Raw genomic sequence first — 57,671 nt, 5'->3', positions numbered from 1 at the left:
CCCCGCTTTCTCGCAACAAGATTTACCATTTCGCCGAAAAAACACCGGCTATTCCGATTGTAACGGCCTCGACCTAGGCTCCATTGGTGCAAAAACAAGAGCTGACAACCTGGATTAAAGAGCAGGCGATCGCTTGCGGTTTCTCGTCGGTCGGCGTCGCCCCGGCAGTCACCGCTCTCGGTACGAGCAAGCTCGACGCCTGGCTCGAGTCCGGTTTTGCCGGCACCATGAGCTACCTGGAGGATCGCCGCGCAGCGTACCATCATCCCTGCTCGGTGCTAGAGGGGGTGAGAAGCCTTGTGATGCTCACGCTCGACTATCGCACCGAGCCTCCGGCCGAGGTTCCCGCAGGTCACGGGCGAGTCAGCCGCTACGCGTGGGGGCCTGTAGATTACCACGACATCATCCACGCTCGGCTCAAGCAACTCATGGCGACGATCCGCCAGCAGTATCCCGACGCGCAGTTACGCGGCGTGGTCGATACCGCTCCACTGCTCGAGCGAGAGTACGCCCAGTTGGCTGGTCTCGGCTGGATTGGCAAGCACACGCTGCTGCTGAATCGTCCGCAAGGTAGCTGGTTCTTCCTGGCTGCGGTGCTTACCGATCTGGAGGTCGAAGTCAGCGAACAACCCGCAACCGACCACTGCGGAACCTGTACCGCCTGCTTAGACGTTTGCCCGACCGACGCGTTTCCCGAACCGCACGTGCTGGATGCCTCACGCTGTATCAGCTATCTAACGATTGAGCTTCGCGATCCGATTCCTCTCGACCTGCGTCCCGGTGTGGGAGAATGGATGTTGGGATGCGACCTTTGTCAGGACGTTTGCCCATGGAATCGCAAAGCTCCGGTGTCGTCGGAAACCACCTTCGCCCCCTCGCCCGAGCTAAACCCACTCGAGCTAACTGTGTTGTTTGACTTGGATGAGCAGGCGTTTCGCGACCGGTTTCGCAAGACACCACTCTGGCGCCCGAAACGGCGCGGCATTCTTCGCAACGCTGCCATTGTGCTCGGCAACCGGCCCACGCCGGCAGCGATGCCCGCTTTGCTGAAGGGACTCCACGACGTCGAGCCCCTGGTCCGCGGGGCCTCGGCCTGGGCGTTGGGCCACTATACGTCGGCCGCCGTGCAGCCGTTGTCGGAGCGGTTGAACATGGAAGACGATGCCGACGTGATTGCCGAAATACGGCATTCCCTCTCTCAACTCGACAATTCACCGAGGCCGGTTGACCCGCCCGACTCGGATGCGAAAAATTGAGCCCCATGAAGCAACCGTTACCCACTTTACGTATTGGTCCCATCGAGCTCGATTTCCCGGTCGTGCAGGCGGCTTTGTCTGGCTATAGCGACTCGCCGATGCGGGTGCTCGCCCGCCGTTTTGGGGCTCCCTACACCCTTTGTGAGGTGATGCTCGACCAGTTCCTGGTCGCTCTCAAAGAGCGAAAACGCACGAGCCATTTCCTGCATATCGCCGACGAGGAGCACCCCGTTGCGGGACAGTTGATGGGGGCTGAGCCCGAGCAGTTCGGCCCCGCCGCACTACGTCTGGTAGCGGCCGGATTCGACGTGATCGATATCAACTTCGGCTGCCCGGTGAAAAAAGTGCTGGGGCGGTGCCGGGGTGGTTTTCACCTGAGCCAGCCCGAGATTGCCCTCGAAATCGTCTCCCGCGTCCGCGAAGCGGTCCCCGATCACATTCCAGTGACCGTGAAGATGCGTCGCGGCATCGACGACACCGCCGAGAGTCGCGATCAATTCTACACCATCTTCGATGGAGCCTACGAGCGCGGGGTGGCCGCCATCACGGTGCACGGCCGCACGGTCATGCAGCGTTACATTGGCCCATCGCGGTGGGATTTCCTTCGCGAGCTCAAGCAGCATGCCGGCGAGCGAGTTGTACTCGGAAGCGGTGATCTGTTCACCGCCCAGTCGTGCCTCGACATGCTCGCCTACACTGGAGTGGACGGAGTCACGGTCGCCCGAGGGGCAATTGGCAATCCGTGGATCTTCTCCCAAGCCCGCGCCTTGGCAGCCGGACAACCGCTTCCCGCACCCCCAACCGTGTTCGAACAACGCGATGTGATTGCAGAGCATTATCGGTTAGCAGAACTCTCGTATGGCGAAGACCGTTGTTTGCCCACCATGCGAAAGTTTGCCATCAAGTACTCGGTGCTGCACCCGAGCCCACTGGAAGTCCGCAAGGCCTTCTGCGAAGTCAAACAACCAGGTGCCTGGCGGCAGGTGCTTGAGCAATGGTACGCAACCGATGCTCCAGGGCTGTATCCCGAAGTAGACGAGCCAGCCCCTGTGATGGACGAGGCTTCACTCGCTGCAGCGAGCCTGGCTGTTCGCTAACTCGAGTCTTAGAATCGGAACCAGTCGCGTACTCGATCCGACAACTTGGGAGTCGATGTCGATTCGGATACTGGTTTCGTCGGTGCGGCCGGCGCAACGGTCTCGGCAGGAACCAGCTTGGTTTCTGGCAGGTACTCAATCACAAATTGCGACCAGTACGAGTTCAGCAGGTTCAGGCAGTCGCGATACTGGTGAGCGTCGAGCGCCTGACGCGTACGCCGCACATGCTGCACGAGCGCCAGGACTTGCTGATCCGACTCAGGGTAGATTCTCAACGGATAAACGAGGTCGTGCACTTCGACCTTGTCGATCAGCACTTCTCCCTTGCCGATTAACTCGAACCGAATGCGTAGTTTGGCCGACGAGTCGAACGGCAAATCCTCCACCCCAAACTGGTAGGCGTTCCACGACTGCGATTTCTGGTCCTCGAACAAGCGTGCTGCAGACAACCGAATGCACGATGGTGGAGCACGCGAATCGACTTGCTCCACGAATAAACGCAATTCTGCGTCCTCCGATAGATCCACCACTTTCAAATGAGCGGTCAAAGCGGCTTGCCCTGTCGCGGGAGTCTTGAAGGGGGGAGTGCTTATGTTGGTGGAGGGCCCGTCGGACTTCAATTGCGCGGCGCGCTCGCCATCTAATCCCCCCATCACGGTCGGGGCCGACAGCCAATTCAATGCCTGACTCTGTTCATCTACCTTTTCAAACGAGGGGTTCAGCACCTCGGCGTAGAGCGGCCTTTGCGAGGGATTCAGATCGCGACGCTCCAGCAATTCGCATTGCTTGGCAAGTTGCTTGGCCACACTTGGATCGAGCTGCACCACCACACCGGTGGCGGCCACCTCGTTCTTGGCAAATCGATGAACCTGCACTTCGTAGGGAGACAGTTTCACCGGCCAGGCGCTAAGACCCTCGGCGTACGACACCACAGGCATCGCCTTCTCGCCGGACTTAATCTGCGCGGCCGTGGTCCGTGCCGAGACATTCAACGTAATCTTGGCCTGAACCGACCAGGGGGAATCGTTGGCCACGGTCATGATCAACTCTTCGCCGAGTCGATAGGCTTGCACCGACACGGGTTGCTCGATAATCGACTTGCCGACCGGTTCCGCCCCACGCGGAATGTTGGCCAGTAACCGCAATAACAATCGTTGTTGGTCATCAGCAAGATTTGCAGGGCCGGCAGTTCCACCGACCATAAGAGGACCGGTGCTACCGCGATACGTGTTGGAAGTGAGTCCCGCGCCAACTTGCTTGGGATTCGCAACCGGGGCCAATCGACCAGCGGCCGATGCGGCAGCGAATGCCGAGTTCTCGATCGCAGGTATCTTTCGCCCAAGTTGCCACATCGCTAGCGCATCGCCTGCGCTATTGGCGGTCCGTTGACTAAGTTCCATCGGACGTGCGGCATCGGCCAAAGGACTACCGGTGACGTCGAACTGCGGCAAGACGACCTCAGCCCCGATGGCCGATTCGAGCTGCGCCAGGTCAACTCCCCGCTCCAGATACAATTCGTCCAGCGGGCGAGGGGCAAACTGCGGGCGGAGCGAAAACTCATTGGTATCGAACATCTCCGCAGTCAACAACCAAAGAGACGCCTCGGGATTATTCGAGTACAGATTCGTAGCGATCGATCCCAGCAGGGACGTGGTCGCGAGCGCTCGTTCGCGGTGCCAGACACGTCGCGCAGACGCATCGTCGAGCATCTGATGTGGATTCTGGATCCAATTGTTGAGTACTTCGGAGTTCACTTTCATGCGAGCAGCGACATTCGCCAGACGCGTAGGAGTTACTCCATATTCGCTTGGCGGGAATGCTAGATAGCTGTCGGCCGATAGTTCGAGCGATACCCCAGCAAACGCGGCGTGGCCTGAGCAGGAAACGATCAGGCGATCGACGATGCCTTGCACCTCCTCGGCGACTTTAGGATGGGCAGTGTAGTAGTGCGGAGTGCTACCACGTTGGTGCTGGGTGATGGTAGTTCGAGGACGCCCTGCGAGATCGGTCCACACCGGGTAATTCTCAATAGTCCACTTCTGTTTTTGTGGAGTACGCATCATCCGATTCACATCGACCAAAGACGAATTGAACCGAATGCTCGGTACCATCCGCAGCCCGCGTCGCGAACAGATACGCAGCATTAGATCCAGGGGATCGATCGGCGGCAGATCGGTCGCTCCGGTGTTGAGCCGGCTAAAGTTCATGACCGGGGTCGTGGGATAGTCGCCCGCGTCGAAAGCCGCTCCGCCATCGCGCCAGACATTTACCACCGCCATGTTGTAGCCCGATAGCTCGAGCGACGCGGCCAAACGTTCGGCGAGCAGATAGAAGGTTTGCCAGTCGTCGACCGCAGGCCGGCCATCGGCGGCGGGCGTTCTGGCACTCGTGTGTTCGAGCAATTCGTTCCAGTCGAAGTAGGCGGCAATTGGGCGTTCGTTGTACGCAATCGCCAGATCGCCATCCCGCGAGCCATGCACCGATCGCAGACGAATGCGGCCGAAGCGGGCTTTGTTTTCGTTCGAGAGATTCTGCACCACCGCTACGGGCGACTTGGTTCGCGGATAGAACAAGCAGCGATGACTGACAAAAGTCTCGGTGCCTGGCAGTGTGGATGCATCGACCACGATTGCGGTCGCAGGCCCCAGCGGCACCAATTTGCCATCCGCATCGGGCTCGTAGATGCGAATCGCCAGCTCTTGGGCAAAATCGCCTGGCAAATCGACCTCCACGACGTGCGGAAGACCAATCTCCGCAGCGGGCAGCGGATAAGCTTGCCAAGTGGGATGCGTTGCGCGGCTGGCAGAAAGCTCAACCAGCTGTCGATCGTGCATCGTGGCGGTCCCCGAGGTTTCGCTCCCCATCGGCGCGACCGTCCATTTCGCCAGTCGGTCGAGTCGAGTCCAGTCGGGCAGGCGGTCGTACCACTTGGGATTCGCTGGATCGATCTCCAGCGTCGTTTTCCACTCCGCATCGCGGTAGTGAATCGGCGCGTTCGGCTCGAGCACCACCACCTGGAACGTGCGTTCGGCTAGTTTCTCGGCGGTCGAGGATTCCCAGAACTTCGCCCGATTACCTGGAGGAGTACTGATGGTCAGGCGAACCGTATAAACGCCCTCTTTCTCCGGCAGCGGAATCGAAATCGGCAGGCGGAGCTCTCCTTGCGTGGGGAGCGTTTTCCGCGAGTTAATACTCCACTCTTGATGCCCCCCGCGGCCCGAGAACACGGCCACGGCCAAGTCGATCGCGCTGCCCGCTTCCAATCCAGGCACGACGGGGGTCATATCAAACTCAAGATTCTCGCCGGGTGTGAAGATCAGGTCGTCGCGGTCCAGATCGATTCGCAGCGCATCGTCCGATACCCGGTGCACGAGTAAAGTCGCCGCGGATTGATCGTCGGCGGCAGGCAACGCGGAGCGATGAGCGGTGGTCATCAACTCGCTGAGGGGAATCTCGACTGTGGTCGACTCGGAGTCGCCGGCTGCCCGAAACTCGAGTCGTATCGCACCGGTCATCGCCGAGTGAACGGTAATGTCACAGCCATCGAACGTGCGAGCTCGGGGCTGGGCGACCAACACGGTACCAGCATCGATCCACAGACTTCCTGGCGTGTCGGCTTCGCGCCCTAGCAGCGACATGTCCGTAAGCGTGCCGCCGTTTACCGACATGCGTGCAGCCCATTGAATTGGCTTGGAACCACCCCAAGCAATTCGCAGACGCAACGTGGAATCTTCGGCCCTAGCAGGCGCAACAACCACCAGTGCGTAGCCCAAGATGGCTAGCACTAACCACGGCCACCTTCCTGGCGACCACTGTTTAGTGGAAAGGTTGTTGGTCACCGGACATCCTTGTCCGCCGAAGGGTAATCTGAAGTCATCGCCAGCCGTCGTCGGCTGACATGCACTAACTAATTGGCAGAATTGTAGTTGCGCTCGCCGAGCAACGCTATAGTGATTGCTTTACTTATCGGCTGTTTCAGTGAGCAGCGATGCTAGCACTGCCGACTCGTCGGTGCAAATTGTCGTGACATTGTTTGCCTGCCATTGATCGTCGGGATGCACGTAGAGTTCCCCCGAAATTTCCCCTTCGGCAGGCCAGCCAGCCACGTAGGACCACTCGTTCGTTTCGACAAAACGGGAATCGTTCGTGCAACCGCTCGCTTGTTCCCGCGACAAAGTAGGCAAACTGCCCGATTTGGACAACTCCAGCAATAACGCATAGAGATCGCTCGATTGCAGCAACGCCGATTCGCGACGCATCGCGGCGACCTGAGAGCCACGTATGATCAAAGGCACCTGAAACAGTTCGCGGTGTGCAGCCGCGGCGTCGATGCCGAGCCAACCGTGCTCGCCGAGGGCGTAGCCCCGCGTACCTGCTAGCACGAACTCCACCGGTGTTTCGGGCCAGAGTTCGGCCACCAGCGAGTCGACCGCTCCCACCGCCGCGTCGAGCGCCATGACTTGGCCGGCGTATCGCACTGCGGTATGCAGCACCAAATCGGCAGCTTCGTCGGAATCGGCAACCGCCTGCTCTGGCACTTCGACCGAGGACTCGAGCGGAGGATCTTCCTCGCCCAGCAAGCTTTCAGCCAGCTCTCGCGGGGCATCCCACGGGGAGAGTAACCCGCGAAGATGAATCCAGAGCAGCCGCGGCTGTTCGTACTCGGCCGACCACTCGCCGAGTTGATCGGCGGCCGCGACCAAGGTGGAAGCCAGCCCGCAGTCCATCACGTCGTCGGCTTCTTCCGCAGGAGCAGGGTTCAGCACGATGGCTTCGTCGAAATGATCAAGGTCCTCCCGCTCGGCCAGTTCTGGCTCATCGGTCACCAGATGGCACAGGTAACCTTCGCTCCGCAGTTGTTCGATCAAATGCATAGACTCGGTAGTCGCAGGCGACAAGCGATGCTGCCCGGTCCAGATCGAGTCGTACACGTCGCCTAGTTGGTTCGACTCGGCCAGTACACGGTCGAAAAGCGTGGCCTCGCTGGCCAGTGCGTCGAGCGAAGGGGTGGAGTACCACGTATTCCCATACGCACCTAAAGCCCGCGCTCGCAGGCCGTCGACCATCAACACGATGATTACACGATTCGTCATTCAGACGAGTATAGAGAGCCAAACGTAGCGGGCAAAGATGGTGCCAGGGCTAGGCGGCCCGCCATTCCCGCCAAACTAGTTGCGGAAAGACGATGGCATCGCGAAGGTATCGGGTTGCCAACCGACGGGGCTCGCTAGCCAGGCGGTGCACCCACTCGAGACCGGTGCGCCGCATCCAGACTGGCGACCGCTGCTTCTCGCCGGCCAGGAAATCGATCGTCGCCCCCGCACAAAGTGCCACCTTGGCGTTGAGCTGCTGGTAATGCTTGGCGACCCACAGCTCTTGTTTCGGAGCCCCCAGACCAACCACCAGCAGATCCACCGGCTGGGCGGAGACCGCATCGAGGGCCGCTTGATTGGCTGCCGAGTTGTGTTCGAATCCAAGGGGAGGGCAATGGGTGCCGACTACCTGCACGTTGTTGTATTTCTGATGGATAGCTTCCGCGGCGCGTTCCGCCACTCCGGGTCCTGCCCCCAATAAAAACACTCGCAAGGGCTGCGAACCAGCAGCCGCAGCGGCTAACACGCTCGGTACCAAGTCGCTCCCGGCCACGCGTTCGGGCAGCGGCCGCCCCAGCAGGCGAGATGCAGCAACAATCGGCGCCCCGTCGGCCAAGACCATCGCGGCCGACTTGTAAGCGTTCTGCAGACCTTCGTGATGGCTGAGCAGCACCGCATGGTCGACATTCGGGGTCACTACGTAGCGACAATTTATCGAGGTCGGAGACTCGCACCAGTCCATCACTTGCGCAGTCGCTTGCTGCAGATCAACTCGGTCGATCTGCATGCCGAAGAGCTGTACAACGGGCTTCTGAGCGACTGGTACGGGGCAGCTAACAGCGGTCATGGTGCGTGAAATCCCGTTTTCGAGTGCGAAGTCGTAGTGAAGGAGCTAAAGCCAACGCGGTTCGGCATGGTTGCCGGCTGCGCTACCGGGCTATGCTGTTCGGCCACGGCCAAGGCAAGGCCTGCAATCAGGAACAAGAACGTCTGGTCCTGGAAAATGTGGGTCAGATCGTGAAACAGTGCCGACGGCAAATAAACACAAAGCACCGCCAACAACAGTCGTCCCATCTGTCGCATTGCTGGAGAGTTCGATTCGTCGAACGTCATGCGGTAACCAATCCAGATCCACCCAACTAGCATTGCCAAGTAAGCGGCCAAGCCAGCCAATCCGGTTTCGACCACCAGGCCGAGAAACGTGTTGTGATGGTGCAGATTGCGAATCGATTCGAGTTCGAACGACTGGTGTCGGTCCGACAGGTACGGCAGCTTCTTGTCGAAGAACCGTCCAAAGCCGACGCCTGCCAGAGGTTCATCGCACCACATCTTCCAGGAAACATACGCGAACGAGGTGCGCTGCTCGACGGAGTGTTCGGACACCGAGCCCGAGTCTTCGCGGTTCAGGTACAACACGAACGACCAGGCGACCATCAGCAGCAACGCTCCGCAAACGGACGAACCGATCGCAACCGGCCAGCGATACTCACGAGGAGTATGGGCGATGAGCATCACGAACGCACTGAGGGCGAAGCCCATCCACACACTGCGGGTGTAGGTGAATAGGATGCCGAGCACCATCAGGCCCATGCATCCCAACAGCACTAATTGAAGCGATCGCCGAACGCGGGGGCGGAGGGTCCAGGTGGCCCAGAAGCACAAGCAAAGGTAGTTCCCCAGACTCACTGAGTTCAAGGCAGGACCACGGGCGCGGCCAAAGTGCGTGCCGAGTTCCGGATCGGTAATGTACTTCGGAAACACCGCCCACCACTGCTGCGTGATTTCGGCACAGGCGGTCACCGCCAGGTAGGTACCCAGTGCTGCAAACGCTGCGAGCACGTAGGTGGTAGTACGAGTCGAGGGAGGGGCGATTCGCACCGCCAGGTAGAGCAGCGTGGGAGTCCAGAAACTAAACAGCAAGCGAAAGAATGGCGATACCGGCAGATCGGCGTCGCTGCCGACGTTCGCCAAGACGCAACTTACAGTCAGCCAGCCCAACAAAGTAAAGATCGCCCAGTCGACGGTCAGCGGAGTCCAATGCACCAGCTTTCGCTGCCAGGCGAACATCGCCAGGGCGGCCACTAACACACCCAATAGCAGTCGGTCGACTGTTAGCGGCAGCGGTCCTAGGTGCAGGTGCCAGAACTCATAGCCCAGCACGTAGCCAATAGCTACCGTCGCTACAGCCACTCCCACCGGCGTAAACCGGCGAAAGGCAATGGCTCCCCACAACAGGGCAACCAACACGGCGAACACGATGATAAGAGCCATTGGATAAGTCGAACCAGAGAAGAAGCACTTTAGCGAGCATGACCTCGATTCCTAAACTGTAGCTCACGGATCGACTCGGCAGGGTCGAATCGATCGTATCGCTCTTAGTGGGCACCTGCGGTTTCGCGAGCTTCGTAGCCAGTGGCAATTGCTTCGCTTAAGGTGAAACGATGCGAGCGGGGCGAGGCAAAGCCAAACTCGGTGCGACCTGCAACTGTTGCGGGAGTCGCCTCCAGCTCGGCTACGTCCATTGGGCGGGGACCATGTTTGACGAACACAATGCCAAGACCCAACATCAAACCCAGTAGACCACCAACACCAACCACGGTCGCCCGACCTGGTCCAACCGGCTTGATACCCGATTCCACGTGGTCGATTCGCGACAGCAGACTAGCCGACTGGGCCCCAGCCAGATGGCTCTGGGCTTCAGCCAGACGGGTTTGAGCAGCATCGACCAACTGAGTTTGATTATCCACAGCCGCTACCAGTTGGGCATAGACCGCACGATGGCGAGCAAGCCCCCGCTGACGATCCTGATTCTCCACAAGCTGCTGCTTGAGGGCAGCCTGACGTTGTTGGCTGACTTCGAGTTCGATTTGCAAGCCTTGGATGGCAGTTGCCAGTTCGCGGTGCAGTTGCTCGCGAACATGCGATTCGGCCTCTTGAGCGGCAAGCACATAAGGATGGGCGGGAGCCAAGGTACCCAACAACCGGGCGGTATTCAGCTGAGCGTCGATCACCCCTTGCTTCAGGCGATCCACGGCTGGCTGCGAAGCAAGCAGCGTAGCAGGCGTGGCAACCAACATTTGCGGGTCTTTCTGGGCTTTTTGCAGCACTTCCAGCAGCTTCTCGTTTTGCTCACGTTCCGAGCGAATCGCCCGCAATTCGGCCTGAATGGCCAGATTGTCCTGCGAACTTTCGCTGGCTCCACCGATGGGATTCAGCAGGTTCCGTAGATCATTCAGGTCGGCACCCACGCTTCCTTCGAACTCCGAAAGCTCGTTGGTTTTCAGCGTGAGTGTTTCGACCGCTTGCGACACCCCGTTGGCCAGTTCGGCAATCATGCTGTCGGCCTGCCCCTGACGGATTTCCTGGGTGCGTTGCTCCAGGGCAGCAGCCAGACTCGACGTGAGGTCAGCGGCCCGTTCGGGATCTTGGTCGAGCACGCCGAGGTAAAACACTTCGGTCTTACCGAACTCAGCACCACCGGGAGGGTTCATGACCATCGCATCGCGAAAGTCGACCACGTCCTGCGCGGTGGGCCATGCTTTGTTCTTCTTCCAATTCGCGGGAGGTCCAACTTCCTGCAGTACTTTGGTGACAACCGACTTGCTCCGTGCCAGTTCGAGCAACGTTTCCTGCAAGGTCTTCATTTCCGATAGGTCGCCAAACTTACCAAGACGGTCGTTGCCGAGTCCAGCGACTTCGGGGCGAACCAGCAAGCCTTGGGTGGCCTTCCAATTGCGCGGCATCACCACTGAGTAGCCGATTGCCAGCACCGTGGCCACCACCATCGGCACCAACCACAGCTTGCGATATTCCACCAGCAACTCAACAAACTGGCGAGGCGAAAGACTCGAGGCGACTGGACGCGTCATGGTAGGTTCTGTTCCGAAGAGGATTCAAGCGAGCAAAGGCGAGACGGCCAAACAGAAGGCAACCACTGTGCCAATCGCCCAGAACGCGCATAAACACCGGAAAAGCTGAGCTTTCTTGCTTTTGAACCTTGCTGTCGGGTGTTGCCGAGAATCAACGTGTTGCCGAAACTCAACACCGCCAGCAGCCATTACAACCAGAGTATCCGGAAACCCACCAAGAGTGGTTTGAAGCCATCAAAGTCGCAAGGCACACTTCCTTACTAGTTGATCCCTCCCTGCTGCTATTGCTGCTTAGTCGACGAGGCTACCTTGAGCGTTCAGGTACAATCCATCACCACTCTTGCTGCGCTCGAAGACTTGCGTGCTTCGTGGAACGTGCTCGACGGCGGTGTGCCTTTTCGTTCCTTCGACTGGCTGGCAACCTGGTGGAAGCATTACGGGGCCGGCGACGGATCGACCAAGCAACAGCTATACGTGCTCGTCGTGCAGCACCACCAGCAACCACTGGCCATCGCACCGTGGTACGTGGAGCAATCGCGCACCCGTGGGCGGGTGGTCCGCTGGCTTGGTAGCGGAGAGGTCTGCAGCGACCACTTGAGTGTCTTGTGCCGTGAGCGAGATCAGGTCGCCGTGGTCGAAGCACTTTCCCAACACCTGCGCGCCAGCGACGAGTGGAATCGTCTCGAACTCGAAAGCATCGATGACTCCGACGTCACCATGAACATGCTGGCCGATCGACTCGCTGCGGTTGGCTGCACCACTACTTGCCGCGCCGAAGGCAACTGCTGGAGCATCGACCTGCCCGACAGTTGGGAAGGCTTTCTGGCGATGCTCTCCAAGTCGCATCGCAAACAACTTCGAAAGCTGGATCATCGTGTACTCCAGTCCGATCGAGCTCACTGGCAACAGGTGCAAACACCACAGCAACTTAGAGACACTTGGCCGGTTTTCGTCGATCTGCACCAACGTCGCCGCGAAAGCCTGGGCGAGCCTGGCAGCTTTGCCTCCGAACGGTTTGCGGCCTTCCACCACGACTTTGCGGAGCAACTTCTGCGAGCAGGTCGTCTGCGACTAGGCCTGCTTCGTTTGGATGGCGAGCCTATCTCGGCCGAGTATCAATTCGCCGGAAACGCCAGCGTGTACGCTTACCAAGGTGGTTTTGCACCGGAACAACAGGACGAGCAACCTGGCCGACTATCGCTGATGGCCTCGATTCAGGCCGCGATCCGATCGGGCGCCGTTCACTTCGATCTGCTCCGCGGCAACGAACCCTACAAGGCCCACTGGCGAGCCACCGCTCGACCGACCTACCACCTTCGCGTGCTTGCGCCGTCGCATGCCACGAACTGGCTGGCACAGACCGCCGACTTTGCGGAATCGTTGGCCAGCTCACTGAAGGCTCGCTTGCGGCCCTTGGTAAATGGTCCTGCGGATGGACTCTCGACATCTCACGGAAGCTAAGGGTCGAGCCATGCAAATGTCGATGGCCAGACGCTGGCTACTCAATACGTACTATACGGTTTCGACTCCAGTTCGCTGGACCATGGAACAGGTCCGTCGCTACCGCCGGCACGAGCCCGTACAGGTCGTGTTCTATCATCGTGTTGCCGACGATGTTCCGAATCCTTGGACGATCAGTACCCAATCGTTCGCCGAACAAATCGACTGGCTTAGCCAACGATTCGATCTAGTGTCAATGGCTGAGGCCCAATATCGCATCGAGCGAGGCAAGAACCGCCGCCCCACGGCGGTGGTGACCTTCGACGACGGCTACGCGGATAATATGAACTTTGCGTTACCATTGCTTCTGGAACGCAAGATCCCGGTCACCTATTTTGTTTCGACCGACTATATCCGTAACGGAAAGCCGTTTCCGCACGATGTGGAACTTGGTCAGCCATTGGCTCCGAACACCGTGGACGATATTCGTCGGCTCGCGGAAGCCGGTATCGAAATCGGCGCCCACACCCGATCGCACGCGAACGTTGCGGAACTCGATTCGCAGCAACTCCAGCACGAGATCGTGGGCTCTAAGCAAGATCTCGAACTCATGCTTGGTCGCGAAGTCCGCTATTTTGCCTTTCCTTACGGTCAGCCTCAACATCTTAGCGGCGAAGCGTTTCAAGTAGCCCAACAGGCCGGATTTGCGGGCGTGTGCTCCGCCTACGGGGGGTACAACTTCCCCGGCAGCGACTCGTTTCATTTGGAACGCTTCCACGGCGACCCCGAGTTCGTCCGCTTCAAGCATTGGCTCAGTGTCGATGCGATGAAGGTATTCCGTAGCCCATCCTTCGATCCCGAATTGACTGCTATGCCTCAAGTCCACGAACGGCAGGAATGCATCGTGGGAGAAAGGGGCTGAGCATGGCCACTGCCAATCGCAAAACCGCTGGCCCTATGCGCCCTGATACGCTGCTAACGAGCGTCGTGGTGCTGCTGGTGGTGAATGTCGTGCAACGCAGCATTGGCTTTGGACGTGGCTTGCTGTTCTGCCGATGGCTCGATCCCGACGCCCTCGGCCTCTGGGATATGTCGTACGGATTCTTGTTGCTCGCTGCGCCGGTTGCCGTGCTTGGTCTACCGGGCTCGTTTGGACGTTACCTCGAACGCTATCGGCAACGGGGCCAGTTAAACTCGTTTCTCTTGCGGACCTCACTGTGGACAGCAAGTCTGGCTGGAATAGCGATTGCTGCTTTGCTGATTGGTCGCAAAGGCTTTGCCTACCTTGTGTATGGTGATAGTAACGAGCAATGGCTCATTGTGCTGGTTACCTGCACCTTGGCGGCAGTGATCCTGCATCACTTTCTCGAAGCGGTATTCGCTGGCCTACGTGTGTTCCGCGTGGTATCGGCCATGCAATTCGTCCAGAGCATGCTTTTTGCAGCGATTTCGATTAGCTTGCTGCTCAACTGGCGAAACGACGCGGCGAGTGTTATCGTCGGATACGGTGTGGCCTGCTTAATCTCAGCAGTGCTGGTCCTCATTTGGTCGCAACGCTGTCATTGGCAAACCACTCCGGAAACGATGGCCGAGACGCATCGCGACTTCTGGCCACCACTGCTGCGATTTGCGGTTTGGGTGTGGGTGACCAATCTGCTGTCGAATCTGTTTGCGATCATCGATCGCTACATGCTCGTACATTACAGCGGACTACCGGCCGAAGACGCATTGGGCCTGGTCGGGCATTATCATACAAGCATGCTGCTGCCGATGCTGCTGGTTTCGGTTGCCAACCTGCTGGTGGGTGCCATCACTCCGCATCTGAGTCACCACTGGGAAGAAGGGGACCAGCACGGCGTTTCGACTCGCTTGAACATGATTCTCAAGCTCGCTGGGTTAGGCATGTTTTTGGCCGGCATCGGTGTGCTGCTCATTGCTCCCTGGCTGTTCCACATGGCGTTTGCCGATAAATACAACCAAGGCCTACACGTGCTGCCATGGGCGCTAGCCTCGTGCGTGTGGTTCGGTCTGCTCTTGGTCGCTCAGACTTATGTGTGGTGTGCAGAGAAGACCCGCCGCGCGACAATACCGCTGGCGATTGGTCTGGGCACCAACGTAATGCTCAACTTATTGCTGCTGCCAATCCTGGGACTCCAAGGCGCGGTAATGGCCACCGCGCTGTCGACAATGACCGCCTTTGTCTCACAAATGGTGGTCAATTGCCGACTCGGCATGGAAGGATGTCGTCGCACGCTGGTGGTCGCCATCGTGCCGCTTGGTCTCACGCAAGGCCTGCCGCTGGCCCTCTCGTCGGGATCGTTGATTGGCATGCTGATATTCTCGACCCCTCTGATCTTCTCGCACGAAGAGCGACGACTCGTAGTCGAGCTACTCCACAGCAAACTCGGGCGGTGGCTTCCCAACTCGAAACAATCTTTGAATCGCGAAGGAATGGAACATGCCTGAACCATCGACCACAGATGCCGCCCCGCTACGCACGCTGTTCTGTGTGACCTCGATGCCGGTCGGCGGTGCCGAAACATTGCTGGTGAACCTGATCCGCCGGCTGGATCGCTCCAAGATTGCTCCTGAGATATGCTGCTTGAAACAACCTGGGCCGCTTGGAGACGAGATGGCCGCCGAGGTACCGGTGCACTCGGGGCTGATTCATCATAAGCTCGATGTGTTGGTACTGAACCGAATGACTCGCTTGCTACGCGAGCGGCAAATCGACGCGGTGGTGACCGTCGGCGCTGGCGATAAGATGTTCTGGGGCCGATTGGCTGCCAAACGCGCTGGAGTGCCGGTGGTCTGTAGTGCGCTGCACAGCACCGGCTGGCCCGACGGGGTAGGGCGGCTCAACCGCTTGCTCACCCCGCTGACCGATGCGTTCATCGCAGTGGCCGCCCCCCACGGGCGGCACTTGATCGAAGGCGAAAAGTTCCCCGCCTCGAAAGTGGTGGTGATTCCCAACGGAGTCGACACCGCGCGGTTCGCCCCAGGCGCCGAAACCAATCAACTACGAAGCGAACTGGGCATTCCTGCGACGTCGCCAGTCGGCATCATTGTTGCCGCACTGCGTCCCGAGAAAAATCACGAACTTTATCTCGAAGTCGCTGCGCGCGTCACCAAACAGATTCCTGAGGCCGTGTTCCTGGTGGTTGGCGATGGTCCTCAGCGAGTGCAACTGAAAGAGCGAGCCGAGCAACTCGAACTCGGCGACTCGGTACGCTTTCTCGGCACCCGCAGCGATATTCCCTCGCTGTTGAACCTGGCCGACGTGAACGTTTTGACTTCGCACAACGAAGCGAATCCGGTCTCGATTCTCGAGGCGATGAGCACTGGCACCCCGACCGTGGCCAGCAACGTGGGATCGGTCAGCGAATCGGTGGTCGAAGGAAAAACCGGATACCTAGCCCCCGCGGGCGACGCCGAGGTGCTTTCGGAGCGGGTTCTCACGCTGATGAACACCCCGCTACTTCGCCAAGAATTGGGAGCGGCCGCCCGCCAAATGGTGGAGAGTCGCTGGTCGCTGGAGGTGATGGTCGAGGGGTACGAACAGCTGTTGTGGCGCATTTATACCGAGAAAACCGGCATCCACGCCCCGTCGGCCACCGAAGCCCCTGCCGAGCCGTGCGTGGCGGTATAGGGAGATTTCGGCTCCGTCCCGGCCCGAAAACCGTGCTGTCAACCGCCCCGATGCCACTCGCGTCGTTCCCCGGGCGCAATCATAATAATGCCTCGTCCTACGATCCGAGCCCGCCACTGCTGACTGAACCGGAATGATCACCGAAACCATCCTGACAACGACCGCCCGCCTGTTGAGCGGCGCGAGTGTGCGGTGGGTGGACAGCCAGCCCGACACGTGCCAGCGGGTCTATTTTGCCAACCATACGAGTCACTTGGATGTGATACTCGTCTGGTCAGCATTGCCGCATGATGTGCGTAAGCTCACCCGCCCAGCCGCGGCGAAGGACTACTGGGGCAAGGGGCGGATACGGCCCTACATCGCGAAGGTGTACAATGCGATGCTGATCGACCGCAAGGAGATCAAAGTGCATCAGAGCCCCGTCGACATCATGATCCGGGAGATCGGCCGCACCTACTCGGTGATTATTTTCCCCGAGGGGGGCCGCTCGTCCGGCGAGACGGTTGGCTCGTTCAAAAGCGGTTTGTACTACCTGGCGAAGAAACGTCCCGACCTGGAGCTGATCCCCGTATACATCGACAACATGAATCGCATTCTCCCCCGTGGAGAATTCCTGCCGGTCCCGCTATTGTCGTCAGTAACCTTTGGCCCACCGATGTGGCTCGAAGCCGGCGAAACCAAGGTGGAGTTCCTGGCCCGAGCCCGCGAAGCGGTCATGAATCTGCGGGCGCGAGAGAAAGACAGTTAACCGCAGTCGCTACTTCGCCCTGCGAATAATTCCTATGACACCAATTCAACTTAACTGGGCGCTTGCCGGCACCATTGTCATGCTCCTCACGGCCGTGACCGTGATTGGGCAGCTCCTTGCGCGGCAGCCACAGCTGGGCCTCAACCCCGCAGCGGTCAACGCGTTCAACGCCCGGCTGCGCGCATGGTGGATCATCTGCTGTCTGCTCTCGGTCGCGTTCCTCAGCCCCGGGGTCACCATCCTGCTGTTCGGGCTAATTAGCTTTTGGGCACTCCGCGAATTCATTACCCTCACGCCGACTCGGCAAGGGGATCACCGCGCGCTGTTCTGGGTGTTCTTCCTGTTCACCCCACTGCATTACATCCTGGTGTGGATGAACCTGTACGACAGCTATAGCGTGTTGATCCCGGTTTACGGGTTCTTGTTTATCCCGCTTCGCATCGCGATTGCCGGCGATACCAAACGATTCCTGGAGCGAGTGGCCAAGATTCAATCGGGCCTGTTGGTGTGCGTGTATTGCTTGGGCTTCGCCCCCGCGCTGCTCGACCTGGAGTACGGCGAGTACGCCGATCGTTCGCGGCTGCTGTTCTTCCTGGTGCTCATGTCGCTCGTGAGCGAAGGGCTGCAGTTCATCGGCGACCGTCTCTACGGCCGCAACGTGATCTCGGCCAACATCAATGGCACCAAGACTTGGGAAGGCATGCTCGGCGGAGCGGCCAGTACCGCGTTGGTCGGCATGACCTATCACATGGCGTTCAAACCCTTCAACGAGCTTTGGCACACCGCGCTGGTGAGCATGGTGATCGCGGTGATGGGCTTTGCCGGGTCGATGACCATGTCGGCCATCAAACGCGACCGTGGAGTCCGCGATTTTGGGACCTTAGTAGAAGGCCATGGCGGTGTGCTCGACCGCATCGACGCCATCTGCTTTGCCGCGCCGGTGTTCTACCACGTCGCCAAGCACCTGTTGGTGCCTTAGCGCCAGACAGTGTTCGCCGAGTTCGTATCGGCTCGCATTGCTTTGCTACCTTGCTGACGCACGTTCCGCGAGTAGGCCGATTCGTGATTGGTGCTGGCCAGCGGGGTGATTTCCTTCCGCGGCGGCAACGACACTGGTGCTTCATGCCCCGCTAGTTGTACGTCGGATCCGCGATGCTCGCCGGGCAGCACCGGGCGGCCTTGCTTCACCCATTCGAGCCATTCGTTCTGCAACGCCAGCAGACTCTGATGCCCGTAGTGCTCGCGAACCGCACGCGGCCAGTTTTCGTCGGTCATGCCGTCGGCTACGAACTTCAAGAACTCAGGCTGGCCATGCTTGCCAATCAGGTAGCGAGTAAGCGAGTGCCCTTGAGCGTACAGCGGTAGCACGTCGCGGGGGTATTCCTTCATGGCAAACATCTGCCCAAAGGGAATGCCTTTGCCGGTTTGCAGAAATTGAATCAGCAGGCGTTCCTGCTTGGCGATTTCGCTCGGATGCTCCACCGTGGTGCAAGCCCCTTCATCGGCCCAGCGGGGCAGGGGTTGGCGGAAATGGCAGGCGAAGATCGTGTGCGTGATCTCGTGAGGAAGCACCGAATCGAGCACTCGCTCGCGCGATCCAGTGATGGTCATGTTCCAGTCGAACACCTCGCCGCGGTCGAACACAAAGGTGGTCACACCACCCGCACCAAGGTGAGGAGCCACTTCGGCCTTAATCGGGCACTTGCGCGACCAAGGGGGCATCTCTTTGCCAATCCATTGAACTGCCAAGGTCTTCCGCCAGTGCTCGGCTGCATTGCCGATTTCCTGGGCTAATTCGCCAGTGGGAGCCACGACATCGAAGTTAGTGGTTTGATAGCGAGCCGCCTCGACATCGAGCGTCAACGACCAAACAACAAACAGGGCGAGTACGACAGTCGGCAAAGCGGCCGACTTCGAGCGAGCTTCCATGCTGCTCTCCAGGTTCGCGGTGGGTGGCTTAAAGCGATGCACAGCGGCTGCTAGCATCGGTCGAGTATCCTTTCGACGTGCGACACCTTACCACATCTGGCGGGGAATCACCCAGAGCGATTTTGCCCGTTCTCAGCGAACTTTGGCATAAAAAGCCCTGAATTCATCTTACGCCGGGCGGAGCGTTCCCGCTTCGACGCCAGCAATAATCTCGTTCAGCACCGCCGGTTCCATATCCACCCGCTTGGCAATCGACTTGAGCGCCGAGTGCTCCCGGCCCGATAGCATGCCATCGGCCAAGGCGACGCACACCAGCAGAATCATGTCGTTGCGGGTATCGATCTCCACCGCATCCACCTCCTGCGGGGCAGTGGCAATCATCTGGTCGACCCGTGATTTGGCGATGCCATTCGACTCGCCCCATTGCTCAAGAAACTTGGTTTCCTTCCGCCCAAGCCCATGCAGCGACGCCATGGCCACCAGCTTTTCGAACGTCTGCTCGGCGAAGCCGGCGCTCCAGCCACGCGAGTTGATGTCGATATCGAATCCCTCTTCGTCTGCCGAAGCGGCGTGCTTCTGCTGGTACTCCGATAAGGCGGTCTGTACGTTCTCCTTGGTTGCTTGCGATCGCCTTCTCAGGTAGTAGATGCCTACGCCTACCAGCACCAGCGGCAACGCGACGAGCAGTGGATGATGGGCAATGTACGAGGCTGCGATCACCGTGCCGGCCAGCGTTAAGCCAAGCACCACGCTGATGAGAAACGCTCCCCACTCGACCAGCGGCCCCAGCACTGGCACCCCCCTTAGCAAACCGACGAACGGGCTCACGGTGATGAGCATGCCAACGATGATCGCCACGGTCCCGCCCAGGCGGGTGAACCACAGCAGCTTCGCGAGGTACCCTTTGATGGTAGCTAAGGCCACCTCGCGATCGCCATTCGCCAGGTGATGCAGCATGCCATCGTTCTGGATGATGCCCGAGAGAAAGCTCTGCGAAACCTCGTATTGCTTGCCCCAGGCCATATCGCCACGAACCGCGCCGAAGTAACTGGCGGTCGGCGAGTTAGGTATTCCGTAGTACTCAATCCGCTCGTCCCCCAATTCCGGCGATGAGAGTCGACCTTTGCCTTTATAAAAGCACTGGGTATCGATGCGCAACCGGGCCGACTTGGCAGCGTCGGTCATCGCCAACCTCCCCGCGGCGATCGGCTCGCGATCGTCGACCAGATGAATATCTTCTGCGCTGATAAGCAGGTCGCCCAATTCGTACCTGGGGGGAAACAAATGGTCGCTCTTCAAAGTCTTTTTGATGCCGCTATTCCGCGAATTATTATCGACGCTCGACATCCACTTCTCCCGCCAGGTCACGTCGCCATCGCTATCTTCGTCGCGATCCCAACAGTAGATCTCTGCATTGCGATCGACCCGATAGTAGCCGGTGAAACCTTCGACGTAGTACCCCTGGATCGGCATCTTCGTTTCCAACTGGCCGGTCAGAGCAAAGGTGTCGTGCTGACTCGCCTCGGCGGGGTCGGCGACCACCGTGGCCTGTCGCGCGGCCTTATGAAAATCGAATCGCCCCTCGTTCTCCCAAAGGGCAAGCACCCCCACGCAAACAATTGCCGGCCCCGCCAGAATGGCTCCAAACTTGCTATCCTTCTTCCTCGCCATGAACACCCTCTCCCAAAGTCGATCTATCAACCTGGCAACCTAGGCCAGCAAGCAGTATTCGTCGCTCTGGGGCCAATCTTGCCATAATCGGCGGCAAGTTACGAGGCGGCTTTCCCAAACAGGCGGTCAAACACATCCCGTGCGTGCGACAAGCCCGGCTCGGTGAAGGTCAGCGTCATCGCATTGCGATCCGGCGGTTCGAGCCAGCCTTTGGCGACCACTCGTCCCCAGCAGCAACAACCCCAACACCGCCTCGTCTACTTTGTCGGTATCGTACTGCATCGCTGATTCTCCTCAGAAAGTGATGGGGATCCACAATTAATGTCGGCCCCCACTACCAATAACCAGCTTCCTGATAAGCGGTTGCTGTCTCGGGGTCGTACCAAATGGTGAATCCAGCACCGTCGGCGGCAACTGGGCTTGAATAGGTTTTCAAAGGAGTGTCGCTGCCGGTTTCCGGAGGGTAGCGGAAATCCTCTCGCATCGTGCTCACAAATCTCCCTTGCTCTATGTCGCTTCTTGAAACCACGGAGTATCTTCCCCACTCCTTCCACTCCCGATCGATAAAGGCTTCCAGTTCCGCTTGCTCTATCTGATACTTGGCCTGGAACCCTCCCGCGTGTTTGAACAAGCGTATGTTGCTGGCCTGCCTGGGCATCCAGCCATCGACACGTCGATCGTGAATGTCGGCGGCCGACGAGTATTCAAACTCTCCAAACCGCACTTTGTCGATGGCGACTTGGATCAGCACGCACGAGGGAATGAACGCGACGCAGGCCACAGCGACCGCCAGCGAAAACATCGACTTTCGTTTCCGATTCCACCGCGGAGCAAACATCGTGGCCAGACACACCAATGCCACGAGCACAACGAACGTGAGTCGCATGGGAAACATCAGTGGCCATAGCATGTGTCAAGCTTTTCTTTCAAAACAAATGTACAGTATAACCCGCAGGCGATTCTAGAGAGTTTTTAGTGGTAAATGGCGCCCGTTTTGTTCTAATAGATGTATCGACTTACCCACCACTTTCCTTACTTAAACAGGTTGCTTTCCGATACGCATCCGCCACACTTCGCTTCCGTTTCATCGATCGAGTCCTCTCACTCTTGCCGGATCACTCTGACTGGCTGACGACGGTTTTGCCCCCACTTTCACGGCTGGGGGAACTTTGCGGAGCGTTTCGCCCCACCCATGGCTGATTCTACCCGAAATTCACGGCACTTTTTCACGCGACTGGGGGCACTACAGAAGGAATAAAGCCCCCACGAATCGTTTTCGGGCTATTGGGGGCTTTATCTCGCGAAACTTGGCTGCTTCCAACTACAAACGGGACATTCAGGACCTGATTGGCTACAATTCCTTGGACTTATCCGGCGCACTTCGCTGTGCCGCTTTTCAACCACAGGAGGTAATTAGGATGGCTACGGTTGTTCCCCAAGTCTTATCGGCTCCCCCAATCCGCCATACCGAGTGCTTTATCGGCGGTAAGTGGACCTCGTCGGTGAGCGGAAAGACTTTCGATACCATTAACCCGGCGACCGAGGAAGTGATCTGCCAAGTGGCCGAAGGCGACAAGGCCGACATCGACGCGGCGGTGGATGCCGCCCGCGCGCAGTTCGACGGCGGAGAGTGGTCGAAGCTCGACGCCCGTGATCGCAGCCTGTTGATGAATCGGCTGGCTGATTTGATCGAGAGCGAAATCGACGAACTCGCCGCGCTCGAAACGCTCGACAATGGCAAACCGATTAGCGACGCCCGCAACGCCGACCTGCCGCTGGTGGTCGACTGCCTGCGTTACTACGCCGGCTGGGCCGACAAGATCCACGGGGCGACGATCCCCATCCGCGGCGACTACTTCTGCTACACCAAGCGTGAGCCGGTCGGCGTGGTCGGGCAGATTATCCCTTGGAATTTCCCCGCACTGATGGCCGCTTGGAAGTGGGGCCCCGCCCTCGCGGCCGGTTGCACGATTGTGATGAAGCCAGCCGAGCAAACTCCGCTTACTTGTTTGCGAATGGCCCACCTCGCCCAGCAGGCGGGTATCCCCGACGGGGTGATTAATGTGGTGCCGGGCTACGGTCCCACGGCCGGCGCCGCCTTGGTCGAACATCCCGGCGTCGACAAGATTGCCTTCACCGGCGAGTTGGCCACGGCCAAGATCATTCAGCGCGCGGCGACCGAAACGATGAAGCGGCTCACCTTCGAACTCGGCGGCAAAAGCCCGAACGTGATCTTCGCCGATGCGGATCTCGACGCGGCCATCGCTGGTGCCCACTTCGCGCTTTATTTCAATCAAGGGCAATGTTGCTGCGCTGGTAGCCGATTGTTTGTGGAAGACAGCGTGTACGACGAAGTGGTCGATCGTATTGCCAGCCGCAACCGCGAGCACGTGGTCGGCGACCCGTTCGATCCTGCAACTCGGCAAGGTCCGCAGGTCGATCAGGCGCAGCTCGATAAGGTGCTGCAGTACGTCGACTACGGCAAACAAGATGGAGCCAGCTGCGTGACCGGCGGCAACCGCCTGGGCGACCGCGGTTACTACGTGGAGCCCACCTTATTTGCTGGCGTGACCGACGACATGCGGATTGCCCGCGACGAAATTTTTGGTCCGGTGCTCAGTGTGCTGAAGTTCAGTGACGTCGACGAGCTGGTACGGCGGGCGAACAACACGAACTTCGGGCTGGCCGCGGCGGTTTGGACTCGCGACGTTGCGAAGGCCCACCGGTTCGCCGACCAGGTTCGAGCCGGAACCGTTTGGGTGAATTGTTACGATGTTTTTGATGCCGGTGCTCCGTTTGGCGGCTTTAAGCAAAGCGGAATTGGCCGAGAGTTGGGCGAAGCCGGACTGGCAGCCTACACTGAGGTGAAGACCGTGACCATGTCGCTAGATTAGGACTTCTCCAGACGCCTCTCCCCTCCCAAGAGGGGGGAGGCATCTGATTCATAAAAGGACAATAAATCGACCGTCAGCACTCGATAGAAGAATAGGTAGACACCTGCCAAACCTGCGGTTCTGAAGATCGAACCGCATCGACAAGCGAGTTGAAGTACTGCCATGCCGATGGAACGAAAATTTACGCCCAAGCAAGTCGCCCGAGCGCTTGGCGTTGGTGAATCTTCGGTCAAACGATGGGTGGATTGCGGCAAAGTCGAAGCCGTAAAAACCGCAGGTGGCCACCGCAAACTGGCCCTCTCGGCCGTGGTGCGACTCGCCCGCGAACAGGGTTACCGCATCATCCGCCCTGAAGTGCTCGGCCTGGCTGCGAAGAGTGCCAAGTGCGAGCTGAAGGATGTTCACGAGCCGCTGCTAGAAGCCCTGACCGCTGGCGACGAAGGAGCCAGTCAGGCGATTATCGAACCGCTGTACCACGCAGGGCATTCCATCGTGGAGCTGGCCGATTTCGTGATCGCACCGGTGTTCCACGAGCTTGGCCATCGCTGGGAGCGGGGCGAACTAAGCGTGCATCAAGAACGTCGGGCGTGCGAGATCGCGGTCGCGACACTGCACAACTTGCGTCGCATGTTACCGCTTGCAATAGCCGGTGCCCCTAAGGCATTGATCACGACCCCCTCGGGGGATCACTCGGAACTCCCCGCCCGACTCGTGGAACTCGTGCTGCGAGAGAAAGGCTGGGACGCCAAAATCCTCGGTATCGCACTTCCGCTGGAAGAGATTCGCGATGCGGTAGAGCATCACGCTCCGCAACTATCACTACTCAGCCTGACCCACATCGATCACCCCGAAAGGTTCATCGAGCAAGCAAATGAAAAGCTGCTTGATCCCACTGCGGAGATTACCCGCTGGATCGTCGGCGGTCAGGCCATTCCGGTTGAGTTACAACCCAACTTATCTTGTACGCGGTACAGCACATCGATGACTGATCTGGCATGTACTGCGGCAAAACTGCAAGCCGAGCTGAAGCAGGCTTAGTTATTGCTTGCGAAACCGATCGAGCAATCGACCGGGCGAACCCATCATATTGTATCCGCTATCGAGATGCAGGATTTCGCCGGTGATGCCGCTCGACATCTCCGAGAGTAGGAACGCACCGCTTTTGCCGGTCTCGTCGTGAGTGACGTTCCGCCCTAAGGGAGCGACTCCCTCGTACAGGCCGAGCATTTCGTCGACCCCGGCACCCCGGCCGCTAACGGTCTGGATCGGCCCGGCGCTTAGTGCATTTACACGAACACCATCCGCACCCAAATCGAAAGCCAGGTACTTAACAATCGAATCCAAAGCCGCCTTGCAGACGCCCATGATGTTGTAGCCCGGCACCGCCTTCTCACCGCCGAAGTAGGTGAGAGTCAGGATGGTCGAGCCTTCCTTGAGCAATGGCTGAGCCGCCTTTGAAATCGCGAGCAAACTATAAGCACTGATCTCCATCGCCATCTTGAAGCCTTCGCGGCTGGTGTCGATGGTCGAACCTTTGAGATCCTCTGGAGGAGCATAAGCAATCGAATGAAGCACGAAATCAAGTTGACCGAATTTCTCTTTGCAGGTGTCCATCACTGCTTCGATCTGATCGTCCTTCGTCGCATCCATCGGCTGCAGGAAGGCGACATTCTCAAGCCCATCGGTGAGCTTTTGAATGCGATTCAGGTTCTTCTTGCGCTCATCATCTGGCTTGTCGGGCATGTACGAAAAACCACAAACGCCGCCATTCTGCATAATGCGTTCGGCAATCGCCCAAGCAATGGATTGCTTGTTAAAGACGCCGGTGATCAGGCCGCGTTTTCCTTCGAACATTTCACTTCCTCGGGGCTCAGAGAATGGCAGGGGAAATCGTTCCATTCGGCCGTCTCGGCCGCCAAAACGCTACAACCTACCAGCCTTGCAGCTTTGTCGTAAAGCCCCGGGAGCATTTGATTTGAAGAGATTTCCGAGCATGATAGTATCAGAATTACAGCGCTCAATGGTTGCGCAATTGCGAACATTCGAGTATGCTCGTGTGGTCAAACTGATACACTGCAGGCGAGAACCTTAAAAAAGGCGGATCTGTACCACTGATGATGGCATTTGATTTTTCGATACTGCTCGCGGATTTACTTGGCTGCGCCGACGAAACGGCGTTGCATCAGGTCATCGTCCGGCGGTTTGTAGAACTACCAGGTGTCAAAATCGCGGCGCTCGTGGCTTCGCAACCGCCCGAGTGGGTCGTAACCGCCAGCGCCGGACACCCGGCCGGTCAACTACAGACCGAGCTGGCCGCCGAGGCACTCGACTCGGGCAACGTCTGCACCGCGGGAGAATGGCGGGCGGTTCCGCTCGATCTGTTCAAAGAGCCGAATAGCTCGCCCACGGTGCTCATGATCTCAGGCACCGCCGAGTTCGATTGGACTTCACTCGCTTCCGGCATCTCCGCAGCCTGCAGCTTGATGCGGAGTCGCCGTCGCGAAAGTCGGCACGCGCGACGCTTGCAGGCTCTGCTCGAAATCACCCATCAATGGGCGCAAACCGACAACACCGAGACGCTGCTTAACCGCATGGCCGAAGCGGCGACCGAACTGTTCGATTGCGATCGAGCGACGATCTTCCTGTGGGATCGGCCTCATCGCACCCTGGTGGGCCGGCCCGCGCTGGGCATGGAGAACAACGAGCTTCGCGTGCCCGACACCGCCGGCGTCGTCGGCCGCGTGGTCCAAAGCGGTCAGCCTGAGCGGGTCGATCGCACCGACGATCGCGCGGTGATTCATAGCCAAGTCGATAAGGAGTCGGGCTACACCACCGAAACCATCTTGTGCGTTCCGCTCCTTTCGCCCGACAAAGAGACGCTCGGTGCGTTCGAGGTGCTAAATAAACGCGCGGGAAACTTCACCGCCGACGACCTGACAGGGCTTACGGAGCTTGCCGCTTACGCAGCAGTGTCGCTCGACAACACGCAGCAGTGGGAGCAACTGCTCGTTCGCCATCAATTGCTGGTCGACGAAGCGGCCGACAAGGTTCAGATGATCGGCGAGTGCCCCGCCATCGAGGCGTTACGATCCACTGTGGCCAAAGTGGCGGCGGCCGATCTCGCGGTGCTCGTGCTCGGTGAGAACGGCACCGGCAAGGAGGTAGTCGCCCAGTCGCTGCACTACCGCAGCCCTCGCCGAAGCGAACCACTGATCGCAGTGAACTGCGCCGCGCTCACCGAAACACTGCTGGAGAGCGAGCTGTTCGGACACGAAAAGGGAGCCTTCACCGGAGCGACCGAGTCGCGCGCTGGTAAGTTTGAAGTCGCGTCGGGCGGTACGTTGTTCCTCGACGAAATTGGCGACATGAGCCTTGGGGGACAAGCCAAACTATTGCGGGCGCTGGAACAGAAGGAAGTGGTGCGAGTCGGTGGACACGAGACCATTTCGACCGATGTGCGCGTCGTCGCAGCGACCAATCAGAATCTGGCGGAACTCGTCCGCGAGAAGAAGTTTCGCGAAGACCTGTACTTCCGCCTGAACGTGGTGACGCTCGAATTGCCACCGCTTCGCGAACGTGGCGACGACATCATTCTGCTGGCCGACTTTTTTCTACGTCAGCTCTGTCAGAAACAAGGACGCAAACCACCACGGCTTACCGCGGCGGCAAAGAAGCGTTTGGTCGCGCATCGCTGGCCGGGCAACGTTCGCGAACTTCGCAATCTGATGGAACGGGTTGCCTATCTGGCAGCTGGCGACAAAGTGGAAGCCGAAGACCTGGCGTTCACGCTTTCGCCTGGCGCCGCTAGCGGTCCTGGTGTCGAAACCGGGTTGCCGCTCGCCGAAGCGACGCACGACTTTCAGTCGGATTACATCCGCCGCACCATCGAACAGGTTCGCGGCAACGTAACCGAAGCGGCAAAGCTGCTGGGGGTTCATCGCTCGAATCTGTATCGCAAGATGCGAGCACTCGGCATGGAAGCAGAGGAGGACTAACTGGTAGCCGCATCGATGCCCGCGGCCATGGCGTCCATCAGCAGGTCGATTTCATCATGCGAAATCGCCAGCGGCGGCAACGTGTAAGCCATATCCGGACGCGCCCGCAGCCAAACGCCGCGATTCAAAGCCTCGGCAGCGAGTCGCTGGCCGACTCGTTGCTCCGGACCAAAAGCCTGGCCTGTTTGCTTGTCGGCCACCAGGTCGAGGGCAACAACCATGCCGCGTTGCCGAGCATTGATCACGTGTGGATGCTCGGCTAGCGTGCTGAGCCGGTCGCCGAGATGCTCGATCTTGGCAGGCAACTGCTCGAGCGTTTGCTCTGCTTCGAACAAGTCGAGGCAAGCCATCGCAGCAGCAGCCGACAAAGGATTGCCACTATAAGTATGACCGTGATACAACGCCCGCCCCGACGCAGCATCGCCGAGAAAGGTCCTCCAGATTTTGTTCGAAGTCAACGTGGCCGCCATCGGCAAGTACCCGCCAGTCAGCCCTTTACCGAGGGTAAGAAAGTCGGGCGAGATCTGTTCGCTGTCGCAGGCGAACATCGAACCGGTGCGGCCAAAACCAGTGGCGACTTCGTCGACAATCAGCAGCACGTTGTACTGCGTGGCCAGCTGCCGCAGTCCGCGGACAAAACCGAGCGGCTGCATCGCCATACCCGCCGCGCCTTGCACGAGCGGCTCGATGACGATGGCCGCCAGCTCGTCGGCATTCGCTTGGAGTACGGTTTCGACTTCGTCGAGGAAGTACTGTGCGGCAGCTTCGCCCGTGACGCCAGGGGGCAATCGCCGAACGTCGGGCGAGGCGGTGCGGATTACTTCAAAGAGCAAAGGTTGGAAGATATCATGAAACTTGCCGATGCCACCCACACTCGCAGCCCCTAGGGTATCCCCATGATACGCCTGCCCGAACGCGAGGTATTTGGTTTTCTGCGGCTGGGGGGTGTCGCATTGCCGCCAGTATTGAAACGCAGCCTTCAAGGCCACTTCGTTCGCGCTCGATCCATCGCTGGAGAAGAACACATGCTCGAGCCCACCCGGCGTGACGTCGATCAGCCGCTTCGAGAGTTCGATCGTGACGTCGCAACTCATCCCCAGCGACGTAGCATGGCACACTCGGTGCAGTTGCTTTTCGATCGCCTTGTTCATCACGGGATGGTTGTGCCCATGCACGTTGCACCACATGCTACTGGCTCCATCAAGCAGTCGACGGCCTTTGATATCGTAGAGCCAGACACCTTCGGCACGCTCAATGATGAGCGGCTCGTACTCCTCCATCTGCGTGAAGGCGTGCCAATAATGCGTGCGGTCCCAGGTTTCGAGCTGATCCTGGCTGGGGGTAGGAGACATCATGCGGTTTGCGGAAGGTCGACGATCTGTAACGAGGCAAGTACATTCTCTACCCAGATCTTAGCGCTTCGCCGCCCAAAGTTATAGATGCCAATCGGCAGGAACGGCGGCCACAGCACGTGTACGATCTGAAGCGTCTGCATCACCTGCCACCGCGCGCCCGGCTGCGGGTTGAAAATCACGAGGTTCCAGATCAGAAGTCCAGCAAGGGCAAGCACCGGTAAACCTAAGCCGAGAATCAGGGCCAAGGCGATCGTCCGTTGCCGGCGGGCGAAGTTGGTGAAGTCGAGCTGGTAAGTCACCTCTACCTGATTGCTGCGGGTGGTGGCAAACGTAAACTCGGCCCCCGAAAAGTAAGCCCCGCCATGCTGATGGGGGGAAAACTGGGAATAGCTCCCGACTTTTTCAATAAGGAGCTGACGGTCGCTCCGCTCGACAATGCGGTACGCAACCCCATCAAATTGTTGATTAGCCTGAAGGATTGCCCGGGCTAAACGAGTCGAAGCATCGTGCGTGTTTCCTGGCACCGTGATGGATCCCGAATCCTCACTAGGGTGCGGTTGGTCAGGATGCTCCCAATCAAAATCGGGAGCGACGGTTGGAGATTTGCCAATCCTCAATGCCAGCGAAAGAGCAACCAACCATACGAGACCACCGACCATCATTATGGCAATGAACAGATTACGGGCCATCTCTTCCGTCATCGGTCGTCCCTCTCTTTACCATTCCACGGTTAGTGGGGTACCCACGGTGACTCCCAGCATGATTTTGGCCGAATCGTCAACGATGGCGAGCTCGAGCTTATCGCCGGAGCCAACCAAAGCGATGAGCGTCATTGGGGGTTGATCGCCGTAGGCGGCGAAAATGCCCATGGTTTCGTGCCCGTCGCAGCAGATGCGAGTCTCTTCGCCGCGGGGAACATCGGCCAGCATCTCGGTTGTGATGTTCGTTATCAGGTTTCCGAAACTATCGACCTCGGTCACCTCGCCTTCGATTTTATTTGCCACTCGTTCCGCCTGCGGTAAGGGTATCCGTATGAAGTCGTCGATCTCAGGGCCCACTTCGGCTGGCTCAACACCGGCCGCCAGGTGGGCGGCAACCGGGGCCATGATGTCGCGTCCGTGAAAGGTCGACGAAACGCCGCAGCGCCACAGTTTAGTGTTTTCAACACTGCGCATCGTACTTGGTTTCGCACGGTCCGCCAAGCAAGTGAAGATTCCGTTGTCGGGACCGATATATCGCTGCCCATCGATTTCGGCGTAGAGGATGCGGCGATTGGTGCCGACACCTGGATCGATGACCGCCACGTGGATGGTCTGTGGTGGAAAGTAAGGAGTCGATTCCACCAAGGTAATCGCCGCCTGCAAGACGTTTTGGTGCGGCACCGCATGACTGATGTCGACTATCGTCAGCTCGGGGCAGACCGCGAGCAGGGCCCCCTTCATGGCGCCGACGTATCGGCTTCCTTCGCCGAAATCAGTGGTCAGAGTCACGATTGGGCGATGGTTCATGGGAGGGTGACCCCTGGCCCTTACATTTGGGCGATTAGATCGAGGCAAATCTGCCGTACTCGCCCGGGATCGGCATTGGGGTTTTGCTTCTTCGCCTGACCGATCAACGCACCGACGGCCTGCTGCTTGCCACCTTTTACGTCTTCTACAATTTTCGGATTCTTCTCGAGAAGCGACTGGCAGATGCCAACGAGTTCCGATTCGTCGATTTCCTCGATGCCAAGTTTTTGCATGGCCTGATCGACGTCGATTCCTTCTTCGAGCATCACGTCGAATACTTCTCGTCCGCGGGCGCTGGGCAAATCGCCTGCCTTTAGCTTACCGACGAACTCCCCAAGCGACTTGGCTGAGATGCCAAAGTCGGCAATGTTCGCTTCGCTTTCCTTCAGCACTCGCAGTACATCTTGCGATACCCAGTTGCAGACCGCCTTGCCGTCGCCGGCCACCTCGACCGCAGCCAGGTAGTAGGCAACCACATCGACACCTTGATTGACCAGCACTTCCGAGTCGTAGACCGATAGGGCATGCTCCGCCTGCAAGCGACTCCGGAGAGCGGCCGGCAGTTCGCCCAACGATTCGCGGGCGGTTTGCACTTCGGCTTCGCTGAATTTCACCGGCACCAGATCGGGATCGGGGAAGTAGCGATAGTCGCTCGATTCTTCTTTGCTACGCTGACCACGTGTGACGCCCGCGTTGTCGTCCCACCCGCGAGTTTGCTTCGGCACGTCGCCGATTTTCGCGCCGGTCTCTTGCCAGACATCGTACTGCCGGCGGGCTTCGTAATCGATGGCTCGCTCGACCGCCCGGAAGCTGTTCATGTTCTTGATTTCGACAATCGGCGTGGCGATCTTGCCGTCGGATGCTGCGATGTGCAAGTTCACGTTTGCATCCACACGCAAGCTGCCTTCCTGCATGTTGCAGTCGGACACACCGATGTAGGTCAGCAGCAACTTGAGTTCGTCGAGATACGCGCGGGCTTCCAGTCCGGATCGCATGTCGGGCTCGCTCACGATCTCCAGCAGGGGAGTGCCGGTACGATTCAGGTCGATCATGCTGTCTGCGCGGCCCGCGACTTCGTCGTGCACGCTCTTGCCGGCGTCTTCTTCCAAGTGAGCCCGCAGGATGCGAACTTGTTTGGTTTCGAAGCGATCCTTCGAGTCGGCGATCTCCAGAAATCCATGTTCCGACATCGGCATGTCGTACTGCGAGATCTGATACCCCTTGGGCAAATCGGGATAGTAATACTGTTTGCGATCCCACTTGGTCATCGGTGGAATCGTGCAGTTCAGGGCGACTGCTGTTTTCAGCGCGAGGTTCAGTGCTTCGCGATTCATCACTGGCAACGAACCAGGCATGCCGATGCAGACGGGGCAGGTCTGCGTATTGGGCTCGGCTCCGAACTGCGTACTACACCGGCAGAACAGCTTGCTCTTCGTGGCAAGCTGCACGTGAACTTCCAGGCCGATGATCGTGGTGTAATCGGGCATGTTTATGGAGTCGTAGGCGGTCGAGCGCGGGTTGGCTACAGCGCTGGCCTCTGCAAGTGCCACTCGGTTTCGTTCTGATACATGTATGCGGCCCGCAGCAGTGTTTCTTCCGCCAGTGGTTTGGCCTGCAACTGCAGACCAATGGGGAGTCCACTCTTGGAGAACCCGCAAGGCAGGCTCATCGCAGGCACGCCGGCCAGGTTGGCGCTGACGGTATAAAGGTCGACCAGGTACATGGCCAACGGGTCGTCGACCAGCGAACCCAACTCAAAAGCTGGCGTCGCGGTCGTGGGACCTGCCAGCACGTCGACCTGCTCGAAGACCTTATCAAAGTCCTGGCGAATCAATCGCCGCACTTTGAGGGCCTTCAAGTAATAGGCGTCGTAATACCCGGCGCTCAAGGCGTAGGTGCCGAGCATGATCCGCCGTTTGACTTCGGGGCCGAAGGCCTCGCTGCGGCTCTGGCGATACATTCGCACCAACGGAGTATCGAGATCTTCGGCCGCGCGACGCTCGCCGGCTTCCTCTAACGCAGCACGTTGAGCGGAGAGCTCGGCGGTGATTTTTGCCACATCCGAACGGTAGCCGTAGTGCACACCATCGTAACGCGCGAGGTTACTCGAAGCTTCACAGGGGGCAATCACATAGTAAGTGGCCACCGCATATTTGCTGTGGGGCAGCGACACCTCGACCAACGTGGCGCCGAGCGCTTCGTACACTTTGAGTGCGGTGCGAACCGCTTCGTCGACTTCGCCATCAAGCCCAGCGGCAAAATGCTCTTTGGCATAGCCGATGCGCAGGCCCTTCAGCGGCTGGCTGATGGTCGACAGATCGCCGATCGGTTGATTCAGCGAGGTGGAATCCTGTGGATCGTGGCCGGCGATCGCTCCGTAGAGCAAAGCCAAGTCTTCCGCCGAGCGGGCCATCGGTCCGACTTGATCAAGACTACTCGCAAAGGCAACCAGCCCAAAGCGGCTGACCCGCCCGTAGGTGGGTTTCATGCCGGTGATGCCGCAGAATGCTGCTGGCTGGCGGATCGACCCCCCGGTGTCGGTGCCAATAGTGAGCGGGGCAAAATCAGCGGCCACCGCAGCGGCTGAACCACCACTCGAACCACCTGGCGAGCACTTGAGATCCCAGGGATTGCTTGTTTTGCCGAGGGCTGAGTTCTCGGTCGAGCCCCCCATGGCGAACTCATCCATGTTCAAACGCCCGAGCAGCACCGCGTCGGCGGCCTTTAGTCGAGCGATGACCGTGGAGTCGTAAGGGGCCCGGAACTCTTCGAGCATCCGCGACGCACAAGTAGTCCGTTCGCCTTGCTCGGCCAGAATGTCCTTCACCGCGACTGGCACTCCAGCCAGCGGACCGAGCGGTTCGCCAGCTTTACGCCGCTCGTCGATATGGCGAGCAGCGGTAAGCGCTCGCTCGGCGTCGTAGCGCAAGAAAGCACCAACGCCCGGATTGTGCTCGTCGATCCGATCGAGATAGGCTCGCGCCAAATCAACGGCCGATACCTCGCCTGCCTGTAGCTTCCGGCTTTGCTCGACGGCGGATAGCGAGGTAAGAGACATGATACCGTGTGGCTGCGAGTTCGGATTAGGCGCAGGAACCGTCTAGTCGCCCAGAACAGCCGGTACCAAATAGCCTTCGTTATTATGCTTGGGAGCAGTGGCTAACGCTTGCTCCCGAGAGAGGCTCTGGGCAACCGCATCGTCCTTGGTCACGTTGTGCATTTCCACCGCGTGAGCCATCGGTTCGACATCGGAAGTGTCGACCTCTGCCAATTGGTCCACGTACTCCACGATGCTAGCCATTTCGCTAGTCAGCGACTGCAACTCTTCCGGCGATAGCATCAACCGGCTGAGCAGCGCGACTTTTTCGACATCGGCAGCAGTGAGCGACATGGAAACCGTAGCAAGGTAGATTTAGCTGTCAACCAGAGGTCAGCAACTACTTGGCGGGAACGGTAAACGGAGCTATTTGCACCACCTTGCGGATAGCACCACCACGAATGCACTGGGTGCAGACCCATTTGTGCACGCTCTTGCCATCCTCAGCGGCGACCTTCACCTTTTGCAGGTTCGGCTTGAACTGCCGGCGAGTAATGCCGGTCACCTTGGTACCGACACCGCCCAGGTACTTTTTCTTACCACGGATGGTGACTTGATTGCCCATCTGCGGCCCCTTGCCGCAAACTTCGCATTGCTTAGCCATGACTTGAATCTCTCGATAACGTCTTAGTCGACTGCGATATGCAGGAGTTGGTAAGCTCGTAAGTATACAGGTGGTAACGAGATATGCAATGCGGGGTTGGCCCTCGAGGTCCACTTTTGCCTGAGAGCGGAACAGCACCAGGGCCGCCTTTACCCATCTTCCCAAGCGACGGTTAACCGCCAGATTGGCCAACAAAAACTATTGGGAATCGGATAAATGGAAAACTGTAGTAATTACCGAGTTTCTAGCCATTTTGAGAAATGGAATCGAAGAAGTTGAAAAAAATTGGCGAGCTTTTGTGTAACGCTTGGACGTTTACGCATCAATCGTCTATATAGGGGAAACAAGAAGAGGACAGGCGTTCCTTTCAATCCAGAGAAATATCCTGTGTCAAAAACTCTTTTCGCGCGTCGCCAACGTATCGGTTTTACACTCGTCGAACTCTTGGTTGTCATCGCCATTATTGGCATTTTGGTGGCACTGCTATTGCCCGCGGTTCAATCCGCGCGGGAATCAGCCCGCCGAATGCAATGTGCGAACAACCTAAAGCAGCTAGGGCTCTCACTGCTTAACTACGAATCGGCCAAGGGCGAATACCCGGCCGGCTCGTTGGGTACCATCGGTAACTCGCCCGGTTACTGGTCGGCCCACGCTCTGCTCCTTCCATATATGGAACAGAATCAGATTGCGGATGCATTCGTGATTGATGATGATCCGGGGGAGAGCGATCCCTGGAGTCCACACAACGAAGCCATTTCGGCGAACGAACTCGGCATGCTGATTTGCCCGAGCGACTCGCTCAGCAAAGATGGCCTGGGAACCACCATGGGCTGGACCAACTACCATGCCAACGCTGGCGGTTGGGTAAAGTTGTCGCGTAAGTGGGACGGTGTATTCGGTCCCGACCGTGTCACTGGCTCCTACGGCAGTACCTATCCTCGGTTGCGTCCGTTGGAAGTTCGCCGAATCATCGACGGACTCAGCAATACCTCTGCATTTGCTGAGGTTCTCAACGGTTTAGCCAATACCGGCGAAGCGGTCGATCCGCTGCGTGACTGCTTTGTCATGCCTTCGGCTCCTGTGACCAACGTCGAAGCGGCTCGCACCTCGCTGATGTCGAACGACTGGCAAGGCAAGCAGTATTCCGACTGGCGCTGGCGTGGCTACCCTTGGCAAGAAGGCACCATGTGGCGTAACTGGTTCAACCACATTTTGCCTCCCAACACCCCTTGCATGCGACAAGGTGCTCAGAGCTGGTGGGACTTGGTATCGCCACCGAGTAGCCATCACATGGGTGTGATCAACATGGTGTTGTGCGACGGTTCGGTGCAAACCATCCAGGAAGACATCGATCTCGATGTTTGGCTCGACTACGGCACCCGCGCTGGTAATCCAGAAGAAGTCGATCGCGGTGGCGGTGGTGGTCGTCGCTAGGCTTTAACGCCCAGATCTATCTCTAAACTCAGTTCTTGCGTACCAAGACTCCTGTAAGTCTTGGTACGCAAGTTTTCTTAGATTCAATCACTTTCGCCCACAGAGACGAAACATGACCAAGTTCATTACCGCTTTCTTGACCGTCGCCCTTACGCTCACCACGTTTGTTGGTTGCAGTTCGAAGCCAGAGAAGACCGACGAAGAGAAACAGGCCGAAGCCGTGCAGCAACGTGAAGATGCCATGTCGGAACGATCTGCAGCCGACGGACGCTAAGAGTCACTTGAGTTGAGACGCCGCTAAAACCGCAGCCCTGGGCAGAATAATGTTGCCCAGGCATGCGGCGAGGTGCACTACCTGCCTTTAAGGCTTTCTAGAACAGCCGGCATCAGCGATGCGTTAGCGGCTACCGCTTCGCCGCTGTGAACTGTGGGTGTGCCTTGCCAGTCGTTGAACACGCCGCCTGCTTCCTCGATCACGGGTTGCAGCGCGGCGGCGTCCCATAGATTCATCTCGGGGTCGAACATCACGTCGGCCTGGCCAGTTGCGACCATCAGGTAGCCATACGCGTCGCCCCAAGTGCGAGCCAAGCGGACCTTCTCATCCAACTCTAAGTAAGCGGCCATGCCTTGGCCCGACTTCCGTTTACGGAAGCTGCCGACTTCGCTGGTAAGCATCAAAGCGTCGGAAAGCTCGGTTTTTTGAGCGACTTTTGCTTGCTGCGGTGCCTCTGAACCGCGTTGATGCCAGGCGCCACCGCCACGTCGGGCGTAGGCGATCTCGTCGAGCGCAGGAGCACGTATCACCCCCACTTCGGGGGTTCCTGAGCTGGCATCTGCCGGATCGCCATACAGCACGCCGATTAGCGTGGCGTAGAGCGGAATGCCGTGAATAAAGCTCTTGGTTCCGTCGATCGGATCGAGCACCCAAGTGAACCCCGATGTTCCGGCTGTTTGGCCATGCTCTTCGCCAATGATGGCGTCGTCGGGAAATCGCTCAGAAATTCGCTCCCGCAGCAGGTTTTCGGCGGCTTTATCGGCGATCGTAACCGGCGAGTCATCCCCTTTGCGTTCAACCTCCAGCGTCGGTTGCCGAAAGTGCTGCAGAGTGACGTTTCCCGCCTCGCAGGCGATTTCGAGGGCCCAATCGAGTCGGGCTTGGTTTTCATTTGTGCGGTCCATGGCGTCAGCGTACCACGAACTGCCGAAAAGGGTAGGCCATCCCCTGGGTAAGAGCGTCGCTGCTATAGGTAATTCGAGCGCTCACCTCTGGCCAGGACGAAGGAGACTCCTCACCGCCCGGGTACGGAACTAGCTGGCAGGCTCAAAATGAAAGCCCGGTCAAAGCTCTCGCCGGAGGCTCGCAGTGAGAAACAGCTTCTAAAAAGGCCCATAATTTGCTGAAAACTGGCCACCACCGGTGCTCTAATGAACAGGTATTTTGGCTGTCGGCTATCAGCTATCGGCTGTTGGCTTTTTAGTGATCGGAGGTGACTGAGATGTAGTGCTTGTTTTCATGTCAGACTTTTAGCGACACGCAAGCGATTGGTTGCCTGCGTGGGCGTTCGCTGCTGCGCGTGTCGGTAATGCGCTGGTGGGACTGCGTCGCTGGAAGCTCCTTCAAGATGGCATTCCGCATTCCGCATTCCGAAATCCCACTTTCCCTGGTCCCCGAATCCTGATCCCTGACTCCTCCCCAAAATAGTTTCCCATGGGTGGGAATCTATTTTGGGCAACTATCGCGGAGGTGTTGATGCAACTTATTACCTATCAACGACTTACAATTGATTCCCACTGCGAAAATAGATTCCCACTCGATGCGTTTTGGGGAATGGGAATCTATTCGGGTGCGAAAACCACTGGTTTTGTAGATTGGGCGCCGATTCAATTTTCCCATCGGTGGGTAAGTTGGGAATCTATTTGCGTAGCGGTGGGAATCTATCCCGCCCAGAGAGGTGGCAAGACTCGACCACCTGCGGATAGATGCAGGTCCGAACGACTCGAAAGCAGCAGGGGAGGGCAACCCGGTTTCGATACTGAACGCCTTGTGTTCTGTTCCCTTGCGCGACGCATAGCTCGTCACCTGACGACGCGACGGCTGATCAATCCGTTTAACTCACAAAAAGTGACGCCGACGGTCCTATTGGGGGGATTTTGCAGATCGTTCAATCGTGTCCCAACTCCATATGCTGCTGGTATTTAGCTTGATCCAGAAGGGTGGTTGTTTAGAATAAGGGGGTAGGAATTGCCGTTTGCGGCCAGCTCGACTATTGTGCGGGCTGTCCGGTGACGCAGGAACCGGTCTTCGCCCGTTCATGGAGGAGTAGCGATGAGCGATAGTCGACGTTCGGCACTTTTTGTCGCCTTGTGCGTAGTGGTAGCTGGATCGTGGTTAGGTGGTGCATTTGGTCAAGCAACCAATGCCGAGCGTACTGCACCCAAATTACCTAGCAACGAACTACCACCTGGCTGTCTGCAAGTCGTGTCGCAGCCGGGCGAACCAATAACGGCCGTGGTGTACGATCCGCAGCAACAAGTGCTCGGTGTATATCACGTGGACAGGAACAGTGGAGAAATAGAACTCAAAAGCATTCGCCAAATCCAATGGGATTTGCAGATGCTGCACTTTCAAGGCAAGGCACCCTTGCCACAAGAAATCAAAAACGGTCTGGAAGGCGCCGCTGGTCACTAGTAGCAACCAGCGAAGCCATGGCCGTGATCGAAGAGGCAACCCCTAGAGAAACGCCATGGATCCTAAGTTCGTCACAATGGACGACGCTGCTCAGCAGCTCAACATTAGCCCCGATCAACTAAACGCTCTGCGTGAGCAAGGTAAACTACGTGCCTATCGCGACGGGAGCAGTTGGAAGTTCCGTAAAGAGGAAATCGAACGGATGCAGGCCGAAGGCATCCCTCAGCTCGATGCGGAAGACTCGGGAATCAATCTTGATTTCGACGACCTGACGCTTGGCGATGATCTTGGGTTGGACGACAGCAGCGACGGCAGCGATTCGATTGCCGACGACATGGAGCTGACCACCAACGATCCCTCTTTCAGCGACATTCAACTCGAAGACGATGACGAGTTGGAACTCGACCTGACCACCGGCAGCTCGGCCGACGTCACTTTGAATCTCGACGACGAGTCGCCTGCTCCTCCGACACAGGTCTCGAGCAATCCTCCGAAGCCCCCCGTGGATGAGGAAGACGACATCCTCGACTTGGAACTCGACTCCGGCGACGATCCCGAATCGATCCTGCTCAGCGAGTCCGAACTCGGCGACTCGCCCGACCGTCCGCCAAGCACTATTATTGGTCGCTCGGATCTGGATGACGCCCTTGATCTTGAACTGGCTAGCGATTCCGACGCGGCAAAAAGCGATGTCCAGCTCGCTGACTTGGAAGATCTCGATTCCAACCAAGGTACTGGCGATTTGCCAGTGGGCGAAGCTTCTGATAGTGCTTTCGATAACATTGAAGAGCTCGAAATCGACCTCGAAGCCGAATCGAGCCGCATTCTGAGTCCTGAAGACGTCGCGGCCGCTCAAGCTGCTGCCGCCAGTAACCAGGCTCAGCAAAAAGCGGCTGAAACCAGCGACTTGGATCTCGATTTAGACGACGATTACGGGTTAGTAGGTTCCGATATCGGTCTGTCGGGACTCGATGGCGATAAATCGGGCTCCGAGCTCAGCCTCGACGATTCCCCCTCCGGCGATGTTGGCTTGTCGGGTTTGTCAGCTCTGGAATTGGACAGCGACGATGACGACGACGACGATGATTTCGTACTCGGCGATGGCAGCGATGTAACTCTGTCGGCTGCCGACAGCGGGATCAATTTGTCGCCAGCCGACAGCGGTTTGTCTCTCGACGACGCGGCCCTCGATCTGGCTGGCTCGTCCATCGGCAGCGGCATCGACTTCGGCGAAGCCTCCGGTTTGGTGTCCGACGAACCGATGGGCGACTTTGAGCTAACGCCGATGGAAGAAGACGCCGGGGCCGACGACGAAGACGACAGCTCGCAGGTGATCGCTCTGGATGCCTTTGAAGAGAACCAGGAAGCCGACGACCTGCTCGGCGGCGGTGGCGACGACGCCGCTGCTGGCATGGGCGCGGCGGCGATGCCGGCTGGAGCGGGTTTCTCGCAAACGGCCGTCGTGCCCAAGGCCGAAGTCCAGTTCACTGGCTGGCAGGTGGTGTTCCTCACCATGTGCCTGGTGCTGCTCAGCTTGTGTGGCATGATGGCCCTGGATGTGGTTCGTAGCATGTGGAGTTGGGAAGAACCGTATGCGGTCAACAGTTCGTTGATCGATAGCCTAAGCGGATTCCTATTCCCCTAGGCCGGCGACTTCCATCGGGTGCGACAATCGGTCGCACCCATCCGAACGCGGGTGTACTTGCGCGCGGTGGCGGCACTATAATGCCGAAAACGCACACTGGGATATTGGATCCCGCTGTGTACGCCCACCTTGTGCCTCCCATCCGGTGATGCCATGCCTTTTCGGCCAGCTTGTACTCTCTTTGCGCTAACTGTCTGCCTGCTGTGTATCCCTTTAATGGGTTGCGACAAGGCGCCTGAAATCACTAGTTACGATGTTGCTCGCGAAGCAGAGCAGCCGGTGACTAGTGTTCCGACGATGCCGCAAATGCCGATGGCTGCTTCGCCTACGCCGCAGCGCATGCTAGTGGCTACTTTCTTGCGAGGCGACAACGCGTGGTTCGTAAAGACCACCGGCTCGCCGGATGCCATCGCCGAAGCGGCAGGCAAACTGCGCGGATTCGTCGACCAGATCACCCTGCCGGAAGACGATCCAGGGGCGATTCGCTGGACAGTCCCCGAAGGCTGGCAAACCAAGCCACCGACACAGTTTCGCGAAGCAACTATTGTGCTGCCGGAAGGAGATCCGCCGCTAGAAATCGCCATCAGCAAACTAGGCTATGACGGCAGCGATGTGGATGCCTACCTGCTAATGAACCTCAACCGCTGGCGGGGACAGCTCGGGCTTTCCCCGGTGGAGAAGGTCGACTCCGCAGCCGGCATGGAAACCATCACGGTTGCCGGAGAAAAGGTCTGGATGTTCGACGCCACTGGCAACTCGTCCGGCTCTGGCATGTCGGCCCCGTTCGCCCCATTTGCCCAAGGAGCGTCGGGCATGGCTCCTCCAGCCACCTCGGCTCCACCTGCGACGTCGCCCCCCGACAGGCCTACAGCGAAGCCTGAGCTGAAGGTCACCATTCCCGACGATTGGCAGCTTAGCGATCGAGGTAGCATGGGTAGTCGAAGCTACTTAGTTGGCGAAGGCGACCTGCAAGCCACGGTGAAGCTCTCCGACTTTGCTGCTTTTGGCATGATGGGCGACCCGCTCTTCAACCTCAATCGCTGGCGTGGTCAACTAGGGCTCGGCGAGGTCACCCAAGACCAAATTGAGCAAGAGACTGAACGCATCGAAATCAGCGGTACCCAAGGTTGGCTGGCCACCATCAATCGAGACGACAACAGTGAGCGGATGCTGGCTGCCATGGTCGTGAAAGATGGACACGCTTGGTTCTTTCAACTCACCGGTACACCTGAAGCGGTGGACGCCAACCGCGAAGCCTACGATCAACTTCTGGCAGCAGTTGAAATCGCTAGTCCAAGCATGGAAGAAGGGAAGGGCGAATAAATGGCCACTGCAGAAGTCATCGAAAATAATCCTCGCGTCACCTCCAACGGCACCCCACCACATAAACCAGGGGAGCAGAGTCCTCTGTTGTTGCTCTGGAAGTGCTTAGCTTCTCTTAAGCTAACCGTCGTGCTCCTCGTGTTGCTCATGATGCTCGTCATGGCAGGCACGCTCGCTCAGAAGGAAAACGACATCTGGAAAGTCGTGAACGAAGGGTACTTCCGCGTTTGGTTTGCCAAGATTGAGTTGCAGATCATCCCCACTCTGCTCGGCGTGTTCAAGCCGAACAAGCTTGATTGGACTGGGCATTTCCTCTTTCCCGGCGGGTACCTGATCGGCGGAGCCATGGCAATCAACCTGCTTGCCGCCCATACGCTTCGTTACAAAGTACGCGCCCGCGGAACTCGGTTAGCTGCTGCTCTGTTGGTCCTAGCCTTGGGAACGCTTGCTACCTGGCTGGTGATCTCCCGCGCACTCGATTCGGCGTACGAGGCGAGTTTGACCTCGGAGTTTTCCGCGAACCTGTGGAATCTCTGCCGGGGAGCCTATGCCGGCTTGGTCTTGGGCGCCGCCTACTTGCTTTCGCTCGCTTGGGGAAAGATCCGTAAGCCGGAGTGGTTCACCTTGGCCGCGCTCAACGTAGCGATGCTCGCGGCAGCGATTTACTTGTTCGTAAACCCTGAGATGCGCATCCCCGATGCCGGCATGCGCATCGTATGGCAAGGGCTGCAAGCTTCGGTCGCAGGCAGCCTGCTGCTGGCCGCGCTGGCGTTGCTGTTCGACAAACGTAGTGGAGTCATTCTGCTGCACATCGGCATTGCGATGCTCATGGCTCATGAGTTCTACGTGGCCGAAACCAATGTCGAAGCCAAGATGATCATCCCCGAGGGGGGCTCGGCCAATTGGGTGTACGACGACCGCGAAACGGAGCTGGCCATCATCGATCGCAGTTCCGAGGAGACGGATCACGTGACCGTGATCCCAGGCGAGCTAATCGCCAAAGCGGCTGAAGCCTCGGCCGATTCCGAAGACCGGGTGATCCGTAGCGACGAACTGCCAGTCGACGTGAAGGTGGTGGAGTACTTCCCCAACATGACCATCGCCCCCCAGGCTCCTCCCACCGGCGAGTCTCCGTTGCGTGGAGCCGCGCGTACGATCGAGGCCAAGTCGGCCGAGGTGAATCCGCAGCAAGTCTTCCCCGGGGCCTACATCGAGTTGCTCGACAAGAAGTCGCAAGAGTCTCTCGGCCAGTACCTGGTGACTCTGTTCTTCGACAAAGAGCCGACCATGTTGTTCGGCCCAATGTTCCAAAGCTGGGCGGGCTACCCCACTGGTTCTGGCGAACAGGTCGTCGAAGGCAGCGATACTCCGCTGGCGATCTCAATGCGATACAAGCGTATCTACAAACCTTACGATATCGCACTTCGCGATTTTTCGTTCGATAAGTTCGCCGGTAGTAGTAAAGCGAAGAACTACTCGGCCGATGTGACCCTTACCGATCACGAAACCGGTAGCGTGATCGACTTCCACATCTTCATGAATAACCCGCTCCGCTATCGTGGCGAAACCTTCTACCAGACTGGTTTCGATCAATGGACGGAGAAGACAACCATCTTGCAGGTGGTGGAAAACGAGGGTTGGATGGTGCCGTACATCGCTTGCGCTGCAGTGGGTGTCGGCATGCTGGTGCACTTTGGAATCATCCTGTTACGATTCCTCAATCGCCGACTACGCGAATTGAATCAAACCACACCGGAACCTACCGAAACGTTCAGCGGCCAGTGGCTGCGTTCCGAAATCGTGGTACCAGTAATCGTGGGGACGTTGACGCTGGCGATCTACGTAGGTCTGGCTCGTCCGAAAGAACCTGAGGCCAATGGCATCTCGCTGCAATCGGTAGCGACGCTGCCCGTGCTCGACGAAGCCCGCGTGAAGCCTTTCGACACCGTAGCCCGCAACATGCTGCAGTGGTTCTGCCAGCGTCAGGAAGCCAGCGTTTCGTTGGAAAACAAGCGCGATCGCATTAGTGCAACGCAGTGGCTCCTCGACGTGGCAACCGGCAAAGAGGTCGCCGACAAATACTACGTATTCCGCATCGTGAACCCCGAATTGCTCTCTACCCTCGGACTCGATGCGCGGCCTGGATTCTATCGTTACTCGGCAAGCGAGATCCGTCAGAACCTCGACAAATTGATCGCCCAAGCGCGAGAGGCCGACCAGGTAGACCCTCAGTTCCGTTCGCTCTATCAGAACGACATCATGGAGCTCATGGATAAACTGCTGGCGTATCGCAAGGTCCAGAATGCTTACTCCGTACCGATGACTCAGTCGATGGAGTCCGACAGAGAGACCTTTAAATCCTTGCAACAGGGACCCAAGGTCCGCGCGGTGGTGCCGACGAGTGTTGATGGGGAGTGGCAAACTGTTTTCGAAGGCACCCTCGACTATTTGATGTCGGCCGCGGAACAGCGTCAGACGAACGTCCCTGCGCGACCACTGGCCGCTGCGATGATCGAATGGTATCAGGACCGGCCTGAGAAGTTCCTCGAGGCAATCGATCAGTACCACCTGTATGCGAAGGCATACGAGGCAGAACTCAACGCTCCGGAAAACTCGCTGCAGGTCTCGAAGATGAAGACCGTCGAAAAACTCGACTCCGACCGCATTGCGTTCGAAGCGTGGTTCAACGGGGTAGCCCCGTTCTTTTACGCCGCGATCATGTATCTGGTAGCGATGATTCTTTCGGCTTCCTCCTGGCTGGTGCTCCCCAAGACACTCGGGCGCAGTGCGATTGCGATTGTCGCGGTCACGCTGGTCTTCCACACGCTGGCCATTGCCGCGCGGGTGTATATCTCCGATCGACCACCGATCACCAACTTGTATACGACCGCGATCTGTATTGGTTGGGTAATGGTGCTGTTGATGCTGGTTTTCGAGTCGATCTTCAAGCTCGGATTCGGCAGCTTTGTGGCTTCGGCGGTGGGCTTCACCACGCTGTTGATCGCCCACTACCTTGGTTTGGACGAAGATACCTTTACCGTGATGCAGGCGGTGCTCGATACGCAATTTTGGCTGACCACCCACGTGCTGTCGATTAACATTGGCTACGCGACCACCATGCTGGCTGGCTGTTTTGGCATCGTGTACGTCATCGGCGTGCAGGTGCTCAACATGTTCAGCGAGAAGGAACGCCGGCAGATTTACGGGATGATGTATGGCTCGCTCTGCTTTGCCATCCTGTTCAGCTTCATCGGTACCGTGCTCGGCGGACTGTGGGCCGACGATTCGTGGGGACGTTTCTGGGGCTGGGATCCCAAGGAAAACGGCGCCCTGTTAATTGTGCTTTGGAACGCGGTTGCTTTGCACGCCCGCTGGGACAGAATGATTGGCCCTCGCGGACTCGCACTGCTGACCATCCTGGGCAACATCGTGACCGCGTGGAGCTGGTTTGGCGTCAACCAACTGAGCGTGGGACTGCACGCGTATGCCTTCCGCCCGGACCTGGCGTTCTACCTGTGGTGGTTCATCGTGAGCCAGATGGTACTGTTTGTGATCGGACTGATACCGTGGCACTTTTCAGGGCCTGCCCCAAGAGTGAAATAGGGCAACCTAAAGAACAAGCTGGTAGCGATGAGCAATCGCTGGATAAGGGGTGCAAGCTGCTTAACAGCATCGCGACTTAGGCCAAACGCAACTTCGATTCAATAGCCACTACGGTTTCTTCCAGGTTCGCCTTGCCGCTGCTGGAAGGGACGCGAGTCGATTGCCCCATTTGCGATTCAATACGGCGATGAGCTGAGATGACCGTGCTGTGTCGACGGCCGCCGAAGTACTCGCCGATCTCGCGCCAGCCGGCGCGGGTGTACTTGCGGGCGAGCCACATGGCAAGCATTCGCGGTTCGGTGACCGACTTCAAGCGGCTCGACGAGCGAAGCGTCTTGGCGGCGATGCCAAAGTGGTCACACACCACGCGTTGAATGTCGTCCATCGCGACGCAGCGGGTCGTTTGATGGTTAATCTCGCCGGCGATGTCTTCAATCAGGTTCAGATCAACGGCCTCGCCGAGCAACTCATGACGAGCCCGCAAGCGTTCGACGGCTCCCAGCAGCTCGCGAGCACCGCTCGTGACGCTGCCTGCCAGACGCTGCAGGGCGGCTTCCTCAATTGGCAACCCGATCGCATGGCAACGGCGGCGAGCGATTTCGAGCCGCGTGGTGTAGTCGGCCGCAGTGACTTCGCAAACCAATCCCGCACGCAGACGCGAGAGCAACTCGTCGCCGAGCTTGGCAATGTTGCCAGGCTCCTGGCAACTAGCGATCACGACCTGCCCACCCGCAGCGGTAACGCTATCGATGGTGTGTTGTAATTCTTCAAGGGTGGCCCGCTTGCCGGCCATGAAGTGCAGGTCGTCGATCAACAGCAGATTCGCGCCGCGACATTTTTGACGAAAGCTCGGCAAGCCGCTGCCACGAAGGGCTTCTACGTAGGTGCCGACAAACTGCTCGGCCGTGAGCGAGAGCACGCGTGCGCGGCGGAACTTATGACGGTAAGCATGCTTGATGGATGCCAGAAGATGCGACTTGCCGGTGCCGGGAGGGCCCCAGATCACTAGCGGACCACCGACATGGTTCCCAGCGGCCAGTTGCACGCCAGCCCGCACTGCCAGCTCGTTCGAGCGTCCCACCACCAACGAAGCGAAGGTTCCTGCGGTGGAAGGTTCGGCGGCTGGCGGAGTGGATGCTGGTTGAGCCTCTGCAGCTTCGGAGGGCTCGTGTACGCGGAGCTTGGGCTCTGGCTTCGCGACGGGTTGCGGAGCCATCTTCGGCCTTACTGGAGTCGCTACGGCGGTCTCATCGACACGCAACACCACCCGGGCATCGCCGCCAACGAGTCGGCGTGCGGCTTCCATCAGATCGCGATTCAGATTTCGTCGCGCAGCGTCGCACAGGAAGCCCGATGCGAACAGCATGTCGATGTTACCGGAATCGGTAAGCGAAATCTTTGTGTCGTCGGCAACCCATAGATCAAACCGATCACGGCCGACATGATCGGCCAATTGGTCACGCAGCCCGACGCCTTCGCCAGGACCTTCCATGATGTTCCGTCCTTGTTCGATATCCCTAGCTTTCCTACAAGGCAATACTCATCCTTCGATCACCACGACTTGCATGTCGCAGCATCGATGCGGCGTGGCCACTGAGTATCGTACTCCGCCCCGTAAGAAAGGAGTTTTAAGGCCAGGGGTAAGGTTAGATACCCCATTGGCCATGATTCGTTTGTCACCCGAGTCGACGATTCTACGACTGCTAGCACTCAAGTCAAAGGGTTGACATTAGACGAACTGAAGTCGAACTCCGAACGCGCGAAGCGCTGCTGAAATTCATCGAGTTTTAACAGAGTATTCGCCATGTCGAGGGGCCAGATTTTTTTTCTACTAGCGGTGCTCACTTGTGGATAACTTGTGTGAGCTCGACCTGGCCAAAGTATTTCGCAGATAAATGCCCGCGCAGTAAGAATTCACCGCCTTGCGTATCTTGTGCGGACTGCACGCTTTACAGGCCGTCGACACTTTTGACATAGGCTACACGTCGGGTCCATTCGGTGTAACCGGCTTGGCTGTACATGGCCAGCGCGGGATGATTTGCTGCGTCGGCGGCCAGCACAATGTGATCGACTCCCGCGCGACTTGCTCGACACTTCAGCTCGGCCAGAATCTTTCCCCCGATCGCTTGCCCTCGTGCTTCGGGAATCACTCCCATGTACACCAGTTCCCATTGGTTGGCCTCGGGGTAGGGAGCCATCAGCAACACCCCAACTGGTTGACCGTGCCAGTGCACGATGCTCCAGAGATTCGGATCGTGCACGCCGATCGTGCGATAGCCGTCCATCACATCGGCGATGTTCCGCCGCCCCTCGAGATCGGGGCAATCGAGCGTTTCACGATAGGTAGCGGTGGTAAGCTGTTCGAGCAGCGCGGGATCGCTGCTGCTGGGAACGAACTCCAGGGCGGGTTCTACCACCGGCTCGCACCGCGGCGGCACCGTGAGCAGTAGATAACAAAGGTCGGCTAGATGCGAAAAACCGACCGACTCGAGAACCTTAGTAAATGGTTCGTCGCTACGGTGCAATAAGGTTTGCACCAGAGAGACCGGAAGCACAGCCGCTTGCTGTAAGGCGGCCTCGGCCAAACGTTGAGAGACTCCCGCAGGGGCGTGCTCCGCGACGGCCGCCGGCCAGAGCGTCGCGGTGCGCCCGACTTGTGGCTGCAGCCAGATGCTGCCAAGCAGTTCGCTGGCTTGTTCGGCAATCACCAACCCCGCGAAGACGTCGAATCCTTCGCTCGCTAGTGGACGCAGCAATTCGATGATACTGCCGCGCTGCTCGGGATCGACCGATCCCAGCACCATTCGCAGTGCATCGCGATGCAAGTCAGCCGGACATGGTCGAATAAGGACTTTACTCATGCCATGCAGCATAGCCGAACTTATCGAAAGGTGTTAGCTCGGCCAACGCAACTGCGGGACCGGCTGCTTCTTGGGAGCCGAGGCATCTTTCGGGGCGGACGACTTCGCCGCGTTCGAACTGGCGGTTCCGTTTTCGGTAGATGGCACCACCGACTCGGCAGGGAGCACCGGTTGCGGTGGTCCCTTGGCCTCCTCACCCAACAATCCTGGCGGCGGGGGCGAAGTGGCTGGTTTCTCTACCGCGGCCAACTGCGGCAAAGGATACTTCACGTAGCGGCCAGAACCAGGGCGGTTGATCTCTAACTCCAACGAGAAACTATCGTGCGGCGAAGTGGCCCACAGTACCGATTCGGGCCAGGTTCTTAGTTCGCTCAGCACCTGGTTGTTTTCTCTCACCTGATAGAGTTGCTCGCCGGCCACGCGAGGTGGTGCCGGACGGAACCCGTATCGCTGCACTAACAGGTTCACCAGCTCCGTGGTATCGGCGGTCTTGCCGACCAACCGGATCTTGTCGGCTTGCCCGGTGCGATTGAAGTAATAAGTCAACGAACCAGCGACATCGGTCATGCGGGTACCGCTGACCAAGGGAACGCGAATGCCAAACAAATCGACATCGGACAGGCCGGTCGACTTGCGAGCCCACCGGTGATACACCCACTCTTTGTTGACGTCGATCCGTAGGACTTCGGCCAAAGAATAAGTCGGCAATCCCTCTAACGGCGCGCGGCTTACGTAGAACTGGTCGCCAGGGCTGTTGGGCATGGCGACGTCCGATACCGTGATGGCGGGTGCGGCCACTGGAGCCGAAAGTTGCGGTTCTCCCGGCGCGGTGGCCGCCTGCGGTGCAACATTCCAGGTATCTGCCTGGTCGACAACGTAGGGCACACCTACCGCTGCTCCAAGCAAACCGGCTAACATAACAGGGCGGGGGGGCATGACTGAAAACTCGCATTCCATCTGTCAGGATTTTCGCGCATCTTATGAGGGCGCTGTTCTCCTCATCGGCACCGGCGGGCAACCGCCTTTGCTTTGTCGCCGCTCGTCCTTGCAACAGTTAGAACCGACTTCAGTCGCCAGCCCAGATAACACGCTTCGCCCAATTAGGTAGACCCTGCGGCCCGACCATGTCCAAACCTGCCGACCTGAACCTCAACGACTGGCTGCTGCGCGGCAATGGCGACAAGTGGCTTGCTTTGGCCAGTTCGGCGGAGCTCTCTTCACTGCAACTCACGACGAAGCTTCGCGAATCGCTGACCCAAGAGCAGACCCACGGGGTACTCGAACTAGCAGAACTGCGCCAACGCGCACTCCAGAAGTTCACCGCTGCGGAGAAAATGTTCTTCACGCGCACCTCGTTCGAGCAGGCGACCGACCAGTGGATCGCCCAATACAAGGCGGCGAGATTTGCCGATCGCGGTCACGTTGCGGATCTCTGTTGCGGAATCGGTGGCGACGCGCTCGGTCTGTTGCAGGTGGCCAATAAGTTGACGCTCTGCGACCGCTCGCCGGAACTAGTGAAGTACGCGGCTCGCAACCTCGCCGAAGCGTATCCCGAAGACGTAACCCCTACGGTAGTCCGAGTAGGCGATGTTACTGAATTAGCACTCGGCAGCTACGGGGCTTGGCACATCGATCCGGATCGCAGGGCGGGGGGTAAGCGGACCACGCACGCTGAGTTCCAGGAACCCTCCGACGTGGCCATCGACACGATGCTCACCTACAATCCCCACGCGGCTATCAAGCTGGCGCCGGCCTGCGAAGTGCCACCTCGCTGGGCTGAGGCTGGTGAATTAGAATGGATCAGCCGCGACGGAGAGTGTCGCCAACTGGTGGTCTGGCATGGTGAGCTAACCGAAAGCCACGGCCAACGACGGGCCACCATGGTCAAAGCAGCCGATCACGAAACTACCGTGGTCCGTACCTTGGTTGGCTCCGGCGACTCCCCCATGCCAGCCGACGAGACAATTGAACACTACGTTTACGAGCCCGATGCGGCGGTGCTTGCCAGCGGACTGGCCAGCGAATTGGCTCAAGAACACCAGTGGTGGAGTTTTGCCTCGACCAGCGGTTACCTTACTGGTACCACGTTAGTCGACGAACCAGCGACCAGCCGGTTCGAAGTGCAAGAAGTACTACCACTAAATACCAAGAAACTCGCCCGCTACCTGCGTGTACGGAACGTCGGGCAACTAGAAATCAAACACCGCGCGGTCGATCTCAACCCTGAACAGCTACGTCGAGAACTCAAACTCGAAGGCGATAATCGGGCGACGCTACTGCTGACACGAGTCGGTGAGAAGCGTATTGCGATCGTAGCGAACCGCGCTGGAGACCTATGAAACTAGCCTTTAGCTCTAATGCGTATCTTCAGCATTCTGTCGAAGAGACGATTCGCCGTATCGCATCTTTCGGATACACCGGCATCGAAATCCTGGCCGATGTGCCTCACGCCTGGCCAGCCGGATTATTGCCTGAGCAAATCGACTCCCTTCGTCGAGCACTGGAAGAACATGGCCTGGAAATCTCGAACATCAACGCATTCATGATGAATGCCGTGGCCGACCCTCGCCAACCGTATTGGCATCCCGGCTGGACTGATCCCGATCCCCATTACCGGGCGATTCGTCGCGAGCATACCAAGCGGTCGCTGCTGCTGGCTTCGGAGCTAGGGGCTCCACATATCACTACCGAACCAGGGGGACTACTCGCCGAGGGACAAACTCGCGCCGAAGGGTTCGATATTTTCTATGAAGAGTTGATGCCCTGCCTGGAAGTGGCTGCCGATCTGGCGATGCCGCTGTTGATTGAGCCAGAGCCAGAGCTACTAATCGAACGTTTTAACGAATACCTTGAGTTTGCCGATCGTCTCGATTCGCCTTACGTCGGGTTGAACTTCGATATCGGTCATGCGTACTGCGTGGGGGAGGATCCTCAGGACTGGGTCGAGAAAATGGCCCCTTACACCGTGCACTACCACCTGGAAGATATTGCCGCATCGCGCAAGCATCAGCATCTCATTCCAGGTCACGGAGCCATCGATTTCGATGCAACGCTCGCTGCCATTCGCGACACCGGATACGACGGTTGGCTTACTGTGGAACTCTATCCATACATGGATAATCCCGATGAAGCAGCCCGCGAGGCGTTTCGATATCTCGACGCGAAACTAGCCAAGTAGGTGACCATGCCGTTTACCACACTGCGCAGCTACGCTGAACTGATGCGCGTCGCAAATGTGTTTACCTCGGTATCCAACGTTTGGATGGGAATGATCCTGACCACGGGATACTTGCCGGGGTGGTCGGCCGTTGGCATTTCGCTCGCCAGCGCGCTGATGTACCTGGCCGGCATGGTTTTGAACGACGTGTTCGATCATCAGATCGATGCAGTGGAGCGTCCTGGTCGTCCGATTCCCAGCGGGCGTGTGTCGCTCACTTCTGCGAAAATCCTCGGCTGGGGACTACTCGTTGCTGGGCTGATCGCTGCAGGGCTAGTTACTTTTTACGTGCAGTCCTATCTTCCAATCGCGATGGCCATCTGCCTGAGCCTTGCCATCATCGGCTACGATGCCGGGTTGAAACAAACCTGGCTCGGGCCTTTTGCGATGGGTATGTGCCGAGTATTCAACGTACTTCTGGGCATGAGCCTCGTAGGTCTGCCAACAGAGTGGAGGCTACCCGAAATCGCGAGCCTCAACCTACTTCCTGCCTTTGCGATTGGTCTCTACATCATTGGAGTTACCTGGTTCGCTCGTGACGAAGCCGGCGAAGGCAAACGACGCACCTTGGTGATGGGAAGCCTCACGGTACTTGCCGCCATGGTGCTATTGGCCACGATGCCTTGGAGCGACGCTCCGGCGGTCCATGGTTTTCGAATCGATTCGACTGGGTGGTTCATTCTGTGGTTCGTTGTCGCTGGAACCATCTTGCGACGCATGGTCGTGGCGATCCTGCAGCCAACTCCGCGTAACATGCAGCGAGCGGTTGGCAACGCGATTCTCTCGCTCATTACGATCGACGCGGCGATTAGCTTGGGCTACGCCGATCCTTACTGGGCGTGCGCCGTGCTGGCGCTCGTCGCCCCGGCGATGCAGCTTTCGCAGATGTTCAAGATGACTTGATGCCTGTGGAACTTGCCTTCGGAATCCTTCAACCCGTGATGTAAGCCGATGTATTCTGATCATGTAGTACTGCTCTCGATTCCTGGATTAGCACCGAGCGATGTGGCTCGCATGCCGAATCTCAAGCGACTCGTCGAAGCGGGCGATCGCGCTCCACTGGTCGCCAGTTTTCCCGGAGTCACCTGTGCGGTTCAGGCAAATATGACGACCGGGCTTCCTCCGGCAGAGCATGGGGTGGTGGCCAACGGATTTTTCTGGCGAGGAGATTCGCCGGAGACCGCCGCGCCAGCCGGCAGCGAAGACAAGCAAGGGCAAGTCGAACTCTGGACCTGCTGGAACAGTGTGATCCACCGCCCTCAGCTCTGGGACTTGCTGCACGAGCATGACGCGAACCTCACCTCGGCCATGTGGTTTGCTTTGAATAACAAGGGGTGTGGTGCCGACTACATCTGCACATTCGCCCCGATTCACAATCCCGATGGCTCCGAATCGCTCTGGTGCTACACTCGTCCCGAAATGCTGTACGGCGACCTCCGCGACGCGTTCGGCCACTTCCCGCTAAAGCACTTCTGGGGCCCGTTGGCTGGCATTCCGTCGTCGGCCTGGATCGTCTCGTCGTCGATCTGGACGGCCGAGCGCCATCAACCGAATTTCTGGTACATCTACCTGCCGCACCTCGACTACATGACACAGAAATGTGGTCCGCAGTCCCCCGAAGCCATGGCCGCGTTGGTGGAACTCGATAACGAACTCGGGCGTTTGATCACCGAGTTCGAACGCATCCACGCCGGCAAGTCGCTGCTTTGGCTTGTTGCCAGTGAGTACGTGATCTCGCCGGTCGATCATGTGACCTATCCCAACCGCATCCTGCGAGAGTTGGGAATGCTGGAGTTCCAACAGCTGGAAGGGACAGAGCAAGTCGATATAGCCGCGAGCGGTGCGTTTGCTCTGGCCGACCATCAACATTCGCATGTGTTCGTCCAGGACCACTGCAAGTCGAGAATCGGCGAACTAGTGGATCGATTCCGAGGCGAACCGGGCATCGCCGAGGTACTAACGCACGATCAGCTCGACCGCTACGAACTGCAACATACCCGGAGCGGCGATCTTGTGCTGGTGAGCGAGCCCAACAGCTGGCAAGCCTACTACTGGTGGCTCGACGACGCGATGGCCCCCACTTACGCTCGCAAGATGGACATTCATCGCAAACCTGGTTACGACCCGGTTGAGTTATTCTTCGATCCATCGACCAAGGGCATACCGCTCAATGCGGACCTGGTGCGCGGCTCACATGGTGCGCCGGTGCGTCAGGAGTCGCAGCAAGGCGTTCTCCTAAGCAGCCAGCGGGGAGTGTTCGTGGAGCAAACCATGGCCGACACCGATGTGGCCAGCATCGTGCTCAACCAGTTCGGAGCAGGGTAGCGCAATAGCTCACAGATCCCGAAATCGAGCTCAGCGATCTCGTGGGAACATATCGGGCAATTCGAACATCAGCTTGTCGGCCATCCAGAGAGCCTCGCCGCGCGTGAGGCTTTTGATTTCCAGAAGAATCACATTGTCGGTATCAATCATTACCAGCGAGTACTCTCCCTTGCTTCCTCCCAACGGGGTGACTTGAGGATTGGGATTCGACGGGTTTGCTCGCTTCGCGCGACGTATCTCTAGGTGGTCCAGTTGTTGGAATTCGATGGTTTTGGGCCAGCGGAAGAAAGGCCCCCACCAGCAGCTTTCGATTCGGCCCGGTCGAAAGCGGTATTCGCTACCCCACGCAGGTGCGGTGAGTGCGGCCAACCAGGCTCCGAACATGCAAAGCCCGATGACTTCGAATGGGATCAGAAAGATCGCCAAAAACCACTCGAAGTTCTTAAACAGTTCCACGACAAACACGCTGACGATGCCGTTCCAGAAGAGGGTGATGCCAGTCGTCATGGCGATCGCCACGAATGACCACTGTCCGCGAGAGCGGAACACCACGGAGCGTCCCTCCGCTTCCTGGTGCCAAACAGAATCCGAAGGCTTGCTCCACCGGTTATTGGTGGGAACAAACACGGTCGGCTCTGTTCCAATATCCTCATACGGCTCGTCGTCCTCTCCGTCTGGGGAGTCGGTTGAAAAGTACTCAAAGCGGTCACTCTCCACCGGATCGCCATCGTTATCCGCAAGCTTAAGAGCCGCACGGTTCGGGGCCATCTGGTCGAGGCACATGTTGATGGTCTCGGCCAGCCAGGCTGCTTCGTCTTCCTTGATTCCTTTGGCAAACTTTACCGGCTTGCCGAGCGTATCGACGCGAATAAAGTTGTGCCACACCGGCACATCGTTCTGACTATGGCTCACTTCTTCGTCGACGAACGCACGGAGCACTTCGTCAATGGGGATCTCGCGAGTGCCTACGCGAATCACCGCCCAAGAAGTGTGACGCAGGCTGTGTTGGCCTAGTGCTAGCTGATGCCGACCAAACAATAGATAAGCGGTGATGCCAGCCACTGCGAACCACGCGACGAAGAACGGAATGGAGAACAGCACCATGAACCATTCAAAGTCGGTTAGCAACGTGTGAATCAAGAACACACAGCCGACCGTCCAACCGGTGAGCCAGAGAAGCAAGAACAGCGACACCCCTAACTTTGGGGTCCGCCAATTCAAATGAAGTTCGTCGCCCACCAAATCGAATTGCACCCGCGGCTTCGCGGGCATTGGGCTTTGGGTCTCGAATAATGGGGAGGCCATACAGCGCGAACCGAGGATGAAGTAGCAAAGAATCACAATCCATCACCACCAGCCCAAGTGGGCCGGTGCACAACGAACGGTGAATCTACACTGTTCAGTTCGCTGGCTGGTAGTCGAACTTGCGACTTTGGCGGAAGAATTTCAGCGGATTCTCGTAAGTAACTTGCCGGATGAGGGCCTCGCTATGGCCTCGCTTCCGCATGGCCATGATGAAGTCGGGAACGGCCGTCGGTTTCGAAGGGCCCCAGTCGCCCGCCGAGTTCACGAGCAACCGCTCGGGGCCGTAAAGCTCGACCATGTCGACCGCCCGATCCGGAGTGCACTTGCTTACTGGGTAGAGAGTCATGCCGGCCCAGAATCCCTCCTCAAGCACCAGTCGCACGGTATGCTCTTCGACGTGGTCCACCAGCACCCGTGAGCGATCAATCCGCGCATCGCTGGTGAGCATGTCGATAATCATTCGCGTCCCCTGGTATTTGTCTTCCAGGTGAGGCGTGTGGATCAGGATCTGCTCGTTGGTTTCCATCGCCAGATCGATGTGTTCCAGAAACACCGTGGCTTCGTTCCGCGTGTTCTTATTGAGACCGATTTCGCCGATGCCGAGCACTCCCGGACGGTCGAGGAACTCAGGGATCATGTCGATCACTTCACGCGAAAGCGACACGTTTTCGGCCTCTTTGGCATTGATGCACAACCAGGTGTAATGCTGAATGCCATACCAACTAGCGCGTTTGCGTTCGAAGGTGGTAAGCTGCTCGAAGTAGTCGCGAAACCCGTCGACACTTCCTCGATCGAAACCGGCCCAGAACGCAGGTTCGCTCACGGCTACGCACCCCATCTTGGCTAGCGTTTCGTAGTCGTCGGTCGTCCGGGAGACCATGTGAATATGCGGATCGATGTACTGCATGATAGGGCAGGGGAGTGAAGGCGTCGGGGTAATGTTCGAGGCAATAAAGAGAGCAGGCAGGGCGTTCAACGCTAAGCGCAACGACCACGACAGTAGGCGAAGCTTATAGCTCCATATCGGTGCGCCAGTGATTTTCGTAAGCGCGACTGAACAGCAATTGCACTTGCTCCGCCCGCTGTGTTCCGGGACGAAGTAGCGTTTCCACCGCAGCAAACAACTTACTTAGCCTGGCTTCGTCGGCCGCTGGCAGCGTAGCGCGTTCGATGCGATCCAAGCCTGCTGCGACCTCCAAAATCTTGGAGCGGAGCAGCAGGAACTCTTCGTCGAGTACTTGTTCGGCTGTGCGTTTGGTATTCATCGTAGGGACTCCACCTGGAATTCGGATTATTTCAGTTTCTCCGCCTGGAGCAGGCATTGCAACCGGCGTCGCCTTCTCGGGGCGATATAACCCGGAAAACCGTACCGCACTTCAATCTCCGATCGTTCAGCACCCGACGCAGACAAAAAGGTATGCTTCCATTGTCGTCTCGTTCGCACGGATCCATCCTCTTTAGCGCCAGGCCATGCCAGTATCCGGTTTTCAACTAACCCTCTCTACACTCTCTCGGACGCCGAACCAGTCGGCGGCCGATGTGTTGGTGCACAGCATCGAAGAAATCTCGCCTGCGGTTCGCAATGGTGCGATTGCCGCATTTGCGCGACGCAGCGACGAATTGAGCCAGCGCCGACTGCTCGAAATCATCCCCATGCTTTCACGCGACGAACTCGCCGCGCTCGACGATTTGCCACGCAAGCTGCAAACCACGCTTCGCAAGATGATTGCCGAGCACGACATCGAGTCGACCCGCGCAGCTTGCTACTTCATCACTTCCAACCTGGCGTTCGACGAGTTTCCGGCTGTTGTTACCGCCGCTTGCGACCCTGATCATCCCGGCGGCGACGTCATGTCGTCTACCGCGCTCACACTGGCCCGCGCACTGCATAGCCAGATTGTTGCGTATCGCCGGGCACCTGGTGGGCGAGATCCCTCGTTCGCCCGGCGTTGGGCGCTTACGTCGCTGGCCAAGGCTGTTGATCAGTTCCAGGAACACCGTCGCACCGAGTTACTGGAAGCATTCCTGCTGATCACCACGCCTGGCAACCATACACTCACACAACTGCTGACCGATCCTGAGCATCCCGCGCACGATTCGCTGATGACGATGCTTCGCGATAGCCCCTCCATTGGAGCCATCGAGCTATTGGCTAAGCTATTTGAGGATCCGCAATCGCCAATCGAACTGCTTGAGATCGCGGTCGATCGCACCGACGAGCATTTTCGTTCGCTCTTTTTGCAAGCCATTACCTATCCCATCAGTAGCCGAGTGCGCGACAACGTAAAGCGGCTCAAACGGATTCGCTTGCTTGAAAAGCCGGAAGAGGATTGGTTTACGTTGCCGCCTCAAGCACAAGCGGTGGCGCTCGAGATGCTCTCCGCTTCACGACTCTCTCGTCGTATCAAGCTGAACATCTTCCAAGTCATGCTTACCAACGGGGCTCCACTGGCTCGACTTGTCTGCTGTAATTCAATTGGAAGGATCGAACTGCCCGAAGCCCGTGCGACGCTGGAGAAACTGCTTTCGGATAGCGATCCGCAGATCATTGCTGCCGCCGGCCGAGCGCTACGACGCACTGGCTCGGAGAGCGCGGTCAAAGAACTCGCTTCGCTACTGGAGCACACCGATCAAACGGTTCGCAAGATCGCGAAAGATGGCCTGAGCGACTTCACGTTCATGCGATACGTAAGCCAGTTCGACGAAATGGACACAGGGTCTCGCAAGGAGCTCGGTTGTATTGTGCTCGAGACCGACGCGACTGCCATCGAACAGTTGCGGCACGAAATCACCGCCGCTTCGCTGAGTCGCAAGCTCCGCGGCATGCAAATGGCATCGGCCATGGGAGCCGTGGATGACCTGATACCCACCATTACCAAACAGACGGGCCATCAGGATGCTGCCGTGCGAGCCGAAGCCGCGCTCACGTTGGCTCGATCACCGAGCGACGATGCTCGCGAGGCCATCGAGGCGGCCATGAAAGACGCCAATGCACTGGTTCGAAATCGGGCGACTCAGGCACTGCGGACTTGGGATAGCCTACATAGCATGGCGAAAGGGCCAG

General features: G+C 58.3%; 45 protein-coding genes (1 of these 45 cut by a window edge). 22 read left to right on the top strand and 23 right to left on the bottom strand.

What is annotated here, in order from left to right; translation table 11 throughout:
- Window positions 1–86 precede the first annotated feature (86 nt).
- Window positions 87–1,256, top strand: coding sequence for a tRNA epoxyqueuosine(34) reductase QueG (gene queG / locus Pan181_RS12760; RefSeq protein ID WP_231943830.1), 1,170 nt, complete (start codon window positions 87–89; stop codon window positions 1,254–1,256).
- Between the two features lie 5 nt (window positions 1,257–1,261).
- A complete protein-coding gene (locus Pan181_RS12755) occupies window positions 1,262–2,353 on the top strand; it encodes a tRNA dihydrouridine synthase (protein ID WP_145247199.1) in 1,092 nt (363 codons plus the stop codon).
- Window positions 2,354–2,361: 8 nt separating this feature from the next.
- Here the strand turns inward: Pan181_RS12755 and Pan181_RS12750 are convergent, their stop codons facing one another.
- The 5 genes from Pan181_RS12750 to Pan181_RS12730 form a co-directional block, all read right to left on the bottom strand.
- Window positions 2,362–6,138 (bottom strand): hypothetical protein, encoded by a 3,777-nt coding sequence (locus tag Pan181_RS12750; RefSeq protein WP_197529221.1) that lies wholly within the window; start codon window positions 6,136–6,138, stop codon window positions 2,362–2,364.
- A 174-nt stretch (window positions 6,139–6,312) separates the two neighbouring features.
- Window positions 6,313–7,446 carry a sulfatase-like hydrolase/transferase gene (locus tag Pan181_RS12745; protein WP_145247197.1) on the bottom strand — a complete coding sequence of 378 codons (1,134 nt, stop codon included), beginning with the start codon at window positions 7,444–7,446 and terminating at the stop codon, window positions 6,313–6,315.
- Window positions 7,447–7,495: 49 nt separating this feature from the next.
- Complete coding sequence (locus tag Pan181_RS12740) at window positions 7,496–8,293, bottom strand: WecB/TagA/CpsF family glycosyltransferase (protein WP_145247196.1); 798 nt, start codon at window positions 8,291–8,293, stop codon at window positions 7,496–7,498.
- Window positions 8,290–9,717, bottom strand: coding sequence for an O-antigen ligase family protein (locus tag Pan181_RS12735; RefSeq protein ID WP_145247195.1), 1,428 nt, complete (start codon window positions 9,715–9,717; stop codon window positions 8,290–8,292). Before Pan181_RS12735 ends, Pan181_RS12740 begins: the two co-directional genes overlap by 4 nt.
- Before the next feature lie 104 nt (window positions 9,718–9,821).
- Window positions 9,822–11,315: a GumC family protein gene (locus Pan181_RS12730; protein WP_145247194.1), complete on the bottom strand. Its 1,494-nt coding sequence runs from the start codon at window positions 11,313–11,315 to the stop codon at window positions 9,822–9,824.
- Between the two features lie 309 nt (window positions 11,316–11,624).
- Here Pan181_RS12730 and Pan181_RS12725 point away from each other — a divergent pair, with 309 nt between their 5' ends.
- From Pan181_RS12725 to Pan181_RS12700, 6 genes are all read left to right on the top strand, one after another.
- Window positions 11,625–12,776 (top strand): GNAT family N-acetyltransferase, encoded by a 1,152-nt coding sequence (locus Pan181_RS12725; RefSeq protein WP_145247193.1) that lies wholly within the window; start codon window positions 11,625–11,627, stop codon window positions 12,774–12,776.
- Window positions 12,777–12,798: 22 nt separating this feature from the next.
- On the top strand, window positions 12,799–13,677 hold the full coding sequence (locus Pan181_RS12720; protein WP_197529220.1) for a polysaccharide deacetylase family protein: 879 nt from the start codon (window positions 12,799–12,801) through the stop codon (window positions 13,675–13,677).
- A 2-nt stretch (window positions 13,678–13,679) separates the two neighbouring features.
- Window positions 13,680–15,221, top strand: coding sequence for a lipopolysaccharide biosynthesis protein (locus Pan181_RS12715; protein ID WP_197529219.1), 1,542 nt, complete (start codon window positions 13,680–13,682; stop codon window positions 15,219–15,221).
- Window positions 15,214–16,404, top strand: a complete 1,191-nt coding sequence (locus Pan181_RS12710) for a glycosyltransferase (RefSeq protein WP_145247190.1) — start codon at window positions 15,214–15,216, stop codon at window positions 16,402–16,404. The genes Pan181_RS12715 and Pan181_RS12710 overlap by 8 nt, the downstream gene beginning before the upstream one ends.
- Before the next feature lie 133 nt (window positions 16,405–16,537).
- Window positions 16,538–17,152, top strand: a complete 615-nt coding sequence (locus Pan181_RS12705; protein WP_145247189.1) for a lysophospholipid acyltransferase family protein — start codon at window positions 16,538–16,540, stop codon at window positions 17,150–17,152.
- Between the two features lie 34 nt (window positions 17,153–17,186).
- The gene (locus Pan181_RS12700) at window positions 17,187–18,131 is read left to right on the top strand and encodes a phosphatidate cytidylyltransferase (protein WP_145247188.1); all 945 of its coding nucleotides are present in this window, start codon (window positions 17,187–17,189) and stop codon (window positions 18,129–18,131) included.
- Here Pan181_RS12700 and Pan181_RS12695 read toward each other — a convergent pair.
- From Pan181_RS12695 to Pan181_RS12685, 3 genes are all read right to left on the bottom strand, one after another.
- The gene (locus tag Pan181_RS12695; RefSeq protein ID WP_145247187.1) at window positions 18,128–19,138 is read right to left on the bottom strand and encodes a hypothetical protein; all 1,011 of its coding nucleotides are present in this window, start codon (window positions 19,136–19,138) and stop codon (window positions 18,128–18,130) included. The two genes, Pan181_RS12700 and Pan181_RS12695, sit on opposite strands and share 4 nt — an antisense overlap.
- A 111-nt stretch (window positions 19,139–19,249) precedes the next feature.
- Window positions 19,250–20,752, bottom strand: coding sequence for a TMEM43 family protein (locus Pan181_RS12690; RefSeq protein WP_145247186.1), 1,503 nt, complete (start codon window positions 20,750–20,752; stop codon window positions 19,250–19,252).
- 334 nt (window positions 20,753–21,086) lie between these two features.
- Entirely contained in the window at window positions 21,087–21,638 is a 552-nt protein-coding gene (locus Pan181_RS12685) for a hypothetical protein (RefSeq protein WP_145247185.1), read from the bottom strand.
- A 532-nt stretch (window positions 21,639–22,170) separates the two neighbouring features.
- Between Pan181_RS12685 and Pan181_RS12680 the strand changes: the two genes are divergently transcribed.
- Both Pan181_RS12680 and Pan181_RS12675 read left to right on the top strand, forming a co-directional pair.
- Entirely contained in the window at window positions 22,171–23,646 is a 1,476-nt protein-coding gene (locus Pan181_RS12680; protein ID WP_145247184.1) for an aldehyde dehydrogenase family protein, read from the top strand.
- Between the two features lie 168 nt (window positions 23,647–23,814).
- Complete coding sequence (locus Pan181_RS12675; protein WP_197529218.1) at window positions 23,815–24,684, top strand: MerR family transcriptional regulator; 870 nt, start codon at window positions 23,815–23,817, stop codon at window positions 24,682–24,684.
- Here the strand turns inward: Pan181_RS12675 and Pan181_RS12670 are convergent, their stop codons facing one another.
- Window positions 24,685–25,500, bottom strand: coding sequence for an enoyl-ACP reductase FabI (locus Pan181_RS12670; protein ID WP_145247182.1), 816 nt, complete (start codon window positions 25,498–25,500; stop codon window positions 24,685–24,687).
- A 260-nt stretch (window positions 25,501–25,760) separates the two neighbouring features.
- Here Pan181_RS12670 and Pan181_RS12665 point away from each other — a divergent pair, with 260 nt between their 5' ends.
- The gene (locus Pan181_RS12665) at window positions 25,761–27,641 is read left to right on the top strand and encodes a sigma-54-dependent Fis family transcriptional regulator (RefSeq protein WP_145247181.1); all 1,881 of its coding nucleotides are present in this window, start codon (window positions 25,761–25,763) and stop codon (window positions 27,639–27,641) included.
- On the opposite strand, the gene bioA is transcribed toward Pan181_RS12665, so the two are convergent.
- The 7 genes from bioA to rpmB are packed head-to-tail and all read right to left on the bottom strand — an operon-like array spanning window position 27,638 to window position 34,205.
- A complete protein-coding gene (gene bioA, locus Pan181_RS12660; RefSeq protein ID WP_145247180.1) occupies window positions 27,638–28,996 on the bottom strand; it encodes an adenosylmethionine--8-amino-7-oxononanoate transaminase in 1,359 nt (452 codons plus the stop codon). The two genes, Pan181_RS12665 and bioA, sit on opposite strands and share 4 nt — an antisense overlap.
- Window positions 28,993–29,697 (bottom strand): hypothetical protein, encoded by a 705-nt coding sequence (locus Pan181_RS12655; RefSeq protein WP_145247179.1) that lies wholly within the window; start codon window positions 29,695–29,697, stop codon window positions 28,993–28,995. The genes bioA and Pan181_RS12655 overlap by 4 nt, the downstream gene beginning before the upstream one ends.
- Before the next feature lie 15 nt (window positions 29,698–29,712).
- Window positions 29,713–30,504, bottom strand: a complete 792-nt coding sequence (locus Pan181_RS12650; RefSeq protein ID WP_145247178.1) for an SAM hydrolase/SAM-dependent halogenase family protein — start codon at window positions 30,502–30,504, stop codon at window positions 29,713–29,715.
- A gap of 20 nt (window positions 30,505–30,524) precedes the next feature.
- Complete coding sequence (gatB, locus tag Pan181_RS12645; protein WP_145247177.1) at window positions 30,525–31,991, bottom strand: Asp-tRNA(Asn)/Glu-tRNA(Gln) amidotransferase subunit GatB; 1,467 nt, start codon at window positions 31,989–31,991, stop codon at window positions 30,525–30,527.
- Window positions 31,992–32,026: 35 nt separating this feature from the next.
- Window positions 32,027–33,562, bottom strand: coding sequence for an Asp-tRNA(Asn)/Glu-tRNA(Gln) amidotransferase subunit GatA (gene gatA / locus Pan181_RS12640; RefSeq protein ID WP_145247176.1), 1,536 nt, complete (start codon window positions 33,560–33,562; stop codon window positions 32,027–32,029).
- 42 nt (window positions 33,563–33,604) lie between these two features.
- A complete protein-coding gene (gene gatC, locus Pan181_RS12635) occupies window positions 33,605–33,895 on the bottom strand; it encodes an Asp-tRNA(Asn)/Glu-tRNA(Gln) amidotransferase subunit GatC (protein WP_145247175.1) in 291 nt (96 codons plus the stop codon).
- 46 nt (window positions 33,896–33,941) lie between these two features.
- Window positions 33,942–34,205 (bottom strand): 50S ribosomal protein L28, encoded by a 264-nt coding sequence (gene rpmB / locus Pan181_RS12630; protein ID WP_145247174.1) that lies wholly within the window; start codon window positions 34,203–34,205, stop codon window positions 33,942–33,944.
- Window positions 34,206–34,592: 387 nt separating this feature from the next.
- Between rpmB and Pan181_RS12625 the strand changes: the two genes are divergently transcribed.
- Together Pan181_RS12625 and Pan181_RS26115 are read left to right on the top strand one after the other, a co-directional pair.
- The gene (locus tag Pan181_RS12625) at window positions 34,593–35,639 is read left to right on the top strand and encodes a DUF1559 domain-containing protein (RefSeq protein WP_197529217.1); all 1,047 of its coding nucleotides are present in this window, start codon (window positions 34,593–34,595) and stop codon (window positions 35,637–35,639) included.
- A gap of 112 nt (window positions 35,640–35,751) precedes the next feature.
- Window positions 35,752–35,913, top strand: a complete 162-nt coding sequence (locus tag Pan181_RS26115) for a hypothetical protein (RefSeq protein ID WP_197529216.1) — start codon at window positions 35,752–35,754, stop codon at window positions 35,911–35,913.
- Between the two features lie 77 nt (window positions 35,914–35,990).
- On the opposite strand, the gene hisN is transcribed toward Pan181_RS26115, so the two are convergent.
- Window positions 35,991–36,818: a histidinol-phosphatase gene (gene hisN, locus Pan181_RS12620; protein WP_145247172.1), complete on the bottom strand. Its 828-nt coding sequence runs from the start codon at window positions 36,816–36,818 to the stop codon at window positions 35,991–35,993.
- Window positions 36,819–37,965: 1,147 nt separating this feature from the next.
- On the opposite strand from hisN, the gene Pan181_RS12615 reads away from it, so the two are divergent.
- From Pan181_RS12615 to ccsA, 4 genes are all read left to right on the top strand, one after another.
- On the top strand, window positions 37,966–38,328 hold the full coding sequence (locus Pan181_RS12615; protein WP_145247171.1) for a hypothetical protein: 363 nt from the start codon (window positions 37,966–37,968) through the stop codon (window positions 38,326–38,328).
- A gap of 55 nt (window positions 38,329–38,383) precedes the next feature.
- A complete protein-coding gene (locus Pan181_RS12610) occupies window positions 38,384–39,973 on the top strand; it encodes a helix-turn-helix domain-containing protein (protein ID WP_145247170.1) in 1,590 nt (529 codons plus the stop codon).
- 216 nt (window positions 39,974–40,189) lie between these two features.
- Complete coding sequence (locus tag Pan181_RS12605; protein ID WP_145247169.1) at window positions 40,190–41,296, top strand: hypothetical protein; 1,107 nt, start codon at window positions 40,190–40,192, stop codon at window positions 41,294–41,296.
- Complete coding sequence (gene ccsA / locus Pan181_RS12600; RefSeq protein ID WP_145247168.1) at window positions 41,297–44,899, top strand: cytochrome c biogenesis protein; 3,603 nt, start codon at window positions 41,297–41,299, stop codon at window positions 44,897–44,899.
- A 76-nt stretch (window positions 44,900–44,975) separates the two neighbouring features.
- Here ccsA and Pan181_RS12595 read toward each other — a convergent pair whose 3' ends face one another.
- The 3 genes from Pan181_RS12595 to Pan181_RS12585 all read right to left on the bottom strand — a co-directional run bounded on the left by Pan181_RS12595 (window position 44,976) and on the right by Pan181_RS12585 (window position 48,678).
- Window positions 44,976–46,391, bottom strand: coding sequence for a DnaA ATPase domain-containing protein (locus tag Pan181_RS12595; protein ID WP_145247167.1), 1,416 nt, complete (start codon window positions 46,389–46,391; stop codon window positions 44,976–44,978).
- 457 nt (window positions 46,392–46,848) lie between these two features.
- Window positions 46,849–47,760: a GNAT family N-acetyltransferase gene (locus tag Pan181_RS12590; protein ID WP_197529215.1), complete on the bottom strand. Its 912-nt coding sequence runs from the start codon at window positions 47,758–47,760 to the stop codon at window positions 46,849–46,851.
- Window positions 47,761–47,793: 33 nt separating this feature from the next.
- Window positions 47,794–48,678: a DUF6690 family protein gene (locus Pan181_RS12585; RefSeq protein WP_197529214.1), complete on the bottom strand. Its 885-nt coding sequence runs from the start codon at window positions 48,676–48,678 to the stop codon at window positions 47,794–47,796.
- Window positions 48,679–48,884: 206 nt separating this feature from the next.
- On the opposite strand from Pan181_RS12585, the gene Pan181_RS12580 reads away from it, so the two are divergent.
- Genes Pan181_RS12580 through Pan181_RS12565 form a run of 4 tightly spaced genes read left to right on the top strand, consistent with a single transcriptional unit; the run spans window position 48,885 to window position 53,302 of the window.
- A complete protein-coding gene (locus tag Pan181_RS12580) occupies window positions 48,885–50,099 on the top strand; it encodes a class I SAM-dependent methyltransferase (RefSeq protein WP_145247164.1) in 1,215 nt (404 codons plus the stop codon).
- A complete protein-coding gene (locus Pan181_RS12575) occupies window positions 50,096–50,938 on the top strand; it encodes a sugar phosphate isomerase/epimerase family protein (RefSeq protein ID WP_145247163.1) in 843 nt (280 codons plus the stop codon). Before Pan181_RS12580 ends, Pan181_RS12575 begins: the two co-directional genes overlap by 4 nt.
- Before the next feature lie 6 nt (window positions 50,939–50,944).
- Window positions 50,945–51,880, top strand: a complete 936-nt coding sequence (locus Pan181_RS12570; RefSeq protein WP_145247162.1) for a UbiA family prenyltransferase — start codon at window positions 50,945–50,947, stop codon at window positions 51,878–51,880.
- A gap of 48 nt (window positions 51,881–51,928) precedes the next feature.
- On the top strand, window positions 51,929–53,302 hold the full coding sequence (locus Pan181_RS12565) for an alkaline phosphatase family protein (RefSeq protein WP_145247161.1): 1,374 nt from the start codon (window positions 51,929–51,931) through the stop codon (window positions 53,300–53,302).
- A gap of 30 nt (window positions 53,303–53,332) precedes the next feature.
- On the opposite strand, the gene Pan181_RS12560 is transcribed toward Pan181_RS12565, so the two are convergent.
- The 3 genes from Pan181_RS12560 to Pan181_RS12550 all read right to left on the bottom strand — a co-directional run bounded on the left by Pan181_RS12560 (window position 53,333) and on the right by Pan181_RS12550 (window position 55,872).
- Window positions 53,333–54,574: a hypothetical protein gene (locus Pan181_RS12560; RefSeq protein WP_145247160.1), complete on the bottom strand. Its 1,242-nt coding sequence runs from the start codon at window positions 54,572–54,574 to the stop codon at window positions 53,333–53,335.
- 127 nt (window positions 54,575–54,701) lie between these two features.
- Window positions 54,702–55,514, bottom strand: a complete 813-nt coding sequence (locus tag Pan181_RS12555; protein WP_145247159.1) for a TatD family hydrolase — start codon at window positions 55,512–55,514, stop codon at window positions 54,702–54,704.
- A gap of 103 nt (window positions 55,515–55,617) precedes the next feature.
- A complete protein-coding gene (locus Pan181_RS12550; RefSeq protein WP_145247158.1) occupies window positions 55,618–55,872 on the bottom strand; it encodes a hypothetical protein in 255 nt (84 codons plus the stop codon).
- 205 nt (window positions 55,873–56,077) lie between these two features.
- On the opposite strand from Pan181_RS12550, the gene Pan181_RS12545 reads away from it, so the two are divergent.
- Window positions 56,078–57,671, top strand: the 5' portion of a protein-coding gene (locus tag Pan181_RS12545; RefSeq protein WP_145247157.1) for a HEAT repeat domain-containing protein. Its footprint extends 8 nt past the window's final position; the window shows 1,594 of its 1,602 coding nt (coding positions 1–1,594); it begins with the start codon at window positions 56,078–56,080; its stop codon lies off the right edge, out of view.

This window comes from Aeoliella mucimassa, from assembly GCF_007748035.1.
Taxonomy (GTDB): Bacteria; Planctomycetota; Planctomycetia; order Pirellulales; family Lacipirellulaceae; genus Aeoliella; species Aeoliella mucimassa.
The sequence above is the reverse complement of the archived record's forward strand: the minus strand, read 5'-3'. Positions and strand labels throughout refer to the sequence as shown.

Coding starts and splice junctions, on each gene's coding strand:
- Pan181_RS12755 (WP_145247199.1), top strand. CDS start 1,262: ATGAAGCAACCGTTACCCACTTTACGTATTGGTCCCATCGAGCTCGAT.
- Pan181_RS12745 (WP_145247197.1), bottom strand. CDS start 7,446: ATGACGAATCGTGTAATCATCGTGTTGATGGTCGACGGCCTGCGAGCG.
- Pan181_RS12740 (WP_145247196.1), bottom strand. CDS start 8,293: ATGACCGCTGTTAGCTGCCCCGTACCAGTCGCTCAGAAGCCCGTTGTA.
- Pan181_RS12735 (WP_145247195.1), bottom strand. CDS start 9,717: ATGGCTCTTATCATCGTGTTCGCCGTGTTGGTTGCCCTGTTGTGGGGA.
- Pan181_RS12730 (WP_145247194.1), bottom strand. CDS start 11,315: ATGACGCGTCCAGTCGCCTCGAGTCTTTCGCCTCGCCAGTTTGTTGAG.
- Pan181_RS12720 (WP_197529220.1), top strand. CDS start 12,799: ATGGCCAGACGCTGGCTACTCAATACGTACTATACGGTTTCGACTCCA.
- Pan181_RS12715 (WP_197529219.1), top strand. CDS start 13,680: ATGGCCACTGCCAATCGCAAAACCGCTGGCCCTATGCGCCCTGATACG.
- Pan181_RS12710 (WP_145247190.1), top strand. CDS start 15,214: ATGCCTGAACCATCGACCACAGATGCCGCCCCGCTACGCACGCTGTTC.
- Pan181_RS12705 (WP_145247189.1), top strand. CDS start 16,538: ATGATCACCGAAACCATCCTGACAACGACCGCCCGCCTGTTGAGCGGC.
- Pan181_RS12700 (WP_145247188.1), top strand. CDS start 17,187: ATGACACCAATTCAACTTAACTGGGCGCTTGCCGGCACCATTGTCATG.
- Pan181_RS12695 (WP_145247187.1), bottom strand. CDS start 19,138: ATGCTAGCAGCCGCTGTGCATCGCTTTAAGCCACCCACCGCGAACCTG.
- Pan181_RS12690 (WP_145247186.1), bottom strand. CDS start 20,752: ATGGCGAGGAAGAAGGATAGCAAGTTTGGAGCCATTCTGGCGGGGCCG.
- Pan181_RS12685 (WP_145247185.1), bottom strand. CDS start 21,638: ATGCGACTCACGTTCGTTGTGCTCGTGGCATTGGTGTGTCTGGCCACG.
- Pan181_RS12680 (WP_145247184.1), top strand. CDS start 22,171: ATGGCTACGGTTGTTCCCCAAGTCTTATCGGCTCCCCCAATCCGCCAT.
- Pan181_RS12675 (WP_197529218.1), top strand. CDS start 23,815: ATGGAACGAAAATTTACGCCCAAGCAAGTCGCCCGAGCGCTTGGCGTT.
- Pan181_RS12670 (WP_145247182.1), bottom strand. CDS start 25,500: ATGTTCGAAGGAAAACGCGGCCTGATCACCGGCGTCTTTAACAAGCAA.
- Pan181_RS12665 (WP_145247181.1), top strand. CDS start 25,761: ATGATGGCATTTGATTTTTCGATACTGCTCGCGGATTTACTTGGCTGC.
- bioA (WP_145247180.1), bottom strand. CDS start 28,996: ATGATGTCTCCTACCCCCAGCCAGGATCAGCTCGAAACCTGGGACCGC.
- Pan181_RS12655 (WP_145247179.1), bottom strand. CDS start 29,697: ATGACGGAAGAGATGGCCCGTAATCTGTTCATTGCCATAATGATGGTC.
- Pan181_RS12650 (WP_145247178.1), bottom strand. CDS start 30,504: ATGAACCATCGCCCAATCGTGACTCTGACCACTGATTTCGGCGAAGGA.
- gatB (WP_145247177.1), bottom strand. CDS start 31,991: ATGCCCGATTACACCACGATCATCGGCCTGGAAGTTCACGTGCAGCTT.
- gatA (WP_145247176.1), bottom strand. CDS start 33,562: ATGTCTCTTACCTCGCTATCCGCCGTCGAGCAAAGCCGGAAGCTACAG.
- gatC (WP_145247175.1), bottom strand. CDS start 33,895: ATGTCGCTCACTGCTGCCGATGTCGAAAAAGTCGCGCTGCTCAGCCGG.
- rpmB (WP_145247174.1), bottom strand. CDS start 34,205: ATGGCTAAGCAATGCGAAGTTTGCGGCAAGGGGCCGCAGATGGGCAAT.
- Pan181_RS26115 (WP_197529216.1), top strand. CDS start 35,752: ATGACCAAGTTCATTACCGCTTTCTTGACCGTCGCCCTTACGCTCACC.
- hisN (WP_145247172.1), bottom strand. CDS start 36,818: ATGGACCGCACAAATGAAAACCAAGCCCGACTCGATTGGGCCCTCGAA.
- Pan181_RS12615 (WP_145247171.1), top strand. CDS start 37,966: ATGAGCGATAGTCGACGTTCGGCACTTTTTGTCGCCTTGTGCGTAGTG.
- Pan181_RS12610 (WP_145247170.1), top strand. CDS start 38,384: ATGGATCCTAAGTTCGTCACAATGGACGACGCTGCTCAGCAGCTCAAC.
- Pan181_RS12605 (WP_145247169.1), top strand. CDS start 40,190: ATGGGTTGCGACAAGGCGCCTGAAATCACTAGTTACGATGTTGCTCGC.
- ccsA (WP_145247168.1), top strand. CDS start 41,297: ATGGCCACTGCAGAAGTCATCGAAAATAATCCTCGCGTCACCTCCAAC.
- Pan181_RS12595 (WP_145247167.1), bottom strand. CDS start 46,391: ATGGAAGGTCCTGGCGAAGGCGTCGGGCTGCGTGACCAATTGGCCGAT.
- Pan181_RS12590 (WP_197529215.1), bottom strand. CDS start 47,760: ATGAGTAAAGTCCTTATTCGACCATGTCCGGCTGACTTGCATCGCGAT.
- Pan181_RS12585 (WP_197529214.1), bottom strand. CDS start 48,678: ATGTTAGCCGGTTTGCTTGGAGCAGCGGTAGGTGTGCCCTACGTTGTC.
- Pan181_RS12580 (WP_145247164.1), top strand. CDS start 48,885: ATGTCCAAACCTGCCGACCTGAACCTCAACGACTGGCTGCTGCGCGGC.
- Pan181_RS12575 (WP_145247163.1), top strand. CDS start 50,096: ATGAAACTAGCCTTTAGCTCTAATGCGTATCTTCAGCATTCTGTCGAA.
- Pan181_RS12570 (WP_145247162.1), top strand. CDS start 50,945: ATGCCGTTTACCACACTGCGCAGCTACGCTGAACTGATGCGCGTCGCA.
- Pan181_RS12565 (WP_145247161.1), top strand. CDS start 51,929: ATGTATTCTGATCATGTAGTACTGCTCTCGATTCCTGGATTAGCACCG.
- Pan181_RS12560 (WP_145247160.1), bottom strand. CDS start 54,574: ATGCCCGCGAAGCCGCGGGTGCAATTCGATTTGGTGGGCGACGAACTT.
- Pan181_RS12555 (WP_145247159.1), bottom strand. CDS start 55,514: ATGCAGTACATCGATCCGCATATTCACATGGTCTCCCGGACGACCGAC.
- Pan181_RS12550 (WP_145247158.1), bottom strand. CDS start 55,872: ATGAATACCAAACGCACAGCCGAACAAGTACTCGACGAAGAGTTCCTG.